Below are 56,527 nucleotides of genomic sequence, written 5' to 3'. Positions count from 1 at the left end.
GGGCGACGCGGCGCCCGCCACCCGGGTGCTGGAGGTACGCGACGTCTGAGCTGCGCCTTCTCCCTCACTTCATCACGCGGGGACGCCGAGAACAAGACTTGATCTTGAGGCTGGCGAGGCGCAGTGTCGGGGCGTGGACTTCGATCCCCTGGCCACCGCCCGCCGCGCACTCTGGATCGGCGGCGCGCAGTGGGCCGGCAAGACGACACTCGCGGTCACGTTGGCACTGCGGTACGGGCTGACCGCGTACCTCTACGACCGCCACGACGCGCGAGGGCACGACGACCGGCGGATCGCCGACCGGATCCGACGGGGTGAGCCGCCGGACGGCCCGGACGCGGAGGCGACCTGGGTGACGACGGACCCGGAGCGGATGGCAGCCGAGACCCTCGCCGGGTTTCCGCGCCGCTTCGAGTGGGTGCTCGACGACCTGAGCGCGCTGGTGAGCGGCCGCCGGGTGGTCGCCGAGGGCTGGGGGCTGCGGCCCGAACTGGTCGCCCCGGTCGTCGAGTCGACAGGGCAGATGGTGGTGCTGGTGCCGACGCCGGAGTTCCGCGCGTACCAGGTGGAACGGCTGCCGCGGGCGACGGCCCGGCATCCCGGCGTGAGCGACCCGGAGCGGGCGTGGCGTCATCGGATCGCGCGCGACGAGCTGGTCGCCGCCGACGCGGTCGCCGGCGCCCGGACGCTCGGGGTACGCGTGATCGAGGTGGACCTGGGCCGGGACGCCGAGGCGGTCGCCGCGCTGGTCGCCGACCACTTCGCCGGGTACCTCTGAGCGTCACCGCGACACGTGCACCGGGACGCTGGTGACCACCACGCCGGGCAGCGCCCGCAACGCCGCCCGCAGCCGCTGCTCGGCGCGGCTGTGCAACAACCGGTACCGCCGTCGGCGCAGCACCACCTCCGGCACGATCACGGTGAGCGTCAGCTCCGGGTGCGCGGCGTGCAGCGCCTCCAGGTAGTGCGCGAGCGGCCCGATCACCGACCGGTACGGCGACACGATCGTCTCCAGCCGCAGGTGGTCGCCCCAGGCCCGCCACTGGTCCCGGAACCGGTCCGCCTCGGCCTCCTCCGGCGCGAGGTGCACGGCGAGCGTCGGCCGCCCGAGCGACGTGGCGTACGCCAGTGCGCGCAGCGACGCCCGGTTCAGCCGGGCCACCGGCACGACCACCAGATGGCGTACCTGCTGGGGCAGCTCGTCGCCCTCGGCGGGCGGCGCCGACGGCGGCGGGTGCAGCGCCAGCGCGCGGTGCAGCCGGTCGTAGTGCCTGTGGATCCGGCGGAACAGCAGCACCAGCAGCGGCACGGCGAGCACCACCACCCAGGCGCCCTCGGTGAACTTGGCGACCGCCGCGGTGAGCAGCACCAGCCCGGACAGCGCCGCACCCGCCGCGTTCAGGGCGAGCCGGCGACGCCATCCCGGCCCCCGGTGGCGCCGCCAGTGCACCACCATCCCGGTCTGGGACAGCGTGAAGGCGAGGAACACACCGACCGCGTAGAGCGGGATCAGCCGCTCGGTGTGCCCGCCGAACGCGACGAACACCAGCGCGGCCGTCAGCGCCAGCGCCACCAGCCCGTTGCTGAAGGCCAGCCGGTCGCCCATGTGCAGGAACCGGCGCGGCGCGTGGCCGTCCCGGGCCATGAAGAACAGCAGCCGGGGGAAGTCGTTGAACGCGGTGTTCGCGGCGAGCAGCAGGATCAGCGCGGTGGTGGCCTGGAGGATGGCGTACCCGGGCCCGCTCGGGAACGTCACCCGGCCGAGCTGGGACAGCAGCGTCTCGTCCGCCCGGGGCGCCAGGCCGTCGAGGTGGATCAGCCCGACCAGGCCGGCGAACAGCGTGACCAGCATGGCGACCATCCAGCCGAGCGTGGTGCGGGCGTTGCGCCACTCGGTCGGCCGGAACGCGGGAATCGCGTTCGAGACCGCCTCGATGCCGGTCATCGACACCGCGCCGGAGGAGAACGCGCGCAGCACCAGCAGCACGCCAAGGCCCTCGGCGGCGGGCACCGAGGGCGGCGGCAGCGGCGCGAAACCCCGCGAGGCGGCCTTCGCGTACCCGACCGCCAGCACCGCGACCAGCACCACCACGAACGCGTACGTGGGCAGCACGAAGATGTTCCCGGCGGTCCGTACGCCGCGCAGGTTGCCGGCGAGCAGCACGGCGATCACCAGCACCCCGAGCGGCACGGTCCACCGGCCGAGCCCGGGTAGCGCCGACGTGACCGCGTGCACCCCGGCCGCCACCGACACCGACACGGTCAGCACGTAGTCGAGCATCAGCCCGGCGGCGGCGGCCAGTCCCGGCGTACGCCCGAGGTTGTCCCCCGCGACGATGTAGGAGCCGGCGCCGTGCGGGTAGGCCGGGATGGTCTGCCGGTAGGACAGGCCGACCGCGACCATCAGCACCACGAGCACGGCGGCGAGCGGCAACGCCAGGCCGAGCGCGGCGCTCCCGGCCAGCACCAGCACCGCGAGCATCGCCTCCGGCCCGTACGCCACGGAACTGAGCAGGTCCGAGGAGAGCACCGGCAGCGCGACCAGTTTGCGCATCCGCTCGTACAGCACCGAAGCGCTGGACAACGGCGGACCGAACAGGGCCCGGCGGACCCGGGTGGCGGCCCGCCCGGCCCGGCCACCGGGCAGGTCGGCCGCCCCGGTGGCGACCAGCTCGCCCGGCTGCGCCACGGTGAACATGTCGATCGGCGCCAGCCGGCCGAACCGGGTCGGCGCCGGGTGACGGTCGTGCCGCCCGAGCGCCGGGTCCACCGGCAGGTCGTCGGCGTCGCGAGGGCCGCGCCAGCGTTCGCCGATCCGGCCGAGCGCCGCCCGGTCCTCGTCGCCGAGCGGCGGGAACTCGGCCGAGGGCGTGACGACGGTGCCCGCCTCCGCCGCGTCGTCCCGGTCCGCCCCCACCCTGAGCACTTTCGTGCAAACCGGACCGCCCGGTGGCCGGAACGGCGCGACTTCGCCCCGACCGGCTCAGCCGCCCGGCGGCGTCGGGCCGGCCAGAGCCGCCCCAGGCGAGGATCGCCGACCAGCCGACGCGTCGAGTGGCGGGTGCGGAACGGTCGGTAATCCTCACCCGGACACCCGACAGACACGCACCGTCAACGAACCGTTACGATCATGCACGTCCCGGCGATCCCTGACAGACGTCCGGAGGCGTCCCTCATGCCCAGGTTCCAGGCGGTGCTGTTCGACTTCTTCGGCACCCTGACCCACGGCGCGCGGCGCGGAGCCGCCCACCGCGCCACCGCCGAGGCGCTCGGCTGCTCCACCGAGTCCCTGGTGGAGGTGCTGGACAGCAGCTACTACGAACGGGCCAGCGGATCCTTCGGCGACGCCGAGTCGACGATGCGGTGGGTGTGCGGCCGGCTCGGCGTCCACCCGTCCGACGCGGCGGTACGCGCCGCCGTCGCCACCCGCCACCGGGCCGTGCGGGCCGGCGCCCGGCTACGCGCCGAAGCGGTGCCGGTGCTGGCCGCGTTGCGCCACCGGGGCGTACGCACCGGGCTGGTGAGCGACTGCACGCACGAGCTGCCGGCGTTCCTGCCGCAGCTCGCCGTCGCGCCACTGCTCGACGCCCAGGTCTTCTCGATACGGGTCGGACGCTGCAAGCCCGATCCGGCGCTCTACCTGGCCGCGTGTTACCGGCTCGGCCAGGAGCCGGCCGACTGCCTCTACGTCGGCGACGGCGACAGTCAGGAACTCACCGGGGCGGAGCGGGCCGGGCTGAGCGCGGTCCGGTTGGCCGCGCCGGACCTCGCCGACCACGTGGTGCTCAACGCCGACCACGGCTTCCACGGGCCGTCGATGACCTCGCTGACGGAGGTGCTCGGCCTGCTCGACCCGGTCCCTGTCGCCTGACCGGCTCGTCAACGGCTTCACACGGTCAGCGGCGGCGGACGCGGTGCAGGCGGAACGGCTTGCGGGCGGCCCGCACCACAGGCGCCGGCCGGGGCTGCTCACTGAGCGAGCCGTCCGGCAGGTCGGCGCCGGTCACTGCGGTGCCGGCGGGCGCGAGCCGGTTGAGCGCGCAGCCCTGCGCCGCCCACCGCTCGACCAGCTCCGTGGCGGAGCCGGAGGCGTTGAGCCGCTTCGCCGCGACCAGCGGCGCGATGGTTTCCCACTCCTCGGTGCCCGGTCGCAGCCGGGTCACCCGCGCCGGCCAGGTGACGATCCGCCCGCCGTGATCGCCGCGCAGCGTCACGTCGGCGGTGTCGCTGCCGGCCAGCCCCGGTGCGGCCTGCTCGCCGGGGCCGGTGACCACGAGCAGCGTGCCCTCCACCGGCAGGCACCACAGCGCGTACGCCGGGCCGCCGCCGGTGCTCACCCAGCAGACCGCGGCCTTCTTCACCGCCTCGTCCACGAGCGGCGGCGTCACCCGCTCGTCCACCTCGTCGCTCACCCCGCCATCCTCCCCCATCCCCACCCCAACTCGCCCCACCCCGCCACCCCGCCACCCCGCCCGCCCCCGCCGCCCCCACCCCCGCCCGCGGTGATCAAGGAGTTTGTGTCCTTCCCCGGCCCGTTCGCCGGCACAAACTCCTTGATCACCGGAGCGGGGGGCGGGGGGCGGAGGAGGGAGGAGGGATGGGGTGGGGGGTGGGTGGGCTCAGCCGATGAAGGGGGGGACGGTGATCTCGCCTCGGGCCACCGGCATCACCTGGCCGGAGACCGTCGCGCCCATCGCCAGCCCGCCGGAGGCGGTCACCGTGCAGTGGAGCGTGGACGGGCGGTTGATCTCGATGCCCTGCCGGACGGTGTACTCCGCGCGGCCGTCGCCGGGAAGCAGGCCGCTGGCGACCAGCCACACGCCCAGTCCCAGGGCGGCCGAGCCGGTCGCCGGATCCTCGGGTACCCCCAGCCCCGGCACGAAGACCCGGGCGTGCGCGGTTTGCGAATCGGCGTCCCAGGAGAAAAGGCTGACGTGCTCCACTCCGTACCGCTGCGCCGCCGTCGTGTTCAACAGTGCCCGGGCCACCGCGTCCGGGCGTACCGGAAGGTAGGGGAATTCGAGACCGCACCCGGCGACCCGGGGTGGCGGGCCGACGTGGTCCGGTCCGGCGAGGCCGACCATCTCCAGCAGCGGCTCCGGGTCGAGTTCCGGGCCGAGCGTGGGCGTGCCGCCGGTGAGCGTCGCGCCGGTGGCCGTCACCTCGAGCGGCAGGACGCCGACGCCGCACTCCTGGGTGACCCGGCCGGTGCCGAACACGCCGCGCCGGCTCGCGGTCACCGCGGCGCCGACGCTCGGGTGCCCGGCGAACGGCAGCTCGTCGGCCGGGGTGAAGATCCGGGCCCGGTAGGTGGCGCCCACCTGCGTCGGGGGCAGCACGAAGACCGTCTCGGACAGGTTGAACTCCAGCGCGAGCGCCTGCATCTGCTCGGTGGCCAGCCCTTCCGCGCCGAACACCACGGCCAGCGGGTTGCCGGCGAACGGGCGGTCGGTGAAGACGTCCACGATCTCGTAGCCCAAGGTCGACATGCTGTTAGAGAGTAGGCCCTTAGGCTGGTGCCCGTGAGCACGCCGAACCGGGTCTACCTCGCTCGACTCGCCGGAGTCGCCGTCTTCGACCCGAACGGCGACCAGGTCGGCCGTGTCCGGGACGCGGTGGCCCGGATGCGCGCGACGCAGCGACCGCCGGAGGTGGTCGGTCTGGTCGCCGAGATGCCGATGCGGCGACGCATCTTCCTGTCCATCAACCGGATCACCTCCATCGACCCGGACGCGGTGGTGCTCGGCAGCGGCACTCTCAACCTGCGCCGGTTCGAGAAGCGCCCGAACGAGCTGCTGGTGCTCCAGGAGCTGCTCGACCGGCGGGTCCAGCTCGACAGCGGGCAGGCCGGCTCGGTGGTGGACGTGGCGATGGAGTGCAGCCGCGGCGGCGAGTGGGCGCTGGGCCGGGTCGCCGTCCGCGAGCACACCGGCCGGCTCACCCGCCGCGGCCACCTCCACCAGGTCGACTGGGACCGGGTCCGCGGCCTGGGCACGGTCGGCGACAACCGGGGTACGGCGAACCTGCTCGCCGTCCTGGAGGACATGCGCCCGGCCGACCTGGCGAACGCCCTCCAGGACCTGCCCGACGCCCGGCGCAACGAGGTGGCCGCCGCGCTCGACGACGAACGCCTGGCCGACGTGCTGAGCGAGCTGCCCGAGCGCGACCAGGTGGAGATCCTGGCCGCGCTGGACCGCCAGCGCGCCGCCGACGTCCTGGAGGAGATGGAACCGGACGACGCGGCCGACCTGCTGAACGAGCTGCCCCCGCCGGAGCAGGACGTGCTGCTGGACCTGATGGAGCCGGACGAGGCCGACCCGGTACGCCAGCTGCTGCGCTACGCCTCCGGAACGGCCGGCAGCGTGATGACCTCGGAGCCGGTGATCCTGCCGCCGGACGCCACGGTGGCCGAGGCGCTGGCCCGGATCCGGGAGGTGCAACTGTCCCCCGCCGTGGCGGCCCAGGTCTTCGTGGCCCGTGCCCCGCTCACCACACCGACCGGCCGCTACCTGGGTATGGTGCACTTCCAGCGGTTGCTCCGCGAACCGCCGGCCGACCTGCTCGGCGGCATCGTGGTGAACGACATCGACCCGCTGCGCACGTCGACCCCGCTGCCCGAGATCACCCGCCGGATGGCCACGTACGACATGGTCGGCATGCCGGTGGTGGACCGGAACAACCGGCTCGTCGGCGCGGTGACAGTGGACGACGTGCTGGACCACTCCCTGCCGCGGGACTGGCGGGAACGGGACGCGGCATCCACCTCGTCCGCCACCGACGACGGCACCCTGGACGGCGACGATGAGTGACCAGCGACGCGGCGACCGGCTCGACCAGCCGCGCGCCCCGCGGAGCCTGCACCTGCCGCGGGTCGACGCGGAGACGTTCGGCCGCTGGGCCGAGGGCATCGCCCGGGGCATGGGTACGGCGAACTTCCTCGTCTACATGACGCTGATCCTGGTGGCCTGGTTCCTGTGGAACACGCTGGCGCCGGCGAATCTGCGCTTCGACCCGTACACCTTCACGTTCTTGACCTTGATCCTCTCCCTCCAGGCGTCGTACGCCGCGCCGTTGATCCTGCTCGCGCAGAACCGGCAGGCGGACCGGGACCGGATCGCGATGGACGAGGACCGGCGGCGGGCCACGCTGCAGAAGGCCGACACGGAATACCTGGCCCGGGAGATCGCCGCGCTGCGGATAGCGATGGGTGACGTGGCGACCCGGGACTTCCTGCGCTCGGAGCTGACCCGGCTGGGTGAGGAGCTGGACGAGGCGGCCGAGCGGCGGCGCAAGCTGGAGCGGCGGCAGCAGGAGCGTGAGGGCCGGCGGGCGGGCGGCGGCGAGCCGCTGGACGAGCCCCGGGACGAGCTGGACAGCGACTACGCGCGCGACCGCTGACCGGTCATCGAATCGCTCACACCGCCCCCGCCAGCGGCGGTGGCGGATGACCCGCGACGTAGCATTGCGGGCATGTCAGCACCCGTCAGCACCGTCTCCGACGCGATCCAGGCCGCCCTGGCCACCGTCAACGACCCGGAGATCCGCCGGCCGATCACCGAACTCGGCATGGTCAAGTCCGCCGAGCGCGACGAGGACGGCGTGGTCCGGGTGGAGCTGCTGCTCACCGTGGCCGGCTGCCCGCTGAAGGACAAGCTGCGCAGCGACATCACCGCCGCCGTGGGCGCGGTACCCGGCGTGAGCGGTGTCGAGATCACCTTCGGGGTGATGAGCCCGGAGCAGCGCCAGGAGCTGCAGTCGAAGCTGCGCGGTGGCGGCGCCACCGCCGAGCCGGTGATCCCGTTCGCCCAGCCGGGCTCGCGGACCCGGGTCTACGCGGTCGCCAGCGGCAAGGGCGGCGTCGGCAAGTCCAGCGTCACCGTCAACCTGGCCGCCGCGCTGGCCGCCCGGGGCCTGTCGGTGGGCGTGGTGGACGCGGACATCTACGGTCACTCGGTGCCCCGGATGCTCGGCGCCGACGGTGCGCCGACCCGCGTCGAGGACATGATCATGCCGCCGCAGTCGCACGGCGTGAAGGTCATCTCGATCGGCATGTTCACCCCCGGCAACGCCGCTGTGGTCTGGCGCGGGCCGATGCTGCACCGGGCGCTCCAGCAGTTCCTCGCCGACGTCTACTGGGGTGACCTGGACGTCCTCCTGCTCGACCTGCCGCCGGGCACCGGCGACATCGCGATCTCGGTGGCCCAGTTGCTGCCGAACGCGGAGATCCTGGTCGTCACCACGCCGCAGGCGGCCGCCGCCGAGGTGGCCGAGCGGGCCGGCGCGATCGCGTTGCAGACCCACCAGCGGGTGGTCGGCGTGATCGAGAACATGTCCTGGCTGGAGATGCCGGACGGCTCCCGGATGGAGGTCTTCGGGGCCGGCGGCGGCGCGGCGGTGGCCGAGTCGCTGACCCGTACGATCGGCGCGCAGGTGCCGGTGCTGGGGCAGATCCCGCTGGACACCCGGGTACGCGAGGGCGGCGACGCCGGTCAGCCGATCGTGCTGGCCCAGCCGGACGCCCCGGCCGCGAAGGCGCTGTTCGAGGTCGCCGACCGCCTGGCCGTGCGCCGTGAGTCCCTGCTCGGCAAGCCCCTGGGCCTCAAGCCGGCCGGCCGCTGACCCGCACCGCTCCCGCTCTCCGCCGCCCCTTCCCGCCATGCGGGAGGGGGCGGCGCCCGTTTCAGCGGACGATCATGAGGTTGGCGGTCGCCGACGCGCCGCCACCTTCATGATCGACGGCGCGCGAGAGGGCGAGCGGTCAGGTGGCGTCGTCGTAGGACGGGCGGGGGGCCGGGGGCGTCGGGGTGGGTGCGGGGGTGCTGGTCGCCACGCTCGGGGTGCGCAGGTCGGCGGCCTTCGCCACGTCCTTCAACTCGTCGTGCACGCCTGTGACGTCCGAGCGCAGGTCGTCGTACATGCTCTGGAGCGGCTTGCGGATCGCCTGCTCGTCTTCCTCGCTGAGCAGGTGCTTGCGGATGAACGCCTTGGGGTGCAGATCCTCCAGCTGGATGTCGGTGCCCAGCTCGCGACTCAGGTCGCCGGTGGCGTTGCGCGCCATGTTGCGCAGGTTGCGGACCATCCGGAGGCCGTCGCTGATCACGTTGGGCAGCCGGTCCCCGAAGATCAACAGCGCCAGGAGCAGCAGGACGCCGATCTCCCACCAGTTCAGGTTCTCGAACACCGCGGCCTCCTCGTCCGTGTGAGGGCAAGACTACGCACGTCAGGTGACCATCCGGGAGGGGGTGACGGGTGCTTACTTCGCGTCAGCGGCGAGCGTCACCGACGCGTTCTGGCGCGACGACCCGCGCCGGTACTCGACTGTCACCACCGAACCGGGCGCGTACTTGCGCACCAGGGCCACCAGGTCGGTCGGATCGGTCATCGGATGGCCGTCCAGCCGCAGCACCACGTCCCCGGTACGGAGTCCGGCAGCCGCCGCCGGGCCGGCCGGCTCGACCGCGTTGAGGCGTACCCCGCCGCCGGTGGCGCCGGTGCCGCCGACCTGGGCGCCGATCACCGTACGCCGGGCCTTGCCGGTGCCGATGATGTCCTCGGTGATCCGCTTCGCCTGGTTGATCGGGATGGCGAAGGCGAGGCCGATGTTGCCGGCCTCCTGCCCGTCGGCCACCAGCGACTTGATCGTCGAGTTCACCCCGACCACCCGCCCGGCGCCGTCCACCAGCGGGCCGCCGGAGTTGCCGTGGTTGACCGCGGCGTCGGTCTGGATCGCCGCGTAGTAGCGGGTCGGCCCGCCCGGCTCGCCGGCCTGCATGGTCCGGTCCAGCGCGCTCACGATGCCGGCGGTGACGGTGTTCGCGAGCGACAGCGGTGACCCGATGGCGAGCACCGGGTCACCGACGGCGAGCGCGTCGGAGTCGCCGAACTGCACCGGGGTCAGCCCGCCGCGGGAGACTTTGATCACGGCGAGGTCCGACTCCGGGTCCTGCCCGACCACGGTGGCGGCGGCGGTGCTGCCGTCGTTGAACACGACAGTGGCCTTGCCCGGGCCGTCGGCGACCACGTGGTCGTTCGTGACGATGTGGCCCTCGCTGGTCACCACGAAGCCGGAGCCCTCGCTGGTGCCGCCGAGGCTGACCACGCGGATGGTGACCACGCTGGGCAGGACCCGCTCGGCCACCCCGGCCAGCGACTCGGGCTTGCGCTGCGCCAGCGCCGGGGCCTGGCCGGACTGCGCGCCGATCGTCGGCACGTCGCCGCCGCGCAGGAACGCGTACGTCAGGGCGCTGCCCAGGGAACCGGCCAGCAGCGCGGTGACCAGCGAGATCAGCACCACCTGCCGCAGCCCCGGCCGGGCCGGCAGATCGGGGTCGGTGACTGGCTCCGGCTCCCCCGCACCGGGCGCCGGTGTCGCCGGAACCACCACGGCGGCGGGCGCGTACGGGTCCCGCCAGGGGTCGGCCAGCGCGTCGGACCACCACGGCGACGGCACCTGACCCGGGGCGTCCTGCGGCGGTCGTCCGGACGCCGGCCCACCCGGTGCCGGCGATCCGCCGGGCCGCCGCCAGTCCCAGCCGTCGGTCACGTCGGTGCCTCCCACTCCGTCCCGCTGGCCCCGCGCCGGCGGCCGGCGGAGCCGGACGACAGTGACGCGCGGGACCCATCCAGGATTACACGGATGGCGCGAATGGGGTCAGGGGTTGCCGTCGGTGAGCACCCGGCGACGGACTCGCGGCTGCGCCGGTACCGGCCCGCCTCTACGCTCACAGTGCATACCGCCCCTCGCACCAGTCCGCCCCTCGGAGGTGTCCCATCGCCACGGTCGCCGGTCACGGCAGTTCGACGGCCCAGGCGCTTCACTTCGCCGAGTCTTTCGTCCCCGAGGATCTCGTGCTGCGCACGGCCCGCGCCCTCGCCCACGAGGTGGGGGTGGAAGCGGTCACGCCCGGGTCGGGCGCCGCGCTGCGGCTGCTCGCCGCCGCCGGCAACGCCCGGGCGGTGGTGGAGATCGGCACCGGCACCGGCGTGAGCGGCGTGTGGCTGCTGCGCGGCATGCGCCCCGACGGGGTGCTCACCACGATCGACGTCGAGGTCGAATACCAGCGCATCGCCCGGCGGCTGTTCCAGGAGGCGGGCTTTCCGTCGGGACGTACCCGGATCATCACCGGCCGGGCCCTCGACGTGCTGCCCCGGCTCGCGGACGGCGCCTACGACCTGGTCTTCGTGGACGCGGTGGCGACCGGCTTCGCCGCGTACGTGGACGCGGCGCTGCGGCTGCTGCGCCCCGGCGGGGTGCTCGCGCTCAACGGCGCGCTGGCGGCCGGCCGGATCAGCGACCCGGCCGCGCGCGACGTCGAGACGGTCACCGTGCGGGAGACGATCAAGGCGATCCGCGAGTCGGAGCAGTGGGTGCCCGCGCTGCTGCCGGTCGGCCACGGCCTGCTCGCCGCGGTGAAGGCCTGACTCGGCCCCCACGTGCCCCGGCACGCCCGACTCAGCCCAGCGTCGCCAGCCAGCGGAGCAACCCGCGCACGCCCCAGCCGGTGGCGCCCTTGACCAGCTCGCCGTGCGTGTCGTCGGACCAGGACGGCGCGGACATGTCCAGGTGCGCCCACCGGTCCCGCAGGTCGCCGGTGAACTCCCGCAGGAACAGCGCGGCCACCACCGAACCGGCGCCCTGCGCCGGCGAGCTGTGCAGGTCGGCGACGTCGCTGGCCAGGTATTCCAGGTAGTCGTCGGCGAGCGGCATCCGCCAGGCCCGCTCGCCGGCCGCGGTGATCGCGTCGAGCAGGCCGGCGGCGAGCGCGTCGTTGTCGCTGTAGAGCGCGGCGTGCCGCTTGCCCAGGGCGACGGCGTTCGCGCCGGTCAGCGTCGCCAGGTCGATCAGCAGGTCGGGCTTCAGCTCGCGGGCGGCGTACGCCAGCGCGTCGGCGAGCACCAGCCGGCCCTCGGCGTCGGAGTTGGTGCTCTCGCTGGTCAGCCCGCCGTAGTGCCGGATCACGTCGCCGGGGCGGAACGCCGAGCCGCTGACCATGTTCTCGGCGAGCGGGGCGAGCGTGGTGATCCGTACCGGCAGGCGCAGCTCGGCGGCGCCGAGCGTCGCGGCGATCACCGCCGCTGCGCCGGCCATGTCCTTGCGCATCAGCTTCATGGCCGGCACCGGCTTGATCGAGATGCCGCCGGTGTCGAACGTGATGCCCTTGCCGACGAGCACCACGTGGGTACGCGCGCCCTCGGGCCGCCAGTCCAGCTCCACCAGGCGCGGGCCGCTCGCGGATCCGCCGCCGACGGCCAGCAGACCGCCGAAGCCCTCGGCCGCCAGTTCCTCCGGGCCGCGCACCCGCAGGTGCAGGCCGGGGTGCCCGGACGCGGCCTCGGCCACCTGCGCGGCGAACCACTCCGGGTTCTTGGTGGACGAGGGCATGTTCGTGAGGTCCCGCGCGAGCCGGGTCGTCTCGGCGGTGGCCCGGGCGGCGGCGAGCGTGCCGGCGAGCGCGTCCGGGTCGTTGACCAGGACCGAAACCCCGGCCAGGGCGGACCGCCCGCCGGCCTCGGTCAGGCGGAAGCGGTACGAGCCGAGCAGCAGCCCTTCGGCCAGTCCGCGTAGCGCCGCCGTCGCCTCACCGGGAAGCGCGATGGTGATCTGCGTCTCATCCTTCGCCGCGCGGGCCAGCGCTGCCCCGGCGGTACGCCAGTCGCGCTCGTCGCCGTCGCCGACACCGAGGAGCCACAGCCGCGCCGGCGAGCCGCCGGGACGCAGGTGCTCGCGCACCTCGCCGGCCGCGCCGGTGAGCCGGGTGACGGGCAGTACGGCGGCGGCCTCGGCCCGCACGTCGTCGCCGACCGGCACGGCGGTCGGCACCAGTCGGGCCGGGGAGTCCGGGGGGTCCGGCGAGTCCGGCCCTCCGGAGCGGACGGGCAGGACGAGAGCGTCGGGCCCCGCGGGCCCGCTCACCAGACGAATGACCAGCACGCTGGACCGTACCTCCGAGAAGGGGTGAACAGGCACGTTTCACCACGCACCCGTCGAGGAAAGACCCTGAGCCACCGGGCAGCCCGGTGGCTCAGGGTAGGACGAACCGCCCGCGCGGCGGATGCCGCGCGGGACACTCCTCGAATCAGCCCGCAGCCGCCTTCAGCGCGTCACCGAGCGCGGTGGCCTCGTCGGGAGTCATCTCGACGACGAGCCGGCCACCACCCTCCAGCGGGACTCGCATGACGATGCCCCGGCCCTCCTTGGTGACTTCCAGCGGACCGTCGCCCGTCCGCGGCTTCATCGCCGCCATGTTGTCTCCCCTCAGACCTACACCAGGGTCGGTGAGTTGCCCCACAGCCACTTCGCCATCGCCGTCCGCAGCCATCACGGAAGGCTCGACAAACGATTTTCCCTGATGAACACCGCCGGACCCAAACCGAGGCAGCATTGATGTAACAGCATCTAGCTTATCTTGGATAGGCCTGTCACAATGTGCGGTCATGCAGGCACGGTCGGCACTCTTCGACCTGTACGGCGACCACCTCCGGGCCCGGGGTGGCCGCGCACCGGTCGCCGCCCTGGTCAAGCTGCTCGCCCCGCTGGGGATCGCCCCACCGGCGGTACGCACCGCGGTCTCCCGGATGGTCCGCCAGGGCTGGCTGGAACCGCTCCGGCTCGCGTCCGGACCGGGATATTCGATCACCCCGAAGGCGGCTCGTCGACTCGACGAGGCGGCGTCCCGGATCTACCGGACCGGGCGGCACAGTTGGGACGGACGGTTCGATCTCCTGGTGCTCACCGCGCCCTCCTCCCGACGGGACCGGCAGCGGCTCGCCGCGAACCTCTCCTTCCTCGGCTACGGCACGCTCGACGACTGCACCTGGGTGGCCACCCGCCCGGCGGAGGACGTCGACCTGCTGCTCGACGAGGCGGGTGTGCGCTTCGAGCGGTTCACCGCCGCGCACGCGGCGGGCACACCAGGTGCGATGGGCGTGGTCCGCCGCGCCTGGGACCTGGCCGAGATCGGCCGGGCGTACGAACGCTTCGTCGCCGAGCAGAAGCCGCTGCTCTCCGGCATCACGGTGCGCAGCAACGACGAGGACGCGTACGCGGCCCGGTTCCGGCTCGTGCACGCGTGGCGTACGTTCCTGTTCCGGGATCCGCAACTGCCCCCGGCACTGCTGCCCGAGCGCTGGCCGGGCACCAGCGCGGCCGCGTTCTTCGACCGGCACGCGGCCCGGCTCCGGCCGGCCGCCGACCGGTACGTCGAGCAGTGCCTCGACGCCAGCAACCGCCTCGCCCGACAGAAGGGTCGTTAGAACGTGACCGAGCCGCTGCTCGTCGACCGCACCGACGCCGTCGTCACCCTGACGCTGAACCGCCCGACGGCGATGAACTCGCTCGACGTGGCGCTCAAGGAGGCGCTCCGGGACACCCTGGCCGAGCTGGAGACCGACCGGTCCTGCCGGGCGGTGGTGCTCGCCGGCGCGGGCGGCTCGTTCAGCGCCGGGCAGGACCTGCGCGAGCACGTGCGGACGCTCGAGACAGCGGACGCGGACCCGCTGGGCACGGTGCGGGCGCACTACAACCCGATCGCCGCCCGGCTGGCCAACCTGCCCAAGCCGGTGGTCGCCGCGGTGCGCGGGATGGCCGCCGGGGCGGGCGCCTCGCTGGCGTTCCTCGCCGACTTCCGCATCGGCGGTCCGAAGACCCGGTTCCTGATGGCGTTCGCCGGGGTGGGGCTCGCCGCCGACACCGGCGCCTCCTGGACGCTGCCCCGGCTGGTCGGCCACGCCAAGGCCGTCGAGCTGCTGATGCTCGCCGAGCCGGTCGGCGCCGACGACGCGTGCCGGCTGGGCCTGCTGACCAGGCTGGTGGACGACGACGAGCAGGTGCTCCCGGCCGCGCAGGAACTGGCCGCACGGCTCGCCGCCGGCCCGACCGTCGCATACGGGGCGATCAAGCGCCAGCTCTCCATCGCCGACGCGGGCACGCTCGCCGACGCGCTGGCGGCCGAGGCGCAGGCACAGGCGATCTGCGGCGCCACCGCCGACCACCGGGCCGCCACGATGGCGTTCGTCGAGAAGCAGAAGCCGGTCTTCCAGGGCCGCTGACCGCGCCGGTCGGCCCCGGCTGTCAGTCGTCCTCTTCCGGATCCTGGTTGGCCTCGACGCCCAGCACGAACGCCTGCATGGCCAGCTCGTCGCCGTACGGCGAGACGAACGCCGGCAGCTCCCGAGGGCCCAGCTCCTGCACGTAGGACCAGAAGATCCGCACCGCCTCGGCGCGCGTCGCGGCCTCGATCGGCAGGTCCAGGCTGACCAGCCAGGTGCTGCGGGCCGGCGGCGGGCCGAGCCGGTCGGCCAGCGACCGCCAGCGGGCCGGGTCGAGCGCCACGACCGGGCCGTCCGGCGCCGGGCCGTCGACCGGCACCGGCTCGTCGAGCACCCGCCGGGTGTACGTGACCACGAGCGGCGCGTCCACCGGGTCGGACTGCGGATCGTCCGGGTCCTCCCGGGGCCCGGACACCGCGGGCGCGACCTTGCCGAGCGCGACCAGACGCAGCGGCTCGTCGACGAGCACCGCCACCTGGTCGCCGGGCCGGGGGCGGGCCGCCTCGGCCAGCCCGGTCAGCTCCAGCAGGTCGTGGTGCACCAGCCGTTCGGCCTCGAAGCGCTCGGCGGGCAGCAGCACCGCCCAGGCGCCGGTGGTGGTCGCACCGTCTGTCGTCCCGCTCGTACGCGGCTCGGTGTCGGTCATGCCCCAATCCCATCACGCCGGAGGTGGCGCGCTCCGTCACACCCCGGCCCGGTCACCGCTCACGTGGCAGTCGGCCAGGTGGTCGTCGACCATGCCGGTGGCCTGCATCAGCGCGTAGGCGGTGGTGGGGCCGACGAACCGGAAGCCCTGCTTCTTGAGCGCCTTGGCCATCGCCACGGACTCCGGGCTGGTGGCCGGCACCTCGGCGAAGGACCGGGGTCGCGCCGCCCGGGGCGGGGGCGCGAACGACCAGAGCAGCGCGGAGAGGCCCTCGGGCAGCTCCGACGCCGCCCGGGCGTTGGCGATCGCCGCCTCGATCTTGGCTCGGTTGCGGACGATCCCGGCGTCGGCCAGCAGCCGGGTCACGTCGGCCTCACCGAAGCGGGCCACCGCGTCGATCCGGAAGCCGGCGAAGGCGTCCCGGAACGCCTGCCGTTTGCGCAGGATGGTCAGCCAGGACAGGCCGGACTGGAACGCCTCCAGCGTCAGCCGCTCGTAGAGCGCGTCGTCGCCGCGCAGCGGCCGGCCCCACTCCTCGTCGTGGTAGACGGCGTAGTCGGGGGTGCTCGCCCCCCATGCGCAGCGCGGCAGCCCGTCCGCGCCGGTCACCAGGTCAGTCACGGCGTCCACGGTAGGTCAGCCCACCGACAACCCGGCTCAGGGCAGGCGGCCCTGCTCGACCAGCCGGGCGAACTTCTTCAGCGCCTGGGTGAGGCTGAACTTCGAGCCGGGCCAGAGCACCGGCCAGGCGACCCGGCCGGCCCGCCCGCCCGGCAGGTGGAACCACTCGTGCCAGATCACCTGTGTGCGGTCGCGGTCCATCGGGGTGCAGCGCAGCACGCCGGGGCCGCGCAGCAGCCTGCCGCAGTGCACCACACCGACCTCGTACGGCGCGTCGACCCGGACCACCCGCATCTCGTCGCGGAGCACGGCCGGACCGAGCGCGGTGACCGCCTCGACCAGGCTGCCCTCGCCGCCGTCGCCCTCGACCACCCGGACCCGGGTCAGCGGGATCCAGTCCGACTGCCGCTCCCACGCGGTGAGCGCGGCGAACACCCGCTCCGCCGGCGCCTCGACGATCACCGTGGCGGTGACCTCGGCGGCACCGCGCCGGGACGCCTCGGTGAAGTCGTCAGCCGGCCGGCCGGCGCCGGTCACGCCGACTCCGATCGGACCACCGAACCGCGCTCCCGGTCACCGTCGGCGCTCCCGTCCGCCGGGGAGACGGTGTCCTCGGTGGCCGCGGCGGCCGGGGCCTCCGCCACACCCGCCTCGGCCGGCGCGCGTCCCGGCTGCCCGCCGGCGTCGGGCCGGTCCGGCTGCCCGTCGCCGTCGATCCGGCTCGACGGCTCCGGCCCGGACAGGTCGATCACCACCGGCTCGGGGGCGGACGGGCCGGACGCCGGCTCGGTCTCGGGGCGGGTCGCGGCGGCCTCCTCGCGCGCCCGGCGCAGCGCGTCGGCGTCCTCGGTACGCCCGTCCCGCAGGGCCGCGTTCTCCGCCTCCAGGACGCCGATCAGCTCGGTCTTGTAGCCGATGTCGTACGCCGCCCGGCGCAGTGCCGCGTCGACCTGACTCATCCGGTAACCGCGCAGCGCCGTGTCGAAGCGGACGCCTGACACGTCCGACTCGTCGAGCGGACGGCTGCCGGGCAGTGGCACGGCCCGGCCGTCCGGCTCGGCCGGTGTGAGGCCCGGATCCTTGCCGGAGACCAGCACCGTCACCCCGAACACCACAGCCGCGACTGTCAGCGCGACGACCAAGAGGAGCAGAACCTCACCCATGCACAGATCGTGGCATGCGGGGCGGGATCGGGCGAGCCCTCTGAGGCGTCCGTTCCGCGAATGCGTCCGCCGCGCGGTACCGGCACGGGCGGCGCGGGCGGCGCGGGCGGGACCGGATAGCGTCGGACCGGCCGGTGCGGTCCGGCGGCGAGGAGGCGGGCATGACCGGGGCGTTGCGGCTGGGCGGACGGACGTTCGGCCCCGGTGAGCTGGTGGTGATGGCTATCGTCAACCGCACGCCCGACTCGTTCTTCGACCGGGGCGCCACCTTCGCCCAGGACAGCGCGCTGCGCGCGGTGGAACGCGCGGTGGACGAGGGCGCCGAGATCATCGACATCGGCGGGGTGAAGGCCGGGCCGGGCGACGAGGTGGACGTGGCCGAGGAGATCCGGCGGACGGTGGACACCATCGCCGCGGTCCGGTCCGCCTTCCCGGACGTGGTCGTCTCCATCGACACCTGGCGTGCCGAGGTGGCGGTGGAGGCGGTAGCGGCCGGCGCGGACCTGCTGAACGACACCTGGTCGGGGGCGGACCCGGCGCTGGCCCGGGTCGCCGCGGCGACCGGCGCCGGCCTGGTCTGCTCGCACGCGGGCGGGCTCGCCCCGCGTACCCGGCCGCACCGGGCCGCCTTCGACGACGTGGTGGCCGACGTGCTCGGCACGGTGACCGGCCTGGCCGAACGCGCGGTCGGGCTGGGTGTGCGCCGGGACGGCATCCTGATCGACCCGGCGCACGACTTCGGCAAGAACACCCGGCACTCGCTGGAGATCACCCGGCGGCTGTCGGAGCTGACCGACACGGGCTGGCCGCTGCTGGTGGCGCTGTCGAACAAGGACTTCATCGGCGAGACGCTCGACCTGCCGGTGCCCGAGCGGCTGGAGGGGACGCTCGCCGCCACGGCGGTCTCGGCCTGGCTCGGCGCCCGGGTGTTCCGTGCCCACCAGGTCCGCGAGACCCGCCGGGTGCTGGACATGGTGGCGTCGATCCGGGGCGACCGGCCGCCGGCGGCGACCCGGCGCGGGCTGGCCTAGCGGGCCGGGCCCGGTGCCGGGCCGCTGGTCAGGTCCAGCGCAGGACGCCGCGCCGCCACGCGTAGAGGATGCCGAGCGCGACGATCGCCACGAAGACGCCCATCTCCACGACCGTGGTGGCGCCGAATCCGGGCCGGTCGAAGACCAGCGCCCAGGGGAACAGGAAGACCGCCTCGACCGCGAAGAGCACGTAGAGATACGCGTAGACGTAGTACCTGATCTGCATCTGCGCCCAGTCGCCGCCGACCGGGTCGATGCCGCACTCGTACGTGGCCCGCTTGCCCCACGGCTCGGCCGGCCGGCTCGGACGTAACACCCGGTTCGCCGAGAACGCCGTCACGAAGAAGAGCACGGCGGCGAGCAGCAGCAGACCGAGCGTGGCGTACGAGCCGAGGTATCCGGTCACGACCGGAGCGTACCGGTCTCGTCCAGATGTCCCGGACACGTTACGAATTTGTTTCCTGGCAGGACTAGTGCCTGATGGCAAGTATCACCGAATAATGGGATCCCGTTGATCGTCCGGAGGACAGATGCCCCGCCCCAGCGTTGCGCCCGATCGGCGGGCCGCGTTCCGCCGTACCCTCGCGGTGCTGGCGCCCGTGCTCGTCGCGGCGATGGTGGCGGTGGTGCCCGCCGGGGCGGTCGCGCACCCGGGCCCGGCGGCCGTGCTCCGGGCGATCGAGCCGGTGGAGCCGGGCGGCGACCCCGGCGGCGAGCCGTCCGGTCCGGCGCCCAGCGGCGACCCGGCGCCCACGGCGACGGCCCCGCCGCCGACCGAGGCGCCGCCGCCACCGACCACGCCCCCGGCGCCGGCCCCCACCTCGCCGGCCGCGCCGCCGGCCAGCGCGCCCGCCGATCCGGCGCCGACCACCGCCGCGCCGGCCACCACGGCGCCCGCGCCGCCGCCCGTCGTGCCGCCGGTCAAGCCACCACCGCCCCCGCCGGCGCAGCCGGCCGGCGGCCCTCTGGGGGTACGCGTGAACACCGGCGACGTGGTGCTGCCGCCGGCCTACTGGAACGCCGACGCCACGGTGGCCGCGCTACGGGTGACGGTGACGAACACCGGTGGGCGGGCGGAGCGGATCAGCCTGGGCTACACGCTGCCGCCCGGGCTGTCCGACGCGGGCACCCCCGGTTGCGAGCCGGCCGGTGGCGGCAACCACCGCTGCGCCGGGTGGGACGCGGAGCCGGGCGCCCGGTTCAGCGCCACCATCCGGGTCCGGGCCGACGGCGACGCCTGGCGGACCATGCCGCTGGCCGGGTCGGTCCAGGTCACCGCCGTCGCACCCGGGGTCAGCGGCGCGGCGTACGACGACGAGGGCTTCGCCGTGCTGTTCCCGCCCGGGCCGCCGGTACCCGGCATCTCGCTCCGCGCCGACGAGGTGCTGTTCGACATCAGCGGCGCTCCCGCGACGCTCACCGTCCGGCTCGGTAACACCGGCCGGGTCGACGCGGCCGGCCGGATCGACGTTCTCCTGCCCGCCGGGGTGACAGTCGCCGGCAGCGAGCCCGGCTGTGCCCCGGTCTCGGCCGACCGGACCCGCTGCGATCTGGGCGTGCTGGCGGCGGGGCGGACCGGCGGCGTACGGCTGACGCTCGCCGCCTCGGCGGAGGCCCAGCGGCTGGCACCGCTGTCCGGCGCGGTGATCGGCCGGCTGGACCCGCGCAGCGGGCGGGACCGGCAGGTGCAGATGAGCTTCCGGATCAGCGCCGCCGCGGCGGACGCCACGCCGCCGGTCGCCGCGCCGGCCCCGACCGGTTCGCAGGGCGTGCTCGTCGCCGCCGGCGAACGCGACGGTGACGGCACCTCGGTCCGGGGGGCCGCCATCGCGTTGATCGCCGTGTCCGGTCTCCTCGTCGTGCTCGCGCTGGCTCTGGCGACCCGCTCGCTGCGCCGCCGCAGCGACATCACCGCGCCGGAGCGGCCGGTCGCCGACAGGTGATCATGGATATGTGGTGATCTGGGTTACGGGCCCAGGTACTAAACGCTGCAAAGCAGGGCATACAGCAGCCCGATCCAGTCCCATACGTCGGACCTCGACCAAGGTGGCCCTAACGTGGCGACGTAGGCTCTGACGTGAGAATCGGAGCGGGCCGGACCGGCGAGGGTGACGGCGCTCAGTTAAGCGAGGTGCGGGTGTGACCAAGCAGATCCGTCAACTGGACCGGGTGGTCATCCGGTTCGCCGGTGACTCCGGCGACGGCATGCAGCTCACCGGCGACCGGTTCACCTCGGAGACGGCGCAGTTGGGCAACGACATCTCCACGTTGCCGAACTTCCCCGCCGAGATCCGCGCTCCCGCCGGCACCCTGCCCGGCGTGTCGAGCTTCCAGGTGCACTTCGCCGACTACGACATCCTGACCCCGGGTGACGCGCCGAACGTGCTGGTGGCGATGAACCCGGCGGCGCTGAAGGCCAACCTGGCGGACCTGCCGCGCGGGGCGGACATCATCGTCAACACCGACGAGTTCACCCGGCGCAACCTGGCCAAGGTCGGCTACGCGACGAGTCCGCTCGACGACGACTCGCTCGCCGGATACGCGGTGCACCCGGTGGCGCTCACCTCGATGACCGTGGGCGCGCTGGCCGAGCACGACGTGTCCAAGAAGGACGCCGAGCGGGCAAAGAACATGTTCGCGCTCGGGCTGCTGAGCTGGATGTACTCCCGCCCGTACGAGTCGACCCTGCGGTTCCTGGAGCGCAAGTTCGCGGCCCGCCCCGAGCTGGTGGCGGCGAACGTGGCCGCGTTCCGGGCCGGCTGGAACTTCGGCGAGACGACCGAGGACTTCTCCGTCCGGTACGAGGTCAAGCCCGCCAGGATGCTGCCGGGCACCTACCGGAACATCACCGGCAACGCGGCGCTGTCGCTGGGCCTGGTGGCCGCCGGGGTGCGCTCCGGGCTGCCGGTGTTCCTCGGCGCGTACCCGATCACGCCGGCCTCGGACATCCTGCACGAGCTGAGCAAGCACAAGAGGTTCGGCGTGGTCACCATGCAGGCCGAGGACGAGATCGCCGCGGTCGGGGCGGCGCTCGGCGCGTCGTACGGCGGCTCGCTCGGCGTGACCACCACGAGCGGTCCGGGCGTGGCGCTCAAGAGCGAGACGATCTCCCTGGCGGTGGCCCTGGAGCTGCCCCTGGTCATCGTCGACGTGCAGCGGGCCGGGCCGTCCACCGGCATGCCCACCAAGACCGAGCAGGCCGACCTGAACATGGCCCTGTACGGCCGGCACGGCGAGGCGCCGGTCGCGGTGATCGCGCCGAAGTCCCCGTCGGACTGCTTCCACGCGGCGCTGGAGGCGGCCCGGATCGCGCTGACCTACCGCACCCCGGTGATCCTGCTCTCGGACAACTACGTCGCGAACGGCTCCGAGCCGTGGCTGCTGCCGGACGTGGAGTCGCTGCCCGACCTGCGGGTCGAGTTCGCCACCGAGCCCAACGGCGAGGACGGCACGACCTTCCTGCCGTACCTGCGGGATCCGCAGACGCTGGCCCGCCCGTGGGCGGTGCCCGGCACGGCCGGCCTGGAGCACCGGATCGGCGGCCTGGAGAAGGCCGACAAGACCGGCGACATCTCGTACGACCCGGCCAACCACGACTTCATGGTGCGGACCCGGGCGGCCCGCATCGAGACCATCCCGGTGCCGGACGTCGAGGTGGAGGACCCGGACGGCGACGCCCGGGTGCTGGTGCTGGGCTGGGGCTCGACGTACGGCCCGATCGGCGCCGCCTGCCGTGGCCTGCGCCAGCGCGGGCTCTCGGTGGCCCAGGCCCACCTGCGGCACCTGGCCCCGATGCCGGCGAACCTCGGCGAGGTGCTGAGCCGCTACGACAGGGTGGTCGTGCCGGAGATGAACCTCGGCCAGCTCGCCCACGTGATCCGGGCGAAGTACCTGGTCGACGCGATCGGCTACAACCAGGTCCGCGGCCTGCCGTTCACCGCCGCCGAGCTGGAGACGATGCTGGAAGAGGTCCTGAAGAATGTCTGAGCCCGTCGCCCTGAAGCTCACCGCCAAGGACTTCAAGTCCGACCAGGAGGTGCGCTGGTGCCCCGGTTGCGGCGACTACGCCATCCTGGCCGCCGTGCAGGGCTTCATGCCGGAGCTGAACATCCCCCGGGAGAACATCGTCTTCGTCTCGGGCATCGGCTGCTCGTCGCGTTTCCCGTACTACATGAACACGTACGGCATGCACTCGATCCACGGCCGCGCCCCGGCGATCGCCACCGGCCTGTCGGTGTCCCGGCCGGACCTGTCGGTCTGGGTGGTCACCGGTGACGGCGACGCGCTCTCCATCGGCGGCAACCACCTGATCCACGCGCTGCGCCGCAACGTGAACCTGAAGATCCTGCTGTTCAACAACCGGATCTACGGGCTCACGAAGGGCCAGTACTCGCCGACCTCCGAGGTCGGCAAGATCACCAAGTCGACGCCGGTCGGGTCGGCGGACGCCCCGTTCAACCCGCTGTCGCTGGCACTCGGCGCGGAGGCCACGTTCGTGGCCCGGACGATCGACTCGGACCGCAAGCACCTCCAGTCGGTGCTGCGGGCCGCCGCCCAGCACGAGGGTTCGGCGTTCGTGGAGATCTACCAGAACTGCAACATCTTCAACGACGGCGCGTTCGACCCACTGAAGGAGCCGGCCACCCGGGACGACTTCCTGATCCGGCTGGAGCACGGGCAGCCGATCACGTTCGGCAAGGACGGGCAGTTCTGCGTGGTGCACCCGCCGGGTGGCTTCGGGCTGGAGGTGCGGGAGACCGCGAACACCCCGGCCGAGGAGATCGTCGTGCACGATGCCACGGTGGCCGACCCGGCGTACGCGTTCGCGCTGTCCCGGCTGCCCGGCCTGGACCTGAGCAACACCCCGATCGGAGTGTTCCGCTCGGTGGGCCGCCCCTCCTACGACAGCACCGTGCAGGAGCAGGTCGCGGCCGCCAGGGCTAGCGTCGACCAGACCCCGGAGCAGCAGCTCGCCGCCCTGCTCGGCAGCGGCGACACCTGGACGATCCTCTGATCCGCCGCTGACCCGTCACGCGAGAGGGCGGGCCGTTCCCCCGCGGAACGGCCCGCCCTTCGCGTGTGGCGCAGCCTGGTCAGGCGGCCGCCGAGGCGGGCACCCACAGCTCGTCGACGGCCCGCTCGGCAGCGGCGAGGCTCTGCTCGAACAGCGGGATCAGCTCGGCCATCGCCGGGTTGACCGGGGCCAGGGTCAGCTCGGCGCAGATGAACCGCGGCTCCAGCCCGGTCAGGGAGAGGCCGTGCGGCAGCCACGGCTCGGCGTGGTCCCAGCCCTCCCGCGGGGTGCCCGCGCCGTACCCGCCGCCGCGGCTGACCAGGACGACGAACTGGCGGTCGCCGAGCAGCCCGGCGTTCGTCACCGGGTCGTACGCGATGCCGGGGGCGATCAGGTGGTCGACCCAGGACTTCACGCTGCTGGGCGGCCCGTAGTTGTAGAGCGGCAGCCCGAGCAGGACCGTGTCGGCCTGCTTCACCTCGGCCACCACCTCCTGGGTCCGCCGCCAGGACGCCGCCTGCTCGGGGGTGTGCTGATCCGGCGGCACCATGCGCGCGAGACCGCTCGCCGTGTCCAGGTGTGGCAGCGGGTTCTGGCCCAGGTCGCGGTAGGTGACGGTGCCGTCCGGGTGGGCGGCGCGCCAGGCGGCGGCGGCACGGGCGGTGAGCCGTCGGCTGATCGACCGCTCCCCCGTGATGCTGGAGTCGATGTGCAGCAGGTGAGCCATTTCTTTCTCCTCCATCGATCGTTTGTGTAGAACAAACTATTTATAGCAGGTCGATGTTTCCCGGGGCGCGTAAACTGGGTCACATGTCCGCCGCACCGGTCGAGGAGTCCGAGCGCCGCTCCGGGCCCCTGCTCGACCATCTGGCCCGGCGGATGCGGCTGCGCTCCGAGTCGGTGCTGACCCCGCTGGGCCTGCGCCCACGCCACCTGGTGGCGCTCACAGTGCTGCGCGACTCCGGCGGCATCAGCCAGCAGGCGCTCGCCGGCACGCTTCAGATCGACAGCACGAACGTGGTCGGGCTGCTGAACGACCTGGAGGCGGACGGCCTGGCCGAGCGCCGCCGCTCCCCGGAGGACCGCCGACGGCACGAGGTACGCCTCACCGAGGCGGGCACCAGGCGGCTCCGCGAGGCCGAGTGCGCGCTCGCCGGAGCCGAGGAGGAGGTCCTCGGCGCGCTGGCTCCCGGCGAGCGGGACCTGCTCTACGACCTGCTACGACGGGCCACCCAGGGCCGGTCGTCGACGTGCGGCGAAGTGCTCGCGGAGGGCGGCCCGGGCACCTGCTGAACGTCGCGCTCAGCGGGGCGCGGTCAGAGCGCGGTGGTGGCCTGCGGCCGGTCGTCCCGGACGTGGACGAGCATGTCGCCGGTCTCGATCACCGCGCCCGCACGGTCGTTGAGCGTGACCACCTTGCCCCGGCGGACCAGCGCGATGACGAGCGACTCCAGCTCACGGGGTGAGCGGCCCACCTCGTCACGCTCGGCCGACCGCATGGCCAGCGCCATGCCCTGACCCGGGGTGAGCAGGTCCTCCACCACGTCGATCAGGGGCGGGGCCGAGGTGGACAGGCCGAGCAGCCGGCCCGCGGTGGCCGACGAGACGATCACGTGGTGGGCGCCGCTCTGCTTGAGCAGCGGCGCGTTCTCCGCCTCGCGTACCGCCGCGATGATCCGGACCTGGCCGGCGGTGAGCTGCCGGACCGTGAGCGCCACCAGCACCGACGCGTCGTCGCTGTCGGTCGCGATGATGACCGACTTCGCGGTACGCACGTGCGCCTGCTCCAGCACCGACGACCGGGTAGCCGAACCCTCGATCGTCACCAGCCCGTTGGAGGTGGCCTGCCGCAGTGCGGGCCCGCTCCGCTCGACCACCACGATCTTGGACTTGTCCGTGCCGTTCTCCAGCAGGGCGGAGACCGCGCTGCGGCCCTTGGTGCCGTAGCCGCAGATGATGACGTGGTCCTTCACGGTTCTCCTCCACCGCGACAGGCGACGCCCGGTGCGGTACTGCTCGGTCAGGACTTCCAGGGTGGTGCCGACCAGGATGATCAGGAACAGCACCCGGGCGGGGGTGATGAACAGGACGTTGGCCAGGCGGGCGGACGGGCTGACCGGGGTGATGTCGCCGTACCCGGTGGTGGAGAGCGAGACCACCACGTAGTAGAAGCAGTCGAGCAGGGTCAGGCCGCTCTCGTCGACGTCGCGGTAGCCGTCGCGGTCGAGCCACACCACGAACACCGTGGCGAAGACCAGGCCGAGGGCGGCGAGCAGGCGCAGACTCAGCGCGCTCAGCGGCCCCCGCCGCTGCGCGGGAAAATGGATCACCGTCGGTCCCGCTCCGCCACCGTCGCCTGCACGCCCTCAAGATAGCGGGTACGCCCCGAGCCGGCTGGTCGGGCAGGGGCCGGTCCGTCGCCGCGAGCGGTAAGGATTTCGTCACATCCATCGGCGCCGTCACGGGTGAGACTGATGACCGACCGGTCGTCCCGCGTTGATCCACACCTGCCCGGTCGGTACACGGGGGCTGACCGGGCAGGTGCCGGGGGCGTGGACGGGGCATGATGGGGACGTCCGGACGGCGACCGCGAGGAGGCCGGCATGTCGTTGCTGCGACGCGTGATCGGCGGGGTGCTGCGGCGCATCCGCCTGCGCCAGGGCCGCACGCTGCGCGAGGTGGCCCAGGCCGCCGGCGTCTCCCTGCCCTATCTGTCCGAGGTCGAACGCGGGCGCAAGGAGGCCTCCTCCGAGGTGCTGGCCGCGATCTGCCGCGCGCTCGGGATCCACCTCGCCGACCTGCTCGAAGAGGCCCGCGACGAGCTGCGCCGGGAGCGGCCGACGCCGGTCGGCCCCGGGATCTCGGCGGCCCGGTTCGACCGGGTGCCGGCCGCGCGCACCGGGCCACAGCTGCGGGTCGGCCCGCCGCGGCTGTCCGTCACGCGCCGCCCGGTCGTGTCGCCCCGGCCGCCCGTGTCCCGCCGGCCCGCCGTCTCGCTCCGGCCGCACGTCGCCCGCCGGCCGGTCACCGCCACGCCGCTGCTGGGCGGCGCGCTGCGGCCCGTCGGGCTCGGGCCGGCGCCGCTCGGTCCGGCGTTCGACGCCGCCACGCCGATCGGGTTCTCCGGCGGCATCCGGATCTGGCCGGCTCCCTCCGCCCCGGCCGTCCGCCCCCGTCCGCGTATCTCATCGGCGGTGGCCCGGCGACGGGCCCGCGCCGGCCGGCGGCGGCCGGTCGCCGCGTAGCTTCTGCCCAGGGCGAATCTGCCCGGGGCAGAAAGCCTGGGCCGCGCGGGTGCGTCCGGCGGACGCTGGAGACCGCCGGTTCCCGGGCGGTCCCCCGCCCACCGGCGGCACGGAGGTGGGCGGCGATGGGTGGCATCTGGATGCTCGACGAGGGACAGCCGGCGTTCGGTGACCGGGTCTTCGAGCGGCTGCTGAAGGAACGGATCATCTTCCTCGGCACCGAGGTCACCGACGCGTCGGCCAACCAGATCTGCGCGCAGATCCTGCTCCTCGCGGCCGAGGACGCGGAGCGCGACATCTTCCTCTACATCAACTCGCCGGGCGGCTCGGTCAGCGCCGGCATGGCCGTCTACGACACCATGCGGTACGTCAAGAACGACGTGGCGACGCTGGCGCTCGGCATGGCCGGGTCGATGGGGCAGTTCCTGCTCTGCGCCGGGGCGGCCGGCAAGCGGTTCGCGCTGCCGCACTCGCGGATCATGATGCACCAGCCGTCCGGCGGAATGGGCGGCACCGCCGCGGACATCACCATCCAGGCCGAGAACATGCTGCACGTCAAGCGCACCATGCAGGAGCTGATCGCCCAGCACAGCGGGCGCACGCTGGAGGAAATCCAGCGCGACTGGGACCGCGACCGCTGGTTTACCGCCGAGCAGGCCCGCGAGTACGGCCTCGTCGACCAGGTGCTCACCCGCGTCGACCAGCTCGCCGGGTGAGCCGGGACGGCCCGGCCGATGATCCGGCCGGGCCGTCCCGACGCCGGTCAGGGGTAGCTGACCACCGGGCTGGTGCCGTACGAGCCGACGACGGGAGTGCCGGCCTCGTTGATCGTGCGCTCGATGCCGCCGCTGCCGTCCAGGAACACGGTGATCGCGTCGTGGAACCGCACGCCCGCCCGGCGCGGCGCCTCGATCGCCCGGTCGCAGCGGATGTCCACGCCCTGGTTGAAGTACGAGTACACGCCGAGTCCCCACGCCTCGTGCGTGCGGACGTGGTCGGCCACCTTGTACGAGGCCCAGCCGTTGCCGGTCGGGCTGCGCCAGGCCGCCTGGCTCGGCGGGTCGTAGGGCAGCTCGCTCTGGTAGAACACGGTCCGGCCGCGCTCACCGTTCCAGATCGTCTGCCAGCGCTGGTAGTGCTCGACGAACAGCCCGTACGCGGTCACGTCGTCGCCGTTGACGATCACGCCGGTGGCGGCGGTGTTCACCGTCCAGCCGATCGTGCCCGCCCGGCCGTGGTCGCCGCGCCAGGCCCAGATGTTGTCGATGAGCGTGTGCCGGCTGTGCACCACCAGGCTGGTAGCCGCCCGCCCGGCGTACGGGCCGCCGATGCGGAAGAAGACGTCCTGGAGCGAGATCGGGTTCGTGGCGTGGGACCGGTGGCAGTGCCGCGTGCCGACCTCGACCAGCACCGGTGACTCGACCGGCCCGGCGTCCACGAGCACCCCGGCGACGCGGACCCCGTCCACGTCCTCGATCCGCAGCGCCGCGTCCCCCCGGTCCGGCACCAGGCTCGGCATGCCGAGGCCGAGCACGACGGTGTCCGGGCGGCGTACCCGCAGCGCCCGGTCGAGGTGGTAGACGCCGGGGGTGAGCAGCAGGTGCCGGCCGCGAGCGAGTTCCGCGTTGATCCGCTTCGCCGAGTCGGTGGGCCGGGCCAGGAAGAACGCGGACAGCGGCAGCGACGGCACCGGAGCGCCACCGGCGGCCCAGGTGGTGCCGGCGGTGTTCCGGCGCAGGCGCGGTACGGCGACCCGCCAGGCGCCCCGGGCGTCGACGAACAGGTACGGCTTCTCCCGGGTCACCGGGCTGCTCGGCAGCGTGGTGTACGGCGGGTCGGGGAAGCCCTGCGCGGGCGCGCCGATCACGCCGGAGAAGACCTGGTTCCACACGCCGTTGGTCCACTCGCCGCCGAGTTCGCTGTCGCGGGTGAGCCACTGCTGCTGTGAGCCGTTGATCGTGATGCCGTCCACCTTGGAGTCGGCGATGTAGCCGCCGCTGGAGTAGCCGCCGTTGCCGGGTTCCAGCCACAGCACGCCCTTGACGTGCACCCGGCGCATCGGTGACGCCTGCGAGACGGCCCATTGGTTCGACCAGTCGGTCGGGGTGACGGCGAGGTTCTCCGCCGAACGCCAGAAGTTGGTGAGCGCGGAGATGCCGGCGGGCGAGTTCGGGTCCGGCTGGCCGACCACCCGGACCGCGCCGTGGATCTCCACGTCGTCCGGGTGGGTACCGAGACCGGCGACAGTCGTGTAGTAGCCGAGCCGGGCGTCCACCTCGTAGCGGCCGGGCTTGAACAGCACGGCGTACCTGTCGAAGCCCATCTCGTTGCGCTCCTGGGCGGTGAAGAGCCGGTCCAGCGTGGACTGGATCTCCTCGACCGGCGTGTCCTGGTCGTACACGAAGACGTTCGGTCCGAAGTCGGGCTCGCGGGCCGGGCGCGCGGCCGGGGACGCGGCTGCGGCGCCGGCCGGGAGGCCGAGGGCGGTGAGCGAGGCCGCGGAGGCGGTGAGGGTGAGGAAACGGCGGCGGGAGGGGTCGGGTGATCGCATCTGCCTGCCTGTTCGGTGATGGGACGGGAGAGCGCTCTCTCGCTGTTCCTACCCCATCGCCGTCGATACCGCCAGGGCCCGCCGGTTCCGAAACCGGCGGGCCCTGCTGCGGTCCGTGCTCAGGCGCGCTCGGCGCGCCGCTTCACCAGGTCGTCGACGAGCTTCTCGACGTAGTCGGCGGTCTCCTCCCAGCGGGTGACCGCCGCACAGCGGATGCCCATCGCCTTGACCGGGTAGTCGTTGCCACCCACATCCAGGCGGTCACCCACGAAGAGCACGTTGTCGATCTTCAGATCCAGGTGCTCCAGCAGCTTGCGCATGCCGTACGCCTTGTCCACGCCCTTGCGGGTGACGTCGATCGAGGTCGAGCCACCGCCGCGCACCTCCAGGTCGGGCAGCTTCGCCGCGACCGCGTCGCGCAGCCGCCGCTTCTTGTCGCCGTCCGGATCCCAGCCGTACTTCTCGGCCGGCGGGGCGGACTGCCCCAGCGCGGAGAACGTGATCTGGCTGCCCCGGTCCTCGATGATGTCGCCCCAGGTCTTCGTCTCCCACAGGCCCAGCGCCTGCGCCGACTCGGTGAGCGCGGCGACGACGCGGGCCTTGTCGGCCTCGGTGAGGTCCTCGGCGTAGACCTGCCGCCAGTCCCCGTCGGACCACCGGTAGTAGCGGGTGCCGCAGGTCGGCATCAGGTGCAGCCGGCGGCGCTGCTCCTCGGTGAGTTCGAGGTGGGCGAGCACCTGCGACTGGAACTGCTCGAACCGGCCACCGGAGATGACCAGTACGTCCACCTCGGTGAGCAGGTGGCCGAGCAACTCCGCCATCCGACGATCGATCTGGGACTTGGAAATCGCCAGGGTGTCGTCGAGATCGAACGCCACCACTCGAAGATCGTTCACGAATACCTCATGTCGTCGCGGACAGGCCAGGACATGCCAGGGTACCGACGGGTCCTGGCACCGGCCTGAGGACCCGGCAGGCGGCACGCCCTCTTGACGGAGAGTAACGCGGCAGGCCTCCGGGCGGGCCCCGCTTCCCGCTCCCGACGTTCGACGCTCCCCCGTTGACGGGATCGTCGAACATCGATAGCGTTCGGCCGATAATTACTTTCATCGATGGAGGTGCGCCGGTGAGATTCCTTCGAATGCGCGGATGCCTCGTTGCCCTCGCCGCGACCGCCCTGACGGCCACCACAGCGGGCGTGGTTCCCGCCACCGCCGCGCCCGCCGGCGACATGTCCACGCTGGCGAGCTCGTCCACCTTCCCGCTGGCCGACCCGGACACCTTGCTGGCGAAGGACGGCTCCTACGTCACCTACGGCACCACAGTCGGCGCCGGGACCGGCGCGCGCTGCGGCGCGACCGGCAGGCTGTACGTACCGGTCCTCGTCCACGGCTCCGGCAACAGCGTCGGCATGGCCGACTGCGCCTCCCACGACGCCCTGCCGTCCGGTCCCGGCGCCTGGGCCGAACCCGGCGGCGCGGTCTGGGCCCCCGGCGTCGCACGCTTCGACGGCCGGTTCTTCATGTTCTACACCGCCTCCCGCAAGGGCTCCGGGCAGAAGTGCATCGGACGGGCCGTCTCCGACAGTGCCCGCGGCCCGTTCCAGAACCAGGGCGAGTGGGCCTGCCCGGACGCCGGCCGGTGGGCACTGGACGCCAACCCGTTCGTGGCTGGCGGGAACCTGTACGTCACCTACCGGGACGACGCCATCGCCTCCGGCGCCGAGACCGGCATCTCCACGGTCCGCACCGACGGTGAGGGCCGCGCCATCTGGGACACCCGCCGGGACATGCTCAAGAGCACCGACATCACCTGGGACACCGCCAAGACCAGCGGCGGTACGCACGTGGTCGAGAACCCGTCGATGTGGAAGGCCGCCGACGGCGACTGGTACCTGATGTACTCGGGCAACAACTGGGACAGCGCGCGCTACTCCACCGGCATCGCCCGCTGCGGCGCCACTCCGCTACCCGGCTCCCGCTGCACCCCGATCCGCGAGGGCGTGTCCCGCCCGTTCTTCGGCTTCACCGGCGCCGCCGGCCTCAACCCGATCCGCGACCTGCCCGGCAACCACCAGGGCCCCGGCGGAATGGACGTCTTCGCCGCCGCCGACGGCAGCGAGCGCGTGGTGTGGCACTGGTGGAACGGCACCACCCGCTTCCCGATGACAGGCGTCCTGACCCGCCCCTCCACCGGCTTCCTCGTCTCGTAGCCGGCCGTCCACGTAGCAGCCGACCAGTAAGGAGTCGCATGGAACGCGTCAGCAGACGACAGGCACTCGGCCTCGCGGGCGGCGTCGCGCTCGCCGGCGCCCTGGGGTTCCCCGCACCCGCCGGGGCGGCGACCGCCTGGCGGAACCTGGGCGTCGTCACCGCCAACATCGGCCGGGCGAACCTCGACAAGCGCAAGGCCGCGATCACGGCGGTCCGCAACGCCCTCGACATGACCGGCCCCGAGGACCGTCCGCTCGTCGGCTGGCAGGAGATCGGCGGGGGTGACGGTGACACGAAGGAGAAGGGCTGGATCAACGAGCTGTTCGGCGAGCGCTACCGCAACGTGCACCTCGACGACGGCGGGCACTACGTCCCGATCTCCGTGCCCAAGGCGTACGACGTGCTCGACAAGCACGTCACACCCGTACACGAGGGTCTGGCGGGCGTCTCGGTGAACCGCGTCATCTCCGAGGTCCTGCTGGCCGCCAACGACGACGCGGCGCTTCAGTTCGCGTTCCTCAACACGCACTTCGTGGCCGGCGCGTTTAACGGCCAGGAAGATCCGCACGAGGAGTGGCGCAGGACCAAGTGGGCGCACCACTTCGACGTCCTCCGGGAACGGATCTCCAGTTGGCAGGCCCGTGGCTACCCGGTGATCTGGACCGGTGACACCAACCGCAACCCGATGCCGAAGCTGTTCCCCGCGAAGGAGACCCGCGCCTTCGACGCCGGCATCGACCAGATCGGCTGGCTCCAGGGGTCGAACGGAGTCCAGATCCAGTTGCGCAACCGCAAGACGGTGCCCATGCACGTCGACGGCCACGACGCCCGCGTGGCGGTGCTCCAGCTCCGCCGGGCCTGACAGCACGCCTGCTCACCATGCGCTCTGGCCCAGTCACGCTCGGTTGAACTGCTTCACGGAAAATTGCATTTGGCAAGAGCTGGCACCGGAATTTTCTCGATGCGATGCATCTGCTTGTCAGGTACCCGACAGTGAAATGCCGACTCTTGTGCTAGCCGTCCGCCGGGAGCATGCTCGAACCGTCGAACGGCACAGCGTCGCCTCACACAGAGGGCGGCGCCCGGCTGCCACCGGACGCCGCATTCGACTCCACCGCTGCAACGGAAGGAGTCACGTTGACTGTAATCCCTCACGGGTCAGACTTCGAGACACCAGAGGACGAGGACGAAGCCGTTGCCGAACTGACAGGCCGGCACCGCATCATCCTGGCGTACATCAAGACGCTCAGTCCGATCATCGCCGCCGTCGTCGCCTGCATCGGGACGCTGGTGGCAGCGCTGGTCCGCTGACCCGCCGGCCCCGCGCTCCGGCTCCGGCCGGACGCGGGGCCGTCCCGTTCCCCAAGGATCTGGCACACTGCGGCGATGCCGACCTTCGATCGCCTCTTCGCCGAACACGTCGGCACCGGGCTGGCCCGTCAGTTGGCGCTGGCAGATCTCCTCGGCGAACGCGACTGGCAGCTCGACGTGCCCGACGGCACCGTGACGTTCGGGAACGACCTGCGATACCGCGTCCAGCTCCTCGGCACCGAAAGTCACGACGACGGCACCTGGCTGTGGGCCTGGGCGAACGAGGCCAGCAACCTCCCACCGGCGCTGCTGCACCTGGCCGGCTGGCTCCGCGAGTACGGGCACCGCCAGCAGGTCGCCGAACTCACCGAACCCACGTACCCGCTCCGGCGCGCCGACGGACACCGGCTCGCCCTGCTGGCGTCCGGCCTGACCGGCCGCTGCTACTACCGCGGGCCGTACGACGGCGGCGCGGTCTTCTTCCACCTCGACGACGCCCCGCCGCAGATCACCGCGCCGGTCCGGCCGGAGCGGGTGCCGACCGTCCTGGCCCAGGTCCTCCAGTCCTTCCCGGTGGAACACCGCGTCACCGTCGAGGCGTTGCTGCACCAGCAGGGATGGCGCCTGGACCGGGCACCGATGTCGGTGACGGCACAGAGTCAGGACGGCTCCGTCCTGCGCGTCGACTTCGACGCGATGGGGCGTGTCAGCAACATGTCGGGGACGGTCAGCCCGTAGGCGAATCTGGTGCCCCGGCAGGATTCGAACCTGCCGCACGCGGTTCAGCACGTGTGGACACGGCCGAGAGCGGCACGGCGGTTACCTCGCTGGACCCGCGCGGCTCCCACCTCCAGGAGCTGACCGCCGTCGACCCTCGGGTCCCGTCCCATCGGGCCCGTCGTCGGGGCGATGCCATCCCCGAGCTTCACCTCGACCCTCGCTACAGGCCCGTCTGACTTGTCCCCGTCGAGACCCAGAGCACGAACACGATCGTCACGACCACCCCGGCGACTGCGACCAGACCGGTCACCAGGGCCGCACGAGGCGAGTGGCGCCGACGCAGCTCGAAAGCCGCGGTGACAGTGAACAGCAACGCGAACATCTCGAACGCGGCGAGCCAGAGGAGTCCGATGAAGCTCAGCAGGCCCTCGACCATGTCGCGGCCGGAAAAGATCAGCCAACCGCCGTATGCCGCGCCTCCCCAACACAACGTCGCCAGGATCGCCAACACGTACACCGCTCGATAGGAAACGGGGGCAGAACGGCCACCCTCCGGCATCGGGAGGTGCGTCCCGGCGGGACCACCGGGCTGACTCGACCGTCGAGGCGGATGAGAGGGGGGCATACGCGGAGGCTAGCCCCGCAGGTGTGCCACGGGAATCGGTCGACAGGCCCGCAGCGGCCTCGGCACGGAAACGGTGCGAGTCACGACAGGTGGAACCGTGGCGCGCCAATGCCGCGGTCGCGCCAGCGGCGAAAATCGCTGTCCCGCTATCGGAACCACTGGTAGAAAGCCGGGATGCAAAAGACTTTGACGTTCGCTGATCATCTGCGGCTGATCGACGAACGGTCGACCGCCTTCCGTGCCGCGGTCGCTGCGGCGCCCAGCCTCGACGTGCCGGTGCCGACCTGTCCGGAGTGGACGCTGTTCGATCTCGTGCAGCACCTGGGCATGGGCCGTCGCAGGTCGGCCGCCATCGTCGCCGCCGGGCCAGCCGACGCTCCCCCGGAGAAGTCCGCTTGGGACGACGGCGCGGGTGCGCCTCGGGAACGCGAGGCTCTGCTGGCCTGGTGGACCGAGTCCGTCGAGCGACTGACGAGCGCGCTGCGTGAGGCCGGCCCGGACCGCGGTTGTTGGACGTTCTGGGGTGACTCGCAGTCACCGGAAACCTCCGGCGCATGGGCTCGGCGCCAGGTGCCCGAGATCGCGGTGCACACCTACGATGCCCAGCTCACCGTGGGGAACCCGGCACCGCTACCGGAGGAGGTCGCCCTTGAGGGTTTCGACGACTGCCAGTTCACCCTCTGCTCGACGGATGTCGCCTGGCCGCACGACCCCGCGGTCGTCGATTACCACGCCACCGAGGGCCGCTCTTGGCGCCTTCGGCTGTCCCGCGAGGGCGCACGGGCCGCCCGTCTCGGCACGTCGGCTGCCAGCGAGGACCCGGACACGGCCGACGTCTCCGCCCGGGGCACGGCCAGTGACCTGGTCTTGTTCTTTTACGGCCGCGTACCGCTGGATTCTCCGAAGCTGGAGCTGGACGGCGACCGTCGCATCTTCGACCAGCTCATCGCCTGGGACCCGTCGGTGTAGCGACGATCCCATTCATCCTGAGGCTGGGCTGGTCTGGACGTGATGTAGGACGAGGATGGCCTGGACGATCGCGGGGTCAACCTCGTCTTGACGCGGGACGGGTAGGAGCACGGCGCCGGGCAACCGACGAGTCCGTGGTGAGGATGCGGCGCGAGCGTCACGGGCAGGCCCCCGCTGCCGGCAACCGAGGTAGCCGACAGGGCCGGATACAGGCGGCGTTTCGGCGGTGTATCGAGGTGCCCCCGGCAGGATTCGAACCTGCGACACACGGTTTAGGAAACCGATGCTCTATCCCCTGAGCTACGAGGGCGCGAGTGCCCAGTCTAGCGGCCTGCCGGTTCACCCGGGGTGGCAGGGAGTGGCCCACGTTCACCCACGTCGTCGCCCTGGTCAGGGCCGACCGATGACCACACCCCGAGCACACGGACCCCGGCAGCGACCCGGCCCGTTGACCCGCCGTGGCATCCGGTGGCACCGGTTGCCCCACGGTGGCATCCGCTCTCGAGCACACACCGCGCACATCATCGAAGGTCCGGAGTCGGGTCTCGGGTCGCCCGCCGATAGACGTTGCTCGGCGCGGACAAGGACGTCGGCGCCGGGGTTGTTGAGGCGCTGGCCGGTTCTGGCGGAGATCGGTTACGGTAACGTCGCTTTGCGTCAATGCAGCCGTCGTGTCCGTACGGGGTTGTGAAGGGACGGGCGTCATGATCGATCCGCAGCGGGTAGACGATGCGAAGCGGGCACTGGGTGCAAGGCTTGCCGCCTGGCGCAACGTGCGTGGGCTGACCCAGTTGGCATTGGCGAGGCGGGTGCCGGTTTCCCGGACCACGATCGCGGGCGTCGAGCGCGGGCAGCAATGCCCGGACCGGATCTTCTGGCAGCGCTGTGAAGCGGCCCTAGCCGCTGGTGGAGAGTTGCTGGCCGACTACGACGACTATCGGCGCCTGAAGCAGCAGCTTGATCAGGAGAAAGTCGAAGCGGCACAACGCATGCGGTGGGGCGAAGTCGAGGACCGCTCACTACCGGCTGGCACTCACGGTGTCCCGGTGACGGATCCGGCACGGGAGTCGTTGCGCGACCTCGCCGCCACGGATCTGACGGCCGGTGGTCCGAACGGCCTGACGGCACCACTCGCGCGGGTCGCCGGTGCCGCGGTGGCAGGTGAGACGGACTTTCACGATGGTGACGCGGTTACGCTTGCGGTCATGTCCGATGGGCAGGCGATGTCATTGCGGGTAAGCCGGAGGGCTCTGCTGGAACTGGCCGCTGGCCTCACCGCCGTGCCGGTTGTCACCACCACAGGCGTTTCTCACCCACGGTCCGTCGACCCTGCCGTTGTCGATCACTTCGCGGAGCTTCGCGCGCTCCTCGTACAAGCGGACGACCTGCTGGGTGGCCTCACCATCCTGTCGACCGTCGAACAGCAGATCGCGCTGATCGCCGCCCTGCGTCGGCAGACACGTGGACAGCTTCGTAACCGGCTTCTCAGCACCGAGGCACGGTGGAGCGAGTTCGCGGGTTGGCTCAGCGACGATCTCGGCGACCGGGCCGCGGGCGACCGCTGGCTGGACCGCGCGGGAAGCATGGCGCAGGAAGCCGACGATCAGGAGTTCTGGGCGTACGTCCTGACCCGTAAGGCACAGCGGATGGTGGGAACCGGGGACGAGGACTGTGTCGTCGGGCTGGCCCGTGCCGCTTCCCGCCTGCCCGACACGCCCCCGCTCCTGCACGCCTTCGCCGCCATCTAGCAGGCGCACGGCAGCGCCATCGCGCAGGACGCCTCCGCTTTCCAGGCCGCGGTCGAGCGTGCCCACACACTCGTGGCGACCGCCAGGCCGCCGAGCGGGGGAAGCAGTGCCCTCGGTTCGTTCTGCACCCGGCCGTACCTTGCGGCGCAGGAGGGCGAGGGATGGCTCCGCCTCAACCAACCGCGTCGGGCCATCGACAGCTTCACCAACGCCGTCAACACGTGGCCCGACCGCTACCGACGCGAACGGGGCGTGTACCTCTCCCGCACGGCGCACGCCTACCTGGCGGCTTCGGAACCAGGCCAGGCCGCCACCGTCGCGGCTGAAGCGTTGACCACGGCTACCACGACGGGCTCGGTTCGGGTCCGCCGAAACGTCACCACCCTGGCCCGGCGACTCGAACCCTTCTCCAGCCAGCCGGAAGTGCGACAGCTCCTCGACCAGCTGGCCACCAGCGGATGAGTCACCAACTACCCGATCAGGTCCGTACGCCGCATGTCGCCTTCGTCGGCCGCGCCAACATCGACATCACCGTGCGGATCCCCCAACGGCCCGTCGCTGGCCGGACGACGTTCGCCTCGTCACCCGCGACGACCACACCGGGCGGCAAGAGCCTCAACCAGGCTTTGGCCGCACGACAAGCGGGCGTCCGCGCCAGCCTGATCACCAACGTCGGCGACGACGAATGGGGCGCCTCCCTGAGCCGAGCCCTCACCAACGCGGCCATCGACATGTCCTTCCTTCAAGTCGTGCCATCGGCTCCGACCGGTACCGCGATCATCGAGATCACCCCCGACGGCGAGAACTACATCGTCCTCGCACACTCCACAGAGACTGAGCTCGCCAGCGAGCATGTGCGCAACGCACTTCAGCAGCTACGAGCTCCGATCGTGGTAACCCAGCTCGATCTCCAGCCCGATGCCGTTGACGCCGTCTTCCGGCATCACCACGCAGAGACGCTCATCGGCAACCTCGTGCCACATCCCTCGCTCGGTCTGACCGCCCTGGCCCCACTCGACCTGTTCGTTTCGAACGAGGCCGAAGCGGCAGCGATACTGGGCCGCCACCATGCCAATCCGTCGATCGCAGCGCAGGAACTCCGCAAGCTGGGCCCACGAGCGGTGGTGGTGACCGCTGGCGCTCGCGGCGCCGCCTACAGCGATGCCGACCACACCGCACTCGTCCCCGCATCACACGTCAAGCCCATCAACACCAGCGGGGCCGGTGACGCCTTCCTCGGCACCCTCGCCGCACGACTCGCTCACAACGTGCCGCTACCCCACGCAGTCGCCAAAGGCGTCGCCGCCGCAACAACCTTCGTGCAGGTCGACAGACGCTAGGCGACTAGGTCGGGACGACGGTGACATCGCTGGCCTTCATGGTTGCCAGACGCCCGCACTGATCCGAGTCTCCACAAGATCGCGAGGGACGATCGGTTCGAACTCGAGTGCGTATCCGACAAGGCCTCTGGCAGCGGCATGCCTGGCACACCGACTGCGGTCAGCAGAACGGCCAGCCTCCCAGGGTCCTGCTCGAAGAGGATGTCGCTGAAGGCATCGAGGCTTCCGCTCGGGTTGCGTGACAGAGCAGCTGCGAGAACTCGTAGACGAAGCCGGCAAAGTCGACGAGCGACGCTCCGTCGATTACGAGCACAGGGGTTTACAACGATGCCGCAAGGGGTCTCGCCGGCAAGAGGGCCTCCAAGGCAGGATAATGCAGCGCTGCGCGCGGCCACGACTACAACGGACAGACGGAATGGACTTTCCCCAGCAGCCGTGTCGCCAATGGCCGCCGCCGCGAGATGGTCAGCCCTGCCTACTTTCTATACCCGGCGGTGACTGCTCCTGCTCTACCCTTGGGAAGAATTGGTGCCATTCAAGTCCAACATCTGCCCGAATGCGTTAAGAGCCGAGCGGCTAGTCACATCATTAGCAGGCGCTCGCATTCGCCATTCGGATACTTGATCAGCAGGCTTCGGCCATCGCCGCGCTTTAGGACATCTTGCACTAGATCATATACTTGAATTGCGCGGTTGATGGTGTCCGTTCTGGTATCTCCCGACTTCCGGACGGCACTATCGAGCGCCAACATTGACCTTTGAGTAAAATTGACGGTTACACGGGTTAGCGGCCCGCTGCTCCCACTCGCACCTCCAGACGCAACTGCCGGAGGGGTGATGCCGCCATCGGACTCACGCCGTTTCGGAACGCCGCCATTGCCCGCTTCAACAGACCCCTTCGCTGGCATATATATCCCCTTCTCCCATGCCCGGTACTCTTTATCGCTGCTGACAGTTCCCAGGAAAATTTAAGACACTTCGCGTTACCAATGGGCGCCCGTCAACAGACTCACGGGTTCAGGGCTGCTAGTCAACCGTCCCTCCAAGCTGGAACATCGCACACCATGTGCGACGGGTCTTGCGATGCACGTTGAGACCATGACAATGGGCCTAGGAGTCTCGTCCTACGACCCATGTCGGTCAGTCTTTATGCACAGCGACCGCACCCGATCCAACACGCAGGAAGGAAGTGAAGCTTGTTCGCTTGCACGATTGGGGTTATGCAGTGAACCAGGGGCGTTGCCCGTCCCAGCAGATTGACCAAGAGCTCAACCTGGCCGATCACACTGACCCCATCGAGTCCGAACCGTCGGACAAGGCACGCGTCTGGGCGCATCACCGAACAGAAAGATCAACGGAAGGGAATTTCTTCGCAACCTGGTGGCGATTCGCCATTGAGATAAAGTTTCTGCCTTCGAAGCGAACGGCTCGACACGCCCTAACCCTATCCGGGCGGGGGGAGCGGGGTTGGCACCTCGAACGTCAGCCACGATCACGGCGGAACACACTTCAGCCATCCCCACTCCCGGCCCAACGGGCACGGCAACCTCAGCCTGCCGCCGTCACCGACAGACACCCCGGACACGATGTGCGAGTTCGGTGGGCATCGGCCCTCTTCGACGAGCGCGGAAGAGCGTGCGGTGATGCCCATAAAGGGCGCGCGGCGCCAGCCCTGCCGCAAGGGCTTTCGGCGGTTCAGTAGCCCCACCGGTGCCGGACGCGGGTTTCGCGTACCGGGATTTCGGGGTGGGGACTTCGGGTTCGTCGCCTACGCCGACACCGACACCGCCCAGGACGTCCTGGTCCGCGTTGTCGGTGGCGACACCGACCCGGGAGCCCAGACCGCCCCCCTCGCACGCGCCCGCGAGTTGTGGTGGCTCTCCCGCGCCGTACGGGCCAAGTACACCGCCATCTCCCGCGCCGTGCCGCTGCTGCTCGCCGGGTACGCCGGCGCCGCCACCACCGCAGCCCTGGCGATCTGGGCCCGGTGACCACGATGACCGCGACCACCACCCTCGTCGTGCAGGACCCCGTCGACGCCTACGAACTGTTCGCCCACGCCCGCACCGTGCTCAGGCTGCCCCTGGACGGCCGATGGCACCTGGTCGACCACGGCCGCGTCCACATGCTGCAAACCCTGCCCGGACAGGGCGCACCGGCCCTGGCCAGCGTGCACCTCCCCGTCGACGGCAGCCGGCACCCCGGCGAGCCCCACGCCGGCATCCCCGGCGGCTACGCCCTGCTCGCCTTCACCACCGACGGCGGCGACACCAACAGGACCCAGCGCCGGCACCGCGACCTCGCCGGCCAGGCTAGTGCGTGGCTGACCCACCGACGGCTTCGCTGGACCTGGTCACACGCCGACGGGCCCTTCACGACCAACCACGCCGATCTTGCGACCAGGGGCCAAATAGTTGATCTTTTTGGGGGTCTGCGCGGTCCCTGATCGCTGCCACGGTGGTTGACCGCTGTGAGTCGATCTCCTCTGAGCATCGGCGAGCTGGTCGAGCACTGGACCCTTGTCCCTGCTGAGCTGGACCTGGTTGCGTCCAAGCATGGCGAGATACGGCCGGGTTCGCGCTGTTGCGGAGGTTCTACGACCGGTACGGCCGCTTCCCGCGAGGTTGGGCAGATCTGCGCCCGGAGGCGATGGACTTCGCCTCTCGCCAGGTCAAGGCGGAGCCGGGTTACTTGGCGTTCTACGGAGACCAGGGCCAGCGGATCCATCACACCCCCAATCGGCTAGATCAACCCGACAACGCACCCAGAATCCAATCCACGGATTCAGGCTAAGGTCCGGTCCGGCAGCGGAACAGGGGCGCAGGACCTGCGGCAGGGTGGGGCGAGCGCCCCACCCTGCCGTTGAACTCAGCCGATCTGCAGGGTCACGTCGTCCAGCACGAAGCTGGTCTGCAGGTAGGCGTCCTCGGTGCCGGTGAAGGTCAGCGTGACCGTCTGGCCGGCGTACGCGCCGAGGTTGACGGTGCGCTGCGTGTAGCCCGTGGCAGCGTTCATGTTGGACAGCGACGCCACGGTGGTGCCGTTGGCCTTGATCGTGAACACGTCGTAGGCGAGCGCCCCGTACTCGTTCGTGTCGATGTGCAGCCAGTAGGTCAGTACCGCACTGGTGCAGCCCGACGGGATGGTGACGGTCTGGCTGATGGCCTCGGTCGCGGTGTAGCCGTATCCGCCGAGCCACGCGTACCGGGTGCCGCTGCGCGGCACCTGCCCGATAGAGGTGCCGATCGCGCCGGTGGAGCCGGTCCACGGCGAGGTGCCGCTTTCGAACCCGCCGTTGAGGATCAGCTGGGCGGCGGTGCAGCCGCCCGGTCCGCCGGTCACGGTCAGCGTGTACGTGGTGCTGTGCGACACCGACCCCGTGCCGGTGATGGTGATGGTGTAGGTGCCGCCGGCCACCGACGAGCCGACCGCGATGGTGGCGGTCGACGAGCTGCCGGAGGTGACCGACGACGGGCTGAACGAGACCGTTACGCCCGTGGGGGCGCCGCTGGCGGTCAGGGTCACCGTCTGGGCGCTGCCCGAGGTGGTGGCGGTGCCGACGGTGGTCGTGGTGCTGGACCCCGCGTTCACGGTGCCCGACGAGGGGCTGGCCGAGATCGAGAAGTCGTTGGTCGGCGTCGAGGTGCCGACCGCCCGGTTCCACAGCGTGTAGGCGATGCCGTCGGCAGCCCGGTTCAGCGCGGTGGCGTCGATGTTGCTGAGGGTGTCGCACGAGGAGTGGTAGCAGGAGTCGTAGGACTGACCGGCCGTGCCGCCCCACTTCGACGCCTGGGCCGACGTCTTGGTGGCGCTGGCGCCCATCGCGTAACCGGAGGTCGGGATGCCCGCGTTCTGGAACGAGTAGTCGTCGGAACGGCCCTGGCCCTCGACGTTCTCCTCCGGCTGCAGGCTGAGGGAGTCCCAGTACGCCTTCATCGGCTGCGACGCGGTCGAGGTGATGTTGTTGATGAAGTAGCCGCCGTTCTTCGACGCGATCATGTCGAAGTTGTAGTAGGCCTTGATCGCCGTTCGCTGGGTACTGGTCAGCGAGTTGACGTAGAACTTGGAGCCGTTGAGGCCCTGTTCCTCGTCGGTCCACCAGCCGAAGCGGACCTTGTTCAGCATGGTCGGGTTCTGCGCGGCCAGCGCGAGGGCGACCTCGAGCAGCGCCGCCGAGCCGGAGCCGTTGTCGTTGATGCCCGGACCGACCGAGACGCCGTCCAGGTGGGCGCCGAACATGTAGACGTTGCTCGCGTTACCGCCCGGCCACTCGGCGATCAGGTTCGGGCCTGCACCGCTGGTGCAGCCGGAGGTGCAGGGCTGCTCGGTGACGGTGAAGCCGGCGGCCTGCAGCTTGCCCTTGACGTACGCCACCGACTGCAGGTAGCCCTGGCCGGTCGAGCGGCGGGTGCCGCCGTTGTTGGTGGCGATGGTGCTGAGCTGTGTCAGGTGCGCCTGCACGTTGGCGACGTCGATGTCCGGCGCGGTGCCACCGGGGGTGCCGCCGTTGACCGTGAGCGTGTACTGCGCGGTGTGGGTGATCGAACCGGTGCCGGTCACGGTGATGGTGTACGTGCCCGCAGCCGCACTGGAGGTGGTCGCCACCGTCATCGTGGAGCTGTTGCCCGACGTCACCGACGTCGGGCTGAACGACACGGTGACCCCCGACGGGGCACCCGAGGAGGTCAGCGACACGGTCTGCGCGCTGCCGGAGACGGTCGCGGTGTTGACCGTCGCGGTGACCGAGGAGCCCGCGTTGACGCTGCCCGAGGTGGGGCTGACCGAGACGGAGAAGTCGGTGCTGGAACCGGTGCAGGTCGGGTCGCCGGTCTGGGCCGGGACCGCGACCGCGTTCCACGCGTCCTTGGTCCGGTTGAACAGGACGCACGAGGAGTCCAGGTTCTTCGCGGCGGTCAGGGTCGCGGTGCGGTACTTCTTGTGGGTCATGCCGGAGGTCTTCAGCAGCATGCCGCCGTAGAAGATCTTTCCGGCGGACTGGATGCCCACGCCGGTGACCGACGACGGGCCGCCCGAGCAGATGGGGCTGTTCGGCTTGCCGCCGCCCGGCGCGCTGCCCTCGGCGAGCAGGTAGAACCAGTGGTTGAGCGGACCTGCGGCCGCGTGTACCTCCGTGTTCGGGATCGACGAGGAGTAGCAGTTCGGGTGGCCGCCGACCAGCGAGGGGTTGTACATGTTGCGGATCGGGCCGTCGCCGACGAGGTCGATCTCCTCACCGACCAGGTAGTCGGGTTCGTCGTAGGCGCTGGACTGGTTGGCGTATGCCTCGGTCAGGGCGCCGAAGATGTCGCCGGTGGCTTCGCCGAGGCCGGCTTCGGAGCTGGTGCCGCCGGGGGTGTTCTGGTCCATGCCGTGGCCGAACTCGTGACCCACCACATCCATCGAGGAGATCCAGTTGCCTGCCGAGTTCTTGCCGATCGTGATCGTCGAGCCGTCCCAGTAGGCGTTCTGCTCGTTCAGGCCGACCTTGATCGGCCAGCTGCCGCCGTTGCCGTTGTGCCCGTTGCGGCCCAGCCAGGCCGACAGCATGTCCCATTCCTTCTGCGCCGAGTACAGTGCGTCGACGCAGCCGGTCTCCTTGCTTGTGCCCACTCCGTTGCCCCAGCTGTCGTCGGCGCCGGAGAAGACGGTGCTGGTGCTGTAGTCCTGGCAGTTCAGGCCGGTGCGCGTGGTGTCGCGCAGGTAGTACGTGCTGCCCGACTGCGACGTGGTGATCGACAGTGGGCTGGGCCCGTTCCACTTGCCGGTGCCGGAACCGGCCGCGGCGTCCTCCTGCTTGGCCAGCACCTGGCCGTTGCGCGCGTCCACGAAGACATGCAGGTGGCTGGGCGCCGAGGCGGTGCGCCCGGCGACGACGACCTCCCACGCGAGTCGCGCGGTGCTGTCCTTGACGTGCACCACGAGGGTGCGCGACTCGACCTGGTCGACCTTGGTGAGCAGGCCCTTGGCGGTCTGCTCGGCGCGGTCGGCGGCGACCGTCGGCACGACGGAGACGTTGATCTTCGTCTTGGTGGCGGCCGAGATCGCCCGGATGGCGCCCCGGCCGTCGGCGAGTACGGCGGCGTCGCCGCCGACCACCGGCAGGCCCCGGTAGGTGCGCTCGTAGGCAATGGAGAACAGGCCGTCCACCCACGGGATCACCATGCGACGGTCGTACTGCTCGAAGGGGCCTTTCGCCAGCGCGTCGTGACCGCCGTCGGCAGCGCGGTCGGCTGCAGAGATCGCCAGCGACAGCGGGCTCTGCGCAACCGTGGGTGTAGGGGGCGGGGTGGCTGCGGTCGACTGGGTGGCCACCCCGGTCACGGTGCCCAGGGTAAGCGCAACCGCGACAGCGGCCGCCATGGCAGTTCTTCGATACATCGCAATCCTCCCGCCGAGATGGGTTGAGGGGTGTGGCAGCAGGGCCCGTGTTGATGGGATCTCCGGCAACCGGTGACAGCTCGGCTTTGGCGATGACACTAGGAACGGCGGAGGCTGGCCGAAATCAGGGCAACCCCTTGCTCTGGTGCGCGAAGGACCGTCGGGCGCACTATGATCCGGTGCCAGATTCTGCGACGGCAGTGAATGCGCATCAGGGGGCCACCGGCACCATGCTGCCGGTGGTACCGGGCGTCGTGCGCGGCGCCCGTCGGGTGGTGCTGTTCGGTCCGCCCGGGATCGGCAAGACCGCTGCGGCCGGTGTACTCGGGCAGCAGCTGGGCATGCCTGTCCTAAGGCTGGCTCCGAGCCCACAGGACGCCCAGGTCCCCTACACCGGACTGCTCGAACTCGCACTGGCCCTCCAACCGCTGCCGGCCGCGCGGGAACTCGCGACCGGAATCGACAAGGCCGTCGGAGTGCCGGGCTCTGCCGATCCCGCCGGGACCGCTCTACGGCTGCGCCGGTTGACCGCCACCCTGCTGCTGGACACCCCGCCTCTGACACTGGTGGTGGACAACGCCCAGTGGCTGGATACGGCCAGCGCGGCCGTCTTGCGTTGGGCACTGCGCCTGGCTCCCGACCTTCCCGTCATAGCCGCAGAGCGAATCTGGCGCCCGGGGAGCGAAGGCCACTGGTGCGGCGAGGACCCCTGTGCGGTACGCATCCCGGCGCTGACACCCGATCAGGTCGCAACCCTGCTGTCGCCGTACCGGCTAACCCCCTACGAGGTCACGCAGACCCACATCCGCAGCGGAGGGAACCCGGCCCTAGCCCTCGCATTCGCCGGGGCCCGCAGCCGCGCCACCGACCTGCCGGCCGCTCAGGGTCTCGTAGACGACCTGGTCCTGCCGCCGGCCGCCCGCCGACTGGTGAACGAATGGCTGGGCACTGTGTCGGCCGAAGTTCAGGAACTGTTGACGGTCGCCGCACTCGACGACCGGCCCGACCGCGAACTGCTGAGCCGCCTCGCCGGCCCGCCCGCCGAAAACCTTCTCGCAGAGGCCGAGGCAGCCGGACTGATCAACATCGGGCAGGTCGACGGGAAGATCCGGTTCGCCGCCGCCGCGATCGGTGCCGAACTCGCGGCCCGACCGCCGGTCGCCACACGCAGGCTCCTGCACGCCCGCCTGGCCGAAGCCAGCCGCGACAGCATCCGCCGCGACCGTCACACCACGCTGGCGGCCGACACCAACGACCCGCAGTCGGCCGACTGCGCCGACCGCGCCGCCGCCCGCGCCCGGCTGCGCGGAGAACCCGCACTAGCGGCCGAGCTCTCCCTGCTCGCCGCCGAACGTACCCCGGAGACCGACGCCGACCTGCTCACCGAACGGGCGCTGACCGCCGTACGCGACGCCGCCCACAACGGCGACCTGCCCCGCGGCCAGGCTGCCGTCCGCCTCGTCCTGAACCACGACAGCAGCCCCGCCAACCGCGTCAACGCCCTCATCGCCCTGATCGACTCAGGCGGACAGCACCTGTACAACGGCGACAAGCTGTTCGCCGACGCACTTCACGAAGCGGCCGGACATCCGGACCTGACCGCGCAGATCCTCGTCCGCCAGGCGATCTGGGCCAACGTCAACGGCGATCCCGACCGGGCGTGCGCCCAGGCTGCCCGGGCCGCCAGCCTCGCCCGGAGCGCTGGCGACACCGCCACCACCGCCATGGCCCTCACGATGCAGGCCCGCATCCAACGCATCCTCGGCCGCCCCCAAGCCGAGACCACGCTCGGCCACGCCCTGTCCCTGCCACGCAGCACTCACATCGCCGTCAACGCCAGGCCCGAACAGCTCTCCGCCCGGCACGCCATCTTCGACGACCGTCTGGACGAAGCCCGCAGCGCACTGCTGCCTCTGCTCGTCGAAGCCGAGCGGACCGGAGACGCCGAAGCCACCGTGGATGTCCTGCGCAGCCTCGCCGAAGTCGAGATCCGCGCCGGACGGTGCGGACTGGCCCTCGACTACGCCGGCCGCGCCCTGTCGCTTACCGACAGAGCCGCCTTGGACCCCGCACCAACGTGCTACACCTCCGCCCTGGTCGAGGGCACCGCCTCGTGCACCGACTCCGCCCTCGCTCACGCACGCCGCGGGGCGGACACCTCCCGCCGGGAGGACAACAAAGTCTTCCTCTCCCGAAACCTCTTCGTCCTCGGACATCTTCTCCTGGTCACCGGGCGTCCGAAAGAAGCCCTGGAGGCGCTGGAAGAGGTCCGTACGCTTGAGAAGCGCCAGCAGGTCCGCGACCCGTCCGTCCTGCGCTGGCACGCCGACCTCGCCCAAGCCCTCATCTCCCTCGGCTACCTCGACCAAGCCCGCAAACTGCTGACCGATACCCGTCGCACCGCGACTGATCTAGATAGAAGCTGCGTCCTCCCCGTGCTCGACCGCTCCCAGGCACTCCTGGAAGCCACCCTGGGCAACTACGATGCGGCCGCCGACCTCCTCACCGCAGCAGCCGACCACCTCCGCCACCTGCCCATCGAACACGGTCGAACCCTCCTGGCCCTCAGCCACACCGAACGACGCGGACGCCGACGCGCCAGCGCCCGCACCGCGGCGCAGAGCGCCGCCGACCTCTTCAGCACGCACCAGGCACACCCCTGGATCGAAGCCGCCACCCGCACCCTCCACCAACTGGAGCCCGTCCCCGCGCACAGCAGTACGCTCCCCTGCCTCACCTCCGCCGAACAGCGCTGCGTCGAGCTCGCCGCCAGCGGAGCGACCAACCGCGACATCGCCACCGCCCTCACCATCAGTGTCAAAACAGTCGAAGCAAACCTCACCCGCGTCTACCGGAAGCTCGGCATCCACTCACGCGTCCAACTCGCGCACCTTGCAGCCCTGACGGCAGCGCCGGCAGAAGCCCTGCAGCCCGGCCTGGCGCATCAGCCTGGCAACGCGTTTGCGCCCACTTCCGACTCCGGTGCCCAGGCGTAACTCGGCGTGCGGCGTAAAGGAGCGGGTTGGGCGAGGATCGCACGTGCTTCCCCGGACAGCATCCTCGCTACGTCAAGTCGCAAAATGCCGTGACGAGGATTTAGAATCGAGAAAGTTGACACAAAAAGCAACAGAGGCGGCCGGTTTGCTACTGTAACCGCCAGCAACGGAGCGCAGCAGCTATCCAATGCGACCAACAAACAGAGGTAATGAACGGCTGAATCGCAGGCAGTCGGCCTACCGACATGCATAGATGACGGTCTTAGGAAACCGATGCTCTATCCCCTGAGCTACGAGGGCGCGAGGGCCTAGTCTCGCGACCTGGGGGTTCACCTGGGGTGGCAGGGAGTGGCCCACATTCGCCCACGTTCCCCGGACCGCCGTTCTCCCAGCCCAGGACCACAGCCCGAGCACACGAACGCCGGTTTGCGACCGGCGGTCGGCCGCGGTGACCCGTGTTGGCACCGGTTCACCCGGGTTGGCATCCGCTGGAGAGCACACACCGCGCACATCATCGAAGATCAACGACGTTCCGTCCGCATGCCAACAGTCGGCGCCGCCACCGGAGACCAGGGAGCGCTCAGCCCGAGGTCGCTCGGACCCGCCGCGAATCTGACCATGATGATCCCCCCAGGCGTCCGCACATGCCGATGAGCGGATGTCGGCGCCCCGTCGTATACCGGTCGACAGAAGTGCCGCTGTTCGCCGTATCCTCACCAGGTGGTAGAGGCCGACGTTACAGATGGTGTCATCGATCGGCTGCTTACAGCGCTGGCTGCGCAACTTGCCCTGTCGGAGGGGCAGGCCCTGTCCGGCGGCGCGGCAGAGGCGCTCGCCGATCTGAGCAGAGCCGAGGCCGAGCAAATTTTCGGCCAAGCCGGCCATCTCGTCCACTACGGCGCAGACACTGAACCGCTGGAGTCCCTCATCCACGCGATCTCGGCCGTCCTCCGCACCGAGGCCCCGGCAGACGCTCCGTTCAAGCCGGGCGACGAGGTCCGACTCGTGGGCGCACTGCCGGAAGCTCTCTCGAAATACGACGAGACGTGGCTCCGGCAGATCAGCTTCACCGTACGCTACGCCGGCCGAGGCCCGATGATCGACGTGCAGTCGGATCTGACCGAGGATCATATAGTCGCGACTGTGCCTGCGGCTGCGGTCGAACACCTCCCGAGGTAGCCGACGCCGCATCCGCTCATGCCGCGACGATGGCGCCCTGCGATCAGCAGGTCGACTCGGGCAGCGGGCTTCGAACGCCGGGTCACATCACGACGCGGACACCGGGCCAGCGTTCGGTGGGGCGGTGGCGGGAGAGTCGCCGCCGGGAGATCTCCGCGCTGACCCTGGCCGGGTTGCGCCGCCACACCCCGTCGAGCAGATCGTCGAGGCCGTGCGGCGCGCATACCGTGATCTGGTCATGCGCGTCGAGGCGGACGGCCACGGCGGTGGCGTACTCGGGCCAGGTGGCAACGGCATCGGCGACGGTCCGCAGCGGCGCCACCGGACCTCCGCCGAACTTGGCCGGGTACCAGGTATGCACCGCGGCCTGGTTCTTTGCCTCCCACGGCGGATTCGGCCAGGCCGCCACCAGTCGCCGGGTGGCCCGGTCGTCGTTGTCGCGGCTCAGGTCCGTCGGGTCGTGGAAGACGACGTCGACGTCCCGCACCGATGACGGGTCGAAGCCGTCGCCGTATCGCTCGCCCCAGACGAGGTCGCGGATGGCGCCGGCGCCGATCCAGGCGTCCGGCAGGCCGGAGTCCCGAACGACGCCCAGCGCCCGGATCATCCATGGGCTGCGCAGGACCAGGTCCCGCAGTTCGTCTTCTCGCATCGTTTCCCCCGATTGTCGCTGTTGGATTCCTGGTCAGTCGAACAACCGGCCCACCAGCGCGCCCTGGCCAGACTGCAGGACGTGCGCGGTCCGTAGCGGTATCCAGAAGCACTCGAACCGGGTGGGCTCCTGCTCGCCGTCGTGGTCTTCCTGGCTCGCCCATCGCTCGGGCGTCGGCCCGTGCAGCGCCAACTCGAAGACGTGCCGACGTTGGATCTCAAAGCGGAGCGGGCTGAGGTCGTACTCGATCTCCCCCAGCTTGCGCACGACGGTGAAGCCGGTCAGTCCGGTCTCTTCGCGGGCCTCGCGCAGCGCCGCGTCCGCCGGGTCCTCACCGGGGCGGACGCTGCCGCCGGGCACCTGGATGCCTACCTCCTCGTAGCTGAAGTCGGTGTGGCGGAAGACGAGCAGGTGCCCGTCCCGTACGACGTAGCAGAGAACCTTGTTGGTGATCACCTTCTCGGGCACGGCGCCTTCCTCCACTCCTTTCCTCTGGTGCGTCTACCCGGGGTCTGGCAGGTGTGTATCGGGCGGGCCGAAGATGGCTTCCTGGGCCGCTCGGGCGAGGGTGGCCTGGGTGGTGGCGGGTAGGCCGAGCCTGTTCCAGTGGAAGATCACGTGCAAGGCGATTACTGCCCGCAGGCCACGGGCGAGGGTGCCCGTTTCCCGTTGGCGGTGTAGGGCTGCGCCAGCGTGTGCGAATGCGGTGTGCCAGTCGCCGGTGGTGCGAGGTGCGCCGAGCAGCAGGCTTCGAACGTCTCCGGTGAACCTCTCCCACCTTGGGGCATCGGTTGGGGGTGCCTGGTTGAGGTGTGCTGCGCGGTGCTCGACGACTTGTGCCCAGACGTCGCCTTGCTCGTTGAGGTCGAGCCGTGCTGCGCGCATAAGGGCGGTGCACAAGATCAGGGAGTGTTCGCGCCGGGTGGTGGGGTGCTGGTGGAGGTAGGTGAGGAGGTGGCGGCTGTCGTGGTGGAACAGCGTGTGGGCGGTGGTCATGGCGTCGTGGCCGCCGAAGGCGTGGGTTTCGGGTTCGTAGATGTCACCGGCCCAGGTAACCCCTTCGGTGAGTAGCCCGCGGGCCTGATCCCCGCTCTCTGGGCTTCCTGTTGGGAGGTAACGGATGCGCCAAGCGCCTTTGCGGATGAACCACCAGGAGGTGATCAGGCCGGCGGTCTCGGCGGCGGGAAGCACTCGGCGCAGGTGGGCGACGGCCTGTTGCTCGCGCTCCTGGGCGGCCTGGCCGGGGTAGGTGATGTTGACCTGGTGCCAGGGGGTGTGGTCCACGGATGGCTCTTTCGTCAGGTGAGGAGGAGACAGGCGTCCCAGGCGGTGGCGACGGCGGTGACGAGGTCGGCGCCTGCCCTGCCATCGAGCAGCCCTTCGGGCTCGTTGGGGGTGGGGGCGGTCTGTCGGTGGAGATCTTCTACGGCAGCCAGGGGTATCAAGGTGAGGGCATCGGAAGCGACCCGGCGGGCGGTAGCCACCAGTCCGGCGGTGCCGTGGCACAGGCTTCGGTCGGTGAGCCGTCGAAGTTGTTCGGGGTCGGTGACGCAGGTGGTGAAGGCGGTCTCGGCGAGGCGCTGCCGAGTGGTGTCGTGCAGGGCTTGTGCGGCGAGTTGCTGGGCGCGGGCGATGCCGGGGGTGCCGTAGCACCAGGACGGCCGCAGCGGGGTTCGCTGGGCCGTTGTTCCGCGGTGTAGGTCGGTGAGGGTGATGGTTTGCGGCCACCAGATCGTGCTGTCGGTGTGCTGCTGCCAGGCGTCCAGCCATCGGCTGATGCGGTTGATCGCCGTGGTGTGTCCGGCGACGGTGATGCCGTCGCAGAGGGTGAGGGCGAGCAGTGCCAGGGGGCCGGTGATGCCGTGGGCTATGCCGAGGTTCGCGTGACCGCCGGCGGGCGGTGGCTGGCGGCGTTCGGGCCCGTTCCAGCACCACCAGCCGGGTAGCTCGCCTTGCGGTTCGGTGAGCCGGATGAGGTAGTCCAGGACCTGGCGGAGCAGTTCGTGATCGCCGAGCCTGCGCAGGACAACGCCGAGTCCGGTCAGTCCGCGGATGAGGTCGTACTCGGCGTAGTGGGGCTGCTGGTGTTGGTCGATGCGGCGGTGGGCGGCGTCGAGTCGTCGGCGTGTCACTGTGGCGGTGCCGTCGGCGGTGGCCGATCGTGCCTGGGCGAGCCCGGGGTGGTCGGTGGTGGCGAGGACGAAGGCGAGTGCGGGAGCGCCGTAGAAGAGGCTGGCTCCGTCGCTGATGCTCACGCCACCGGCGGTGGCGTGGCGCAGTGCCTCGTACGCTGCTGGCCGGTTGCCGGTTTGTAGGTGCAGCAGGGCGATGCCGGCCGCGCCGTCGGCGAGGGACTGTCCCGTGGTCACGGCTTGAGCCCGGCGATGGTGGTGCGGGCGATGGTGCGGGCCATCCGCAGGCAGTGCCGTTCGGAGGCGGGGTCGACGCCGATCATGCGGGCGTGGTGCAGGTGCAGCAGGTCACCCAGCACGTCGTCGGGGTCGAGCCCGTCATCGGCGACCATGGAGCGGTAGGCGGCCAGCGCTGCCGCGAGTCGCTCGTCATGCACGGGGCGTCGGGCTTGTTCGAGCTGGGCGGGGTCGAGGCGGGGGCCGGTTCGGTGAGGGACGTGGGTGGCGAGCCAGCGCGGCCCGTCGCCGGTGAAGCCGTCGGCGATGGCGATCATCCCGGCGGCGGTGGCGGCCTGTCGGTCGCCGGTGAGCCGGTGCAGGGCGGCGTGGGAGTCGGCGGCGAACACCCGCTCGGCGGCGGCGAGGGTCGCCGCGGCGCCGTGGCGGGTTTCGGGGCGGTACGGGTGCAGGCTGTAGTCGTGCAGGAGGGCGTCATCGTGCAGGTGCTGCACCCATCTGGCGAGGTGCCGGGTGGTGTCGGCGAACCGGTCGGTGTCCGGAAGCGGGATGCGTAGCCGCAGGTGCGGCTCGGGGTGGGGATACCTCAGGAACCACCAGCCGGCTGGTAGGTGGCCGGCGGGGCGGCCGGCGAAGTCGGTCAAGATGTCGTCGAGCCGACCGTGTAGGTGTGCCTCGATCCACCGTGACTGCCCTGGCCAGTGCTGAACAGTGGTGGCTGGTCGGGCTGGTCGGGCTGGTTGAGCGGCCGGCGCGGGGTGGGTGAGGGTGAGCAGGAGTTCGGCGGGGCGGTCGTCGATCCAGCCCGCTGGCCCTGGAGCCTCGGTGATCGCGGTGCGGGGATGCCGTTCGAGGTGGTCGCGTAGGACCGCCAGGTGGGCGGGGTTGTCCAGGTCAAGGTGTAGGCGTATGTCGTCATCGCCGACCAGGACCTGCTGCGGGATGTGCCGTTGGAGGCGGTGTCGTCGCCAGGCGTCACGCCACTGCGCCCATGCTGTCCCCTGAGCGGGAAGCGCGGTGTGGTCGACGATCCAGCGGGCGGGGTGCAAGATGGTGCGTCCCCGTCGCAGGCGGGGTAGGAACGGCAGGCCGCTGGCGTGTCCCCAGTCGAACCGGCTGCACGGTGCCGTCCAGGCGGTCCAGATCTCGGCCAGGAACCGCATCAGCGGCTGCTGCAGCGTGGGTAGCAGCACGCTGTTGAACAGCAGCGGTTCGACGGGCTGACCGGTGGCCGCCAATACGAGCCACAACCGGCGTCCGTCGCCGGTCACCGCCAGGTCTTCGATCGTGTACGGCGGTGCCGGGTGGAAGTCGCCGACAGGGAGGACGGGCAGCAGCTCGGGCGTGCGGGCTACTGCGGTGAGGCGGGTGTCAAGGGGTGGTCCGGACAGCTGCAGCGTGGTTGCGCTGGGCAGGGCGGTCGGCAGCTGCCGGTAGACCTGTTGGAATCCGGCGAGTTCGGAGGGGGTGAGCAGATGCAGGAACCGGGCGGCGGCGACCCCGGCGTGGCGGGACCCGCTGAGTACCGTCAGGGTGAACGCGCCGCGGTCCAGATCGCGCGGAGTGTGGGCCGCGAGGGCAGCCCGCAGTTCGGTGTGCGGGATCGGCGGCCGGTCGTCATTCCCGCGGAGCCGGTCGATCAGCGCGTCGTCGAGCACCACTTCGGTGCAGCCGTCGAGTGCGGCCTGCTGCGCGAGCTGTCCGAGCAGACGGTCGCGGGCGGTGAACAGCGCTGGGGCGCGGCGGGTGGATCCCCGGTAGCCGGCCGGAAAGCCCAGCACGTTCAGCACATCACGGATGGGAACAGCCGCGCCTGGGCCCCATCGCTCGATGAACGCGTTGTGGTACTCGGCCCATCCGGGGGTAGGTGGTGGCGCTACCGCCACGAGGGTCGACGCGGCCCGCTCCGCCTCGTGCAGGACCGGCGGGGGCAGGGTCACGGCGATGTCGGCACGTAGATCGACGGCGGTCCGGCTGCCCGGCGTCGGAATGACGAAGCGGCGGGCGACCTGAGCGGCCAGGTCGGTGGCGGTCATGGGCGGGCGGAGAGCCGACAGCAGCACCCCGGTGTGAACCAGGTCGGCCAGCAGCCGCTCGGCGTCGGCGATGCCGGCAGGTACCGCGATCGTCTCGGCGAGGTCGGCGAACCTGACCGGGGACCGCGCCGCCTGGATCGCCGCCCGGATTGGGCTGGTCAGGCGGATCTCGACGTCCCACCGCCGATCGTCGCTGGCGTGGGCGCAGGGCAGCACCCACCTGTCGCCGCGCCGGTATCCCAATGAGTTCGTCACGACGGGGACGGTGCGCAGGGTGGCCAGGTCGTGTTCGGCCCGCGCGGTGTGTTCGGCGATGAACTGGCCGTCGGGGCGTGGGACCGCGCGATGGGCGTCGCCCAGGCGGACTGCCGCGCGAGCGCCGAACTGGACCGGGGCGACGCCGGCGAACGTGCCGAACGGGGTCGCACGGGTGGTCCAGCGCAGCAGGTACCGGACCGCTGACTGCACCAGGCGCCGCAGCCGCTGCTGAGGCACCGGCTCCCCGCTCAGCGTGCGTTGGATCTGGTCGGCCAACTGCGGTGCCGCGCCGGTGACGGCTGCCGCGAATCCGGGCAGCGTCCACGAGGTGTCCAGCCACTCTCGCCACTGATCCGGATGACCGTGGGCCATGTCGGGCCAGGGCGGCAGAACGAGACCCTTGGGGTAGGAGGCGATTCTGATCAGCGCCGCGCCAGATGCGGGAACCATGATGCACCACCGAATCGTCGGGCCCGGCGTGCGCGACGCCGGGCCCGATCGTGAGAGGAACGGATGGGTCAGTTGCCGCCGTCGCACTTAGTGGTGCAGGCGTTGGAGCCGGTGTTGCCGGAGCCGCACCCGTCGTCGGTGGCGGTGGCGTAGCCGCCCGCGGTGGGGCCGGCGTCGACCAGGCTGACGTCTAGGGCGAACTCCGAGGTGTCGGTGTCGTTCACGTGCTTTCCCTTCTATGCGGGGGTGAAGGTGAGGACGAAGCGGCTGTGCCGCTTGTCCAACACCGTCCCGGCCGGCAGGTCGCCGTCGGGAGTACCAGCGGGCAGGACGTGCAGCACCGGCGAAGGACTACCCGAATCCAGCCATGCGCGCATCTGTCCGACTATCCGACCGGCCGCCGACGCGGCGTCGGGCCCATGTGCACAGGCGCCGAGGTCAAACATGTCGTCGTCGTTCCAGCGCAGCGTCGAGCGGTAGCAGAACGCGCCGTCGTTGAGGGCGGCCGGTGTGCCGAAGCGCCACGCCGGGGCGACGACGCCGGAATCCACTGCCTCCTGCTGAGCCGTGAGAACAACGAAAAGCTGTCCCGCATCGGTGATGCGGGTCGCCAACCACAGGTCGAGGTCAGCCAAGACGGTACGAGGGGGCAGGCTCACCCCGGCCCATGCCTGCGTCTGCGGCTGCGCCAACAGCTCACCGACGGCGCGGCGATCGACCTGCTGGTCCTCATCCAGCCGCAGGTGAACCCCGTCAGCGATGTCGACGTACCGCACCTGATGTGCCCCGGCGCCCTGCATCGACACGAACCCGCACAACCGCTGGCTGTGGCTGACCAGCCGATCGCCGGTCCGACGCATCGCCCATGAGCGGGTCATCCCGAACGTCCGTAGCGGCACGACGAGCGTTCCGTTCTCGGCGAGCTGCGCGGTCCAGGCCGGTGAGATGTCCCAGGCGCCGACCGTGACGATGATCAGGTCGTATGTGCGGCCCGGGTTGACCGGTTGCTCGGCGTCCGCGCACACCACGGCCACGTCGTCGTAACCCGCTGCGGTGAGGCAGGCGGTGGCCCGGTCAGTTACCTCACGATCGATGTCTACGGTCGTGACCGAGCCCTCGGGGCCGACCAGCTCGCGCAGCAGCGCGGCGTTGTATCCGCCGGAACCGATCTCCAGGACGTGCCGACCGGCCAACCCGCCGTCGACGGCGTCGGCTGCCTGACCGAGCATCTCCGCGATGAGCCACGGCGCCGACACCGAACTGACCGCCTCGTCGCCGATCCGCTTGGTCACCACGGCCTGGTCGGCCCGATACGCCTCCGTAAGCGCGGCATCCGGCGTGAACAGATGACGTGGCACGGACCGTAGTGCCGCCTCCACCTCGGGCCGCATGACCAGCCCTTTCTCCATGTGATCAGCGACGAGCTGATCGACCATTGCGGCGTGGAGGTCCTCGCCGCTCGCCGTGTCGACACTCATTCGGGTGCTCTCCCTCTCCATCAGGACCTCCCGATCGGGTGGTCCGCCGTACCGCTCTTCTCGGGCCCAACCGAGCGTCAAGCCGCTGGACTCGCCAAGTCACACGGGTATCTGTCAATCCCCTGGAATCGTGGAGGGCTCCGTTATGCGGCCTGGGCCTCCAGGGCGCGGGTCTCTGGTCGTTCGTAGTCGGCGGGTGAGCGCCAGTCGCAGACGGAGTGCCGGCGGCGCTGGTTGTAGAAGTCGGTGATCCAGGTGGCGATCTTGATCCGGGCTTCTGTGCGGGTGCGGAAGTGGCGGCGGTGTACGTACTCGACCTTGATGGTGGAGAAGGTGGCCTCGGCGACGGCGTTGTCGAAGCACGACCCGACCCGGCCCATCGGCTGGCGCATCTTCCATCGGGAGCAGGCTCGGGCGAAGTCGGCCGAGGTGTACTCACTGCCCCTGTCGCTGTGGAAGATCACCCCTTCGACGCTGCCGCCGCGGG

The 56,527-nt window shown here is 71.3% G+C and carries 54 protein-coding genes, 1 tRNA gene and 1 pseudogene (1 of these 56 cut by a window edge); 28 read left to right on the top strand and 28 right to left on the bottom strand.

What is annotated here, in order from left to right:
- A protein-coding gene (locus tag AB0D28_RS02165) for a hypothetical protein (protein ID WP_357381284.1) crosses the window boundary here: on the top strand, nt 1-49 show its 3' portion. The gene continues 239 nt to the left of window position 1, outside the view; 49 of the gene's 288 nt are visible here — the last part of the coding sequence; the start codon falls outside the window, past its left edge; its stop codon occupies nt 47-49.
- 84 nt (nt 50-133) lie between these two features.
- A complete protein-coding gene (locus AB0D28_RS02160; RefSeq protein ID WP_357381282.1) occupies nt 134-778 on the top strand; it encodes a hypothetical protein in 645 nt (214 codons plus the stop codon).
- Nucleotides 779-781: 3 nt separating this feature from the next.
- Here the strand turns inward: AB0D28_RS02160 and AB0D28_RS02155 are convergent, their stop codons facing one another.
- Nucleotides 782-2,917, bottom strand: coding sequence for an APC family permease (locus AB0D28_RS02155; RefSeq protein WP_357381280.1), 2,136 nt, complete (start codon nt 2,915-2,917; stop codon nt 782-784).
- 258 nt (nt 2,918-3,175) lie between these two features.
- On the opposite strand from AB0D28_RS02155, the gene AB0D28_RS02150 reads away from it, so the two are divergent.
- Nucleotides 3,176-3,871 carry an HAD family hydrolase gene (locus tag AB0D28_RS02150; RefSeq protein WP_357381278.1) on the top strand — a complete coding sequence of 232 codons (696 nt, stop codon included), beginning with the start codon at nt 3,176-3,178 and terminating at the stop codon, nt 3,869-3,871.
- Nucleotides 3,872-3,896: 25 nt separating this feature from the next.
- Here AB0D28_RS02150 and AB0D28_RS02145 read toward each other — a convergent pair whose 3' ends face one another.
- On the bottom strand, nt 3,897-4,430 hold the full coding sequence (locus AB0D28_RS02145; RefSeq protein ID WP_357381276.1) for a hypothetical protein: 534 nt from the start codon (nt 4,428-4,430) through the stop codon (nt 3,897-3,899).
- 189 nt (nt 4,431-4,619) lie between these two features.
- Nucleotides 4,620-5,489, bottom strand: a complete 870-nt coding sequence (locus AB0D28_RS02140; RefSeq protein WP_357381274.1) for a PhzF family phenazine biosynthesis protein — start codon at nt 5,487-5,489, stop codon at nt 4,620-4,622.
- Nucleotides 5,490-5,522: 33 nt separating this feature from the next.
- On the opposite strand from AB0D28_RS02140, the gene AB0D28_RS02135 reads away from it, so the two are divergent.
- The 3 genes from AB0D28_RS02135 to AB0D28_RS02125 all read left to right on the top strand — a co-directional run bounded on the left by AB0D28_RS02135 (nt 5,523) and on the right by AB0D28_RS02125 (nt 8,619).
- Nucleotides 5,523-6,809: a CBS domain-containing protein gene (locus AB0D28_RS02135; protein ID WP_357381272.1), complete on the top strand. Its 1,287-nt coding sequence runs from the start codon at nt 5,523-5,525 to the stop codon at nt 6,807-6,809.
- Nucleotides 6,802-7,398: a DUF1003 domain-containing protein gene (locus AB0D28_RS02130; protein ID WP_357381270.1), complete on the top strand. Its 597-nt coding sequence runs from the start codon at nt 6,802-6,804 to the stop codon at nt 7,396-7,398. The genes AB0D28_RS02135 and AB0D28_RS02130 overlap by 8 nt, the downstream gene beginning before the upstream one ends.
- Before the next feature lie 72 nt (nt 7,399-7,470).
- A complete protein-coding gene (locus AB0D28_RS02125) occupies nt 7,471-8,619 on the top strand; it encodes a P-loop NTPase (protein ID WP_357381268.1) in 1,149 nt (382 codons plus the stop codon).
- A gap of 139 nt (nt 8,620-8,758) precedes the next feature.
- On the opposite strand, the gene AB0D28_RS02120 is transcribed toward AB0D28_RS02125, so the two are convergent.
- Together AB0D28_RS02120 and AB0D28_RS02115 are read right to left on the bottom strand one after the other, a co-directional pair.
- Complete coding sequence (locus AB0D28_RS02120; RefSeq protein WP_357381266.1) at nt 8,759-9,181, bottom strand: preprotein translocase subunit TatB; 423 nt, start codon at nt 9,179-9,181, stop codon at nt 8,759-8,761.
- 72 nt (nt 9,182-9,253) lie between these two features.
- Complete coding sequence (locus AB0D28_RS02115) at nt 9,254-10,558, bottom strand: trypsin-like peptidase domain-containing protein (RefSeq protein ID WP_357381264.1); 1,305 nt, start codon at nt 10,556-10,558, stop codon at nt 9,254-9,256.
- 290 nt (nt 10,559-10,848) lie between these two features.
- Between AB0D28_RS02115 and AB0D28_RS02110 the strand changes: the two genes are divergently transcribed.
- Nucleotides 10,849-11,421, top strand: a complete 573-nt coding sequence (locus AB0D28_RS02110) for an O-methyltransferase (RefSeq protein ID WP_357381262.1) — start codon at nt 10,849-10,851, stop codon at nt 11,419-11,421.
- Nucleotides 11,422-11,452: 31 nt separating this feature from the next.
- On the opposite strand, the gene AB0D28_RS02105 is transcribed toward AB0D28_RS02110, so the two are convergent.
- Together AB0D28_RS02105 and AB0D28_RS02100 are read right to left on the bottom strand one after the other, a co-directional pair.
- Complete coding sequence (locus tag AB0D28_RS02105) at nt 11,453-12,931, bottom strand: leucyl aminopeptidase family protein (protein WP_357381260.1); 1,479 nt, start codon at nt 12,929-12,931, stop codon at nt 11,453-11,455.
- Nucleotides 12,932-13,076: 145 nt separating this feature from the next.
- Nucleotides 13,077-13,244: a DUF3117 domain-containing protein gene (locus tag AB0D28_RS02100; RefSeq protein WP_013283866.1), complete on the bottom strand. Its 168-nt coding sequence runs from the start codon at nt 13,242-13,244 to the stop codon at nt 13,077-13,079.
- Nucleotides 13,245-13,434: 190 nt separating this feature from the next.
- On the opposite strand from AB0D28_RS02100, the gene AB0D28_RS02095 reads away from it, so the two are divergent.
- Complete coding sequence (locus AB0D28_RS02095; protein WP_357381257.1) at nt 13,435-14,253, top strand: PaaX family transcriptional regulator C-terminal domain-containing protein; 819 nt, start codon at nt 13,435-13,437, stop codon at nt 14,251-14,253.
- Between the two features lie 3 nt (nt 14,254-14,256).
- Complete coding sequence (locus tag AB0D28_RS02090; RefSeq protein WP_357381255.1) at nt 14,257-15,048, top strand: enoyl-CoA hydratase-related protein; 792 nt, start codon at nt 14,257-14,259, stop codon at nt 15,046-15,048.
- A gap of 22 nt (nt 15,049-15,070) precedes the next feature.
- Here AB0D28_RS02090 and AB0D28_RS02085 read toward each other — a convergent pair whose 3' ends face one another.
- Genes AB0D28_RS02085 through AB0D28_RS02070 form a run of 4 tightly spaced genes read right to left on the bottom strand, consistent with a single transcriptional unit; the run spans nt 15,071 to nt 17,478 of the window.
- Complete coding sequence (locus tag AB0D28_RS02085; RefSeq protein ID WP_357381253.1) at nt 15,071-15,694, bottom strand: hypothetical protein; 624 nt, start codon at nt 15,692-15,694, stop codon at nt 15,071-15,073.
- Between the two features lie 36 nt (nt 15,695-15,730).
- On the bottom strand, nt 15,731-16,315 hold the full coding sequence (locus AB0D28_RS02080; RefSeq protein WP_357381251.1) for a DNA-3-methyladenine glycosylase I: 585 nt from the start codon (nt 16,313-16,315) through the stop codon (nt 15,731-15,733).
- A 36-nt stretch (nt 16,316-16,351) separates the two neighbouring features.
- Entirely contained in the window at nt 16,352-16,852 is a 501-nt protein-coding gene (locus tag AB0D28_RS02075; protein ID WP_355095947.1) for an SRPBCC family protein, read from the bottom strand.
- The gene (locus AB0D28_RS02070; RefSeq protein ID WP_357381249.1) at nt 16,849-17,478 is read right to left on the bottom strand and encodes a DivIVA domain-containing protein; all 630 of its coding nucleotides are present in this window, start codon (nt 17,476-17,478) and stop codon (nt 16,849-16,851) included. Before AB0D28_RS02070 ends, AB0D28_RS02075 begins: the two co-directional genes overlap by 4 nt.
- Before the next feature lie 161 nt (nt 17,479-17,639).
- On the opposite strand from AB0D28_RS02070, the gene folP reads away from it, so the two are divergent.
- Nucleotides 17,640-18,509 carry a dihydropteroate synthase gene (folP, locus tag AB0D28_RS02065; protein ID WP_357381247.1) on the top strand — a complete coding sequence of 290 codons (870 nt, stop codon included), beginning with the start codon at nt 17,640-17,642 and terminating at the stop codon, nt 18,507-18,509.
- 28 nt (nt 18,510-18,537) lie between these two features.
- On the opposite strand, the gene AB0D28_RS02060 is transcribed toward folP, so the two are convergent.
- Nucleotides 18,538-18,915, bottom strand: a complete 378-nt coding sequence (locus tag AB0D28_RS02060; RefSeq protein WP_030501070.1) for an NADH-quinone oxidoreductase subunit A — start codon at nt 18,913-18,915, stop codon at nt 18,538-18,540.
- Nucleotides 18,916-19,039: 124 nt separating this feature from the next.
- Here AB0D28_RS02060 and AB0D28_RS02055 point away from each other — a divergent pair, with 124 nt between their 5' ends.
- The 3 genes from AB0D28_RS02055 (at nt 19,040) to AB0D28_RS02045 (ending at nt 23,523) form a co-directional block, all read left to right on the top strand.
- Nucleotides 19,040-20,452 (top strand): hypothetical protein, encoded by a 1,413-nt coding sequence (locus AB0D28_RS02055; protein WP_357381245.1) that lies wholly within the window; start codon nt 19,040-19,042, stop codon nt 20,450-20,452.
- Nucleotides 20,453-20,648: 196 nt separating this feature from the next.
- The gene (locus AB0D28_RS02050; RefSeq protein WP_357381243.1) at nt 20,649-22,496 is read left to right on the top strand and encodes a 2-oxoacid:acceptor oxidoreductase subunit alpha; all 1,848 of its coding nucleotides are present in this window, start codon (nt 20,649-20,651) and stop codon (nt 22,494-22,496) included.
- Nucleotides 22,489-23,523: a 2-oxoacid:ferredoxin oxidoreductase subunit beta gene (locus AB0D28_RS02045; protein WP_357381241.1), complete on the top strand. Its 1,035-nt coding sequence runs from the start codon at nt 22,489-22,491 to the stop codon at nt 23,521-23,523. The genes AB0D28_RS02050 and AB0D28_RS02045 overlap by 8 nt, the downstream gene beginning before the upstream one ends.
- 79 nt (nt 23,524-23,602) lie before the next feature.
- Here the strand turns inward: AB0D28_RS02045 and AB0D28_RS02040 are convergent, their stop codons facing one another.
- The gene (locus AB0D28_RS02040; RefSeq protein ID WP_357381239.1) at nt 23,603-24,265 is read right to left on the bottom strand and encodes an NAD(P)H-dependent oxidoreductase; all 663 of its coding nucleotides are present in this window, start codon (nt 24,263-24,265) and stop codon (nt 23,603-23,605) included.
- Nucleotides 24,266-24,333: 68 nt separating this feature from the next.
- Between AB0D28_RS02040 and AB0D28_RS02035 the strand changes: the two genes are divergently transcribed.
- Complete coding sequence (locus tag AB0D28_RS02035; protein ID WP_357381237.1) at nt 24,334-24,816, top strand: MarR family winged helix-turn-helix transcriptional regulator; 483 nt, start codon at nt 24,334-24,336, stop codon at nt 24,814-24,816.
- 23 nt (nt 24,817-24,839) lie between these two features.
- Here AB0D28_RS02035 and AB0D28_RS02030 read toward each other — a convergent pair whose 3' ends face one another.
- Nucleotides 24,840-25,853: a potassium channel family protein gene (locus AB0D28_RS02030; RefSeq protein WP_357381235.1), complete on the bottom strand. Its 1,014-nt coding sequence runs from the start codon at nt 25,851-25,853 to the stop codon at nt 24,840-24,842.
- Between the two features lie 273 nt (nt 25,854-26,126).
- Between AB0D28_RS02030 and AB0D28_RS02025 the strand changes: the two genes are divergently transcribed.
- Together AB0D28_RS02025 and AB0D28_RS02020 are read left to right on the top strand one after the other, a co-directional pair.
- Nucleotides 26,127-26,768, top strand: a complete 642-nt coding sequence (locus tag AB0D28_RS02025) for a helix-turn-helix transcriptional regulator (RefSeq protein ID WP_357381233.1) — start codon at nt 26,127-26,129, stop codon at nt 26,766-26,768.
- 125 nt (nt 26,769-26,893) lie between these two features.
- Nucleotides 26,894-27,484 carry an ATP-dependent Clp protease proteolytic subunit gene (locus AB0D28_RS02020; RefSeq protein WP_357381231.1) on the top strand — a complete coding sequence of 197 codons (591 nt, stop codon included), beginning with the start codon at nt 26,894-26,896 and terminating at the stop codon, nt 27,482-27,484.
- A 47-nt stretch (nt 27,485-27,531) separates the two neighbouring features.
- On the opposite strand, the gene AB0D28_RS02015 is transcribed toward AB0D28_RS02020, so the two are convergent.
- Nucleotides 27,532-29,319, bottom strand: coding sequence for an adenylyl cyclase (locus tag AB0D28_RS02015; RefSeq protein WP_357381229.1), 1,788 nt, complete (start codon nt 29,317-29,319; stop codon nt 27,532-27,534).
- A 119-nt stretch (nt 29,320-29,438) separates the two neighbouring features.
- Nucleotides 29,439-30,215: an HAD-IIB family hydrolase gene (locus AB0D28_RS02010; protein WP_357381227.1), complete on the bottom strand. Its 777-nt coding sequence runs from the start codon at nt 30,213-30,215 to the stop codon at nt 29,439-29,441.
- Between the two features lie 230 nt (nt 30,216-30,445).
- Between AB0D28_RS02010 and AB0D28_RS02005 the strand changes: the two genes are divergently transcribed.
- The 4 genes from AB0D28_RS02005 (at nt 30,446) to AB0D28_RS01990 (ending at nt 33,581) form a co-directional block, all read left to right on the top strand.
- A complete protein-coding gene (locus AB0D28_RS02005; protein ID WP_357381225.1) occupies nt 30,446-31,531 on the top strand; it encodes a family 43 glycosylhydrolase in 1,086 nt (361 codons plus the stop codon).
- A gap of 38 nt (nt 31,532-31,569) precedes the next feature.
- Nucleotides 31,570-32,394 (top strand): hypothetical protein, encoded by an 825-nt coding sequence (locus AB0D28_RS02000; RefSeq protein WP_357381223.1) that lies wholly within the window; start codon nt 31,570-31,572, stop codon nt 32,392-32,394.
- 275 nt (nt 32,395-32,669) lie between these two features.
- On the top strand, nt 32,670-32,843 hold the full coding sequence (locus AB0D28_RS01995; protein WP_357381221.1) for a hypothetical protein: 174 nt from the start codon (nt 32,670-32,672) through the stop codon (nt 32,841-32,843).
- Between the two features lie 75 nt (nt 32,844-32,918).
- On the top strand, nt 32,919-33,581 hold the full coding sequence (locus tag AB0D28_RS01990) for a DUF6882 domain-containing protein (protein WP_357381219.1): 663 nt from the start codon (nt 32,919-32,921) through the stop codon (nt 33,579-33,581).
- 202 nt (nt 33,582-33,783) lie between these two features.
- Here the strand turns inward: AB0D28_RS01990 and AB0D28_RS01985 are convergent, their stop codons facing one another.
- A complete protein-coding gene (locus AB0D28_RS01985) occupies nt 33,784-34,080 on the bottom strand; it encodes a hypothetical protein (RefSeq protein WP_357381217.1) in 297 nt (98 codons plus the stop codon).
- 282 nt (nt 34,081-34,362) lie between these two features.
- Between AB0D28_RS01985 and AB0D28_RS01980 the strand changes: the two genes are divergently transcribed.
- The gene (locus AB0D28_RS01980; protein ID WP_357381215.1) at nt 34,363-35,157 is read left to right on the top strand and encodes a maleylpyruvate isomerase N-terminal domain-containing protein; all 795 of its coding nucleotides are present in this window, start codon (nt 34,363-34,365) and stop codon (nt 35,155-35,157) included.
- Nucleotides 35,158-35,394: 237 nt separating this feature from the next.
- Here AB0D28_RS01980 and AB0D28_RS01975 read toward each other — a convergent pair.
- A tRNA-Arg gene (locus tag AB0D28_RS01975) sits at nt 35,395-35,467 on the bottom strand.
- Between the two features lie 394 nt (nt 35,468-35,861).
- Between AB0D28_RS01975 and AB0D28_RS01970 the strand changes: the two genes are divergently transcribed.
- The 5 genes from AB0D28_RS01970 to AB0D28_RS01950 all read left to right on the top strand — a co-directional run bounded on the left by AB0D28_RS01970 (nt 35,862) and on the right by AB0D28_RS01950 (nt 40,690).
- Nucleotides 35,862-36,905, top strand: coding sequence for a helix-turn-helix transcriptional regulator (locus AB0D28_RS01970; RefSeq protein WP_357381213.1), 1,044 nt, complete (start codon nt 35,862-35,864; stop codon nt 36,903-36,905).
- 72 nt (nt 36,906-36,977) lie between these two features.
- On the top strand, nt 36,978-37,367 hold the full coding sequence (locus AB0D28_RS01965) for a hypothetical protein (protein ID WP_357381211.1): 390 nt from the start codon (nt 36,978-36,980) through the stop codon (nt 37,365-37,367).
- Nucleotides 37,364-38,245 (top strand): PfkB family carbohydrate kinase, encoded by an 882-nt coding sequence (locus AB0D28_RS01960; RefSeq protein WP_357381209.1) that lies wholly within the window; start codon nt 37,364-37,366, stop codon nt 38,243-38,245. Before AB0D28_RS01965 ends, AB0D28_RS01960 begins: the two co-directional genes overlap by 4 nt.
- Before the next feature lie 1,642 nt (nt 38,246-39,887).
- Nucleotides 39,888-40,235, top strand: coding sequence for a hypothetical protein (locus AB0D28_RS01955; RefSeq protein WP_091113588.1), 348 nt, complete (start codon nt 39,888-39,890; stop codon nt 40,233-40,235).
- A gap of 5 nt (nt 40,236-40,240) precedes the next feature.
- Nucleotides 40,241-40,690: a hypothetical protein gene (locus AB0D28_RS01950; protein WP_124778772.1), complete on the top strand. Its 450-nt coding sequence runs from the start codon at nt 40,241-40,243 to the stop codon at nt 40,688-40,690.
- A 422-nt stretch (nt 40,691-41,112) separates the two neighbouring features.
- Here the strand turns inward: AB0D28_RS01950 and AB0D28_RS01945 are convergent, their stop codons facing one another.
- Nucleotides 41,113-44,556 carry a M28 family peptidase gene (locus AB0D28_RS01945; protein ID WP_318273123.1) on the bottom strand — a complete coding sequence of 1,148 codons (3,444 nt, stop codon included), beginning with the start codon at nt 44,554-44,556 and terminating at the stop codon, nt 41,113-41,115.
- 119 nt (nt 44,557-44,675) lie between these two features.
- Between AB0D28_RS01945 and AB0D28_RS01940 the strand changes: the two are divergent.
- Nucleotides 44,676-47,507: pseudogene (locus AB0D28_RS01940) on the top strand (LuxR family transcriptional regulator); the annotation flags it as partial.
- Here the strand turns inward: AB0D28_RS01940 and AB0D28_RS01935 are convergent.
- Nucleotides 47,493-47,612 (bottom strand): IS3 family transposase, encoded by a 120-nt coding sequence (locus AB0D28_RS01935; RefSeq protein WP_223201434.1) that lies wholly within the window; start codon nt 47,610-47,612, stop codon nt 47,493-47,495. The pseudogene AB0D28_RS01940 and the gene AB0D28_RS01935 overlap by 15 nt on opposite strands.
- A 726-nt stretch (nt 47,613-48,338) precedes the next feature.
- On the opposite strand from AB0D28_RS01935, the gene AB0D28_RS01930 reads away from it, so the two are divergent.
- Nucleotides 48,339-48,797 (top strand): hypothetical protein, encoded by a 459-nt coding sequence (locus AB0D28_RS01930; RefSeq protein ID WP_357381207.1) that lies wholly within the window; start codon nt 48,339-48,341, stop codon nt 48,795-48,797.
- An 82-nt stretch (nt 48,798-48,879) separates the two neighbouring features.
- Here AB0D28_RS01930 and AB0D28_RS01925 read toward each other — a convergent pair whose 3' ends face one another.
- The 8 genes from AB0D28_RS01925 to AB0D28_RS01890 all read right to left on the bottom strand — a co-directional run.
- Complete coding sequence (locus AB0D28_RS01925) at nt 48,880-49,449, bottom strand: nucleotidyltransferase family protein (protein ID WP_357381205.1); 570 nt, start codon at nt 49,447-49,449, stop codon at nt 48,880-48,882.
- A 33-nt stretch (nt 49,450-49,482) separates the two neighbouring features.
- On the bottom strand, nt 49,483-49,917 hold the full coding sequence (locus AB0D28_RS01920) for an NUDIX domain-containing protein (RefSeq protein ID WP_209959921.1): 435 nt from the start codon (nt 49,915-49,917) through the stop codon (nt 49,483-49,485).
- Between the two features lie 33 nt (nt 49,918-49,950).
- On the bottom strand, nt 49,951-50,733 hold the full coding sequence (locus tag AB0D28_RS01915; protein ID WP_357381203.1) for a thiopeptide-type bacteriocin biosynthesis protein: 783 nt from the start codon (nt 50,731-50,733) through the stop codon (nt 49,951-49,953).
- A 14-nt stretch (nt 50,734-50,747) separates the two neighbouring features.
- Entirely contained in the window at nt 50,748-51,818 is a 1,071-nt protein-coding gene (locus tag AB0D28_RS01910; protein WP_357381201.1) for a lanthionine synthetase C family protein, read from the bottom strand.
- Nucleotides 51,815-54,562 carry a lantibiotic dehydratase gene (locus AB0D28_RS01905; RefSeq protein ID WP_357381199.1) on the bottom strand — a complete coding sequence of 916 codons (2,748 nt, stop codon included), beginning with the start codon at nt 54,560-54,562 and terminating at the stop codon, nt 51,815-51,817. Before AB0D28_RS01905 ends, AB0D28_RS01910 begins: the two co-directional genes overlap by 4 nt.
- A gap of 68 nt (nt 54,563-54,630) precedes the next feature.
- On the bottom strand, nt 54,631-54,786 hold the full coding sequence (gene fxlA, locus AB0D28_RS01900; protein ID WP_088643751.1) for an FxLD family lanthipeptide: 156 nt from the start codon (nt 54,784-54,786) through the stop codon (nt 54,631-54,633).
- A gap of 12 nt (nt 54,787-54,798) precedes the next feature.
- A complete protein-coding gene (gene fxlM, locus AB0D28_RS01895; protein WP_357381197.1) occupies nt 54,799-56,040 on the bottom strand; it encodes a methyltransferase, FxLD system in 1,242 nt (413 codons plus the stop codon).
- A 143-nt stretch (nt 56,041-56,183) separates the two neighbouring features.
- Nucleotides 56,184-56,527: integrase core domain-containing protein (locus tag AB0D28_RS01890; protein WP_357381195.1), on the bottom strand; the 344-nt coding region annotated here is incomplete at its 5' end.

The organism is Micromonospora sp. NPDC048169, assembly GCF_040652815.1.
In the GTDB taxonomy this organism is placed as follows: Bacteria; Actinomycetota; Actinomycetes; order Mycobacteriales; family Micromonosporaceae; genus Micromonospora.
The sequence above is the reverse complement of the archived record's forward strand: the minus strand, read 5'-3'. Positions and strand labels throughout refer to the sequence as shown.

Bases quoted from the DNA above. Each gene is read 5' to 3' on its own strand.
- AB0D28_RS02150 (WP_357381278.1), top strand. From the start codon at position 3,176: ATGCCCAGGTTCCAGGCGGTGCTGTTCGACTTCTTCGGCACCCTGACC.
- AB0D28_RS02145 (WP_357381276.1), bottom strand. From the start codon at position 4,430: ATGGGGGAGGATGGCGGGGTGAGCGACGAGGTGGACGAGCGGGTGACG.
- AB0D28_RS02140 (WP_357381274.1), bottom strand. From the start codon at position 5,489: ATGTCGACCTTGGGCTACGAGATCGTGGACGTCTTCACCGACCGCCCG.
- AB0D28_RS02130 (WP_357381270.1), top strand. From the start codon at position 6,802: ATGAGTGACCAGCGACGCGGCGACCGGCTCGACCAGCCGCGCGCCCCG.
- AB0D28_RS02125 (WP_357381268.1), top strand. From the start codon at position 7,471: ATGTCAGCACCCGTCAGCACCGTCTCCGACGCGATCCAGGCCGCCCTG.
- AB0D28_RS02100 (WP_013283866.1), bottom strand. From the start codon at position 13,244: ATGGCGGCGATGAAGCCGCGGACGGGCGACGGTCCGCTGGAAGTCACC.
- AB0D28_RS02095 (WP_357381257.1), top strand. From the start codon at position 13,435: ATGCAGGCACGGTCGGCACTCTTCGACCTGTACGGCGACCACCTCCGG.
- AB0D28_RS02085 (WP_357381253.1), bottom strand. From the start codon at position 15,694: ATGACCGACACCGAGCCGCGTACGAGCGGGACGACAGACGGTGCGACC.
- AB0D28_RS02070 (WP_357381249.1), bottom strand. From the start codon at position 17,478: ATGGGTGAGGTTCTGCTCCTCTTGGTCGTCGCGCTGACAGTCGCGGCT.
- folP (WP_357381247.1), top strand. From the start codon at position 17,640: ATGACCGGGGCGTTGCGGCTGGGCGGACGGACGTTCGGCCCCGGTGAG.
- AB0D28_RS02055 (WP_357381245.1), top strand. From the start codon at position 19,040: ATGCCCCGCCCCAGCGTTGCGCCCGATCGGCGGGCCGCGTTCCGCCGT.
- AB0D28_RS02045 (WP_357381241.1), top strand. From the start codon at position 22,489: ATGTCTGAGCCCGTCGCCCTGAAGCTCACCGCCAAGGACTTCAAGTCC.
- AB0D28_RS02040 (WP_357381239.1), bottom strand. From the start codon at position 24,265: ATGGAGGAGAAAGAAATGGCTCACCTGCTGCACATCGACTCCAGCATC.
- AB0D28_RS02035 (WP_357381237.1), top strand. From the start codon at position 24,334: ATGTCCGCCGCACCGGTCGAGGAGTCCGAGCGCCGCTCCGGGCCCCTG.
- AB0D28_RS02025 (WP_357381233.1), top strand. From the start codon at position 26,127: ATGTCGTTGCTGCGACGCGTGATCGGCGGGGTGCTGCGGCGCATCCGC.
- AB0D28_RS02020 (WP_357381231.1), top strand. From the start codon at position 26,894: ATGGGTGGCATCTGGATGCTCGACGAGGGACAGCCGGCGTTCGGTGAC.
- AB0D28_RS02015 (WP_357381229.1), bottom strand. From the start codon at position 29,319: ATGCGATCACCCGACCCCTCCCGCCGCCGTTTCCTCACCCTCACCGCC.
- AB0D28_RS02000 (WP_357381223.1), top strand. From the start codon at position 31,570: ATGGAACGCGTCAGCAGACGACAGGCACTCGGCCTCGCGGGCGGCGTC.
- AB0D28_RS01990 (WP_357381219.1), top strand. From the start codon at position 32,919: ATGCCGACCTTCGATCGCCTCTTCGCCGAACACGTCGGCACCGGGCTG.
- AB0D28_RS01980 (WP_357381215.1), top strand. From the start codon at position 34,363: ATGCAAAAGACTTTGACGTTCGCTGATCATCTGCGGCTGATCGACGAA.
- AB0D28_RS01970 (WP_357381213.1), top strand. From the start codon at position 35,862: ATGATCGATCCGCAGCGGGTAGACGATGCGAAGCGGGCACTGGGTGCA.
- AB0D28_RS01960 (WP_357381209.1), top strand. From the start codon at position 37,364: ATGAGTCACCAACTACCCGATCAGGTCCGTACGCCGCATGTCGCCTTC.
- AB0D28_RS01955 (WP_091113588.1), top strand. From the start codon at position 39,888: ATGCCCATAAAGGGCGCGCGGCGCCAGCCCTGCCGCAAGGGCTTTCGG.
- AB0D28_RS01950 (WP_124778772.1), top strand. From the start codon at position 40,241: ATGACCGCGACCACCACCCTCGTCGTGCAGGACCCCGTCGACGCCTAC.
- AB0D28_RS01925 (WP_357381205.1), bottom strand. From the start codon at position 49,449: ATGCGAGAAGACGAACTGCGGGACCTGGTCCTGCGCAGCCCATGGATG.
- AB0D28_RS01905 (WP_357381199.1), bottom strand. From the start codon at position 54,562: ATGGTTCCCGCATCTGGCGCGGCGCTGATCAGAATCGCCTCCTACCCC.
- fxlM (WP_357381197.1), bottom strand. From the start codon at position 56,040: ATGAGTGTCGACACGGCGAGCGGCGAGGACCTCCACGCCGCAATGGTC.